General features: G+C 50.2%; 32 protein-coding genes (2 of these 32 cut by a window edge). 16 read left to right on the top strand and 16 right to left on the bottom strand.

Annotation, left to right across the window (positions count from 1 at the left end; genetic code table 11):
* Positions 1-283, bottom strand: partial view of a dTDP-glucose 4,6-dehydratase gene (rfbB, locus tag AC2215_RS11495; RefSeq protein ID WP_486810133.1) — the 5' end (the start) only. Its footprint begins 815 nt before the window's first position; 283 of the gene's 1,098 nt are visible here — the first part of the coding sequence; the start codon lies at positions 281-283; its stop codon lies off the left edge, out of view.
* Between the two features lie 350 nt (positions 284-633).
* On the opposite strand from rfbB, the gene AC2215_RS11490 reads away from it, so the two are divergent.
* Both AC2215_RS11490 and AC2215_RS11485 read left to right on the top strand, forming a co-directional pair.
* Complete coding sequence (locus AC2215_RS11490; protein ID WP_486810132.1) at positions 634-1,779, top strand: metal ABC transporter solute-binding protein, Zn/Mn family; 1,146 nt, start codon at positions 634-636, stop codon at positions 1,777-1,779.
* Between the two features lie 959 nt (positions 1,780-2,738).
* Positions 2,739-4,085, top strand: a complete 1,347-nt coding sequence (locus AC2215_RS11485) for a glycosyltransferase family 4 protein (protein WP_486810131.1) — start codon at positions 2,739-2,741, stop codon at positions 4,083-4,085.
* A gap of 164 nt (positions 4,086-4,249) precedes the next feature.
* Here AC2215_RS11485 and AC2215_RS11480 read toward each other — a convergent pair whose 3' ends face one another.
* Entirely contained in the window at positions 4,250-7,861 is a 3,612-nt protein-coding gene (locus AC2215_RS11480; RefSeq protein ID WP_486810130.1) for an NB-ARC domain-containing protein, read from the bottom strand.
* 147 nt (positions 7,862-8,008) lie between these two features.
* On the opposite strand from AC2215_RS11480, the gene AC2215_RS11475 reads away from it, so the two are divergent.
* The gene (locus tag AC2215_RS11475; RefSeq protein WP_486810129.1) at positions 8,009-8,368 is read left to right on the top strand and encodes a DUF1830 domain-containing protein; all 360 of its coding nucleotides are present in this window, start codon (positions 8,009-8,011) and stop codon (positions 8,366-8,368) included.
* 126 nt (positions 8,369-8,494) lie between these two features.
* Here the strand turns inward: AC2215_RS11475 and AC2215_RS11470 are convergent, their stop codons facing one another.
* The 7 genes from AC2215_RS11470 to AC2215_RS11440 all read right to left on the bottom strand — a co-directional run bounded on the left by AC2215_RS11470 (position 8,495) and on the right by AC2215_RS11440 (position 22,765).
* Positions 8,495-9,460 (bottom strand): glycosyltransferase family 2 protein, encoded by a 966-nt coding sequence (locus tag AC2215_RS11470; protein WP_486810128.1) that lies wholly within the window; start codon positions 9,458-9,460, stop codon positions 8,495-8,497.
* 195 nt (positions 9,461-9,655) lie between these two features.
* Entirely contained in the window at positions 9,656-10,672 is a 1,017-nt protein-coding gene (locus AC2215_RS11465; protein ID WP_486810127.1) for a glycosyltransferase family 2 protein, read from the bottom strand.
* 93 nt (positions 10,673-10,765) lie between these two features.
* Positions 10,766-11,749 carry a hypothetical protein gene (locus tag AC2215_RS11460; RefSeq protein ID WP_486810126.1) on the bottom strand — a complete coding sequence of 328 codons (984 nt, stop codon included), beginning with the start codon at positions 11,747-11,749 and terminating at the stop codon, positions 10,766-10,768.
* A 196-nt stretch (positions 11,750-11,945) separates the two neighbouring features.
* Positions 11,946-12,908 carry a hypothetical protein gene (locus tag AC2215_RS11455; RefSeq protein ID WP_486810125.1) on the bottom strand — a complete coding sequence of 321 codons (963 nt, stop codon included), beginning with the start codon at positions 12,906-12,908 and terminating at the stop codon, positions 11,946-11,948.
* A gap of 271 nt (positions 12,909-13,179) precedes the next feature.
* The gene (locus tag AC2215_RS11450) at positions 13,180-14,316 is read right to left on the bottom strand and encodes a glycosyltransferase (protein WP_486810124.1); all 1,137 of its coding nucleotides are present in this window, start codon (positions 14,314-14,316) and stop codon (positions 13,180-13,182) included.
* Positions 14,317-14,445: 129 nt separating this feature from the next.
* Positions 14,446-18,549, bottom strand: coding sequence for a non-ribosomal peptide synthetase (locus tag AC2215_RS11445; protein ID WP_486810123.1), 4,104 nt, complete (start codon positions 18,547-18,549; stop codon positions 14,446-14,448).
* A gap of 352 nt (positions 18,550-18,901) precedes the next feature.
* Positions 18,902-22,765, bottom strand: a complete 3,864-nt coding sequence (locus AC2215_RS11440) for an FkbM family methyltransferase (protein ID WP_486810122.1) — start codon at positions 22,763-22,765, stop codon at positions 18,902-18,904.
* A 1,634-nt stretch (positions 22,766-24,399) separates the two neighbouring features.
* Here AC2215_RS11440 and AC2215_RS11435 point away from each other — a divergent pair.
* The 5 genes from AC2215_RS11435 to pruA all read left to right on the top strand — a co-directional run bounded on the left by AC2215_RS11435 (position 24,400) and on the right by pruA (position 31,983).
* Complete coding sequence (locus AC2215_RS11435) at positions 24,400-24,618, top strand: Uma2 family endonuclease (protein WP_486810121.1); 219 nt, start codon at positions 24,400-24,402, stop codon at positions 24,616-24,618.
* 461 nt (positions 24,619-25,079) lie between these two features.
* The gene (locus AC2215_RS11430; protein WP_486810120.1) at positions 25,080-27,560 is read left to right on the top strand and encodes a GUN4 domain-containing protein; all 2,481 of its coding nucleotides are present in this window, start codon (positions 25,080-25,082) and stop codon (positions 27,558-27,560) included.
* Between the two features lie 193 nt (positions 27,561-27,753).
* Positions 27,754-28,173 carry a XisH family protein gene (locus AC2215_RS11425; RefSeq protein ID WP_486810119.1) on the top strand — a complete coding sequence of 140 codons (420 nt, stop codon included), beginning with the start codon at positions 27,754-27,756 and terminating at the stop codon, positions 28,171-28,173.
* Positions 28,161-28,493 (top strand): element excision factor XisI family protein, encoded by a 333-nt coding sequence (locus AC2215_RS11420; RefSeq protein WP_486810118.1) that lies wholly within the window; start codon positions 28,161-28,163, stop codon positions 28,491-28,493. Before AC2215_RS11425 ends, AC2215_RS11420 begins: the two co-directional genes overlap by 13 nt.
* 505 nt (positions 28,494-28,998) lie before the next feature.
* On the top strand, positions 28,999-31,983 hold the full coding sequence (gene pruA / locus AC2215_RS11415; RefSeq protein ID WP_486810117.1) for an L-glutamate gamma-semialdehyde dehydrogenase: 2,985 nt from the start codon (positions 28,999-29,001) through the stop codon (positions 31,981-31,983).
* 82 nt (positions 31,984-32,065) lie between these two features.
* Here the strand turns inward: pruA and AC2215_RS11410 are convergent, their stop codons facing one another.
* Positions 32,066-33,403 (bottom strand): calcium-binding protein, encoded by a 1,338-nt coding sequence (locus AC2215_RS11410; protein ID WP_486810116.1) that lies wholly within the window; start codon positions 33,401-33,403, stop codon positions 32,066-32,068.
* A gap of 970 nt (positions 33,404-34,373) precedes the next feature.
* On the opposite strand from AC2215_RS11410, the gene AC2215_RS11405 reads away from it, so the two are divergent.
* From AC2215_RS11405 to AC2215_RS11375, 7 genes are all read left to right on the top strand, one after another.
* Positions 34,374-36,185 carry a SpoIIE family protein phosphatase gene (locus tag AC2215_RS11405; protein ID WP_486810115.1) on the top strand — a complete coding sequence of 604 codons (1,812 nt, stop codon included), beginning with the start codon at positions 34,374-34,376 and terminating at the stop codon, positions 36,183-36,185.
* 156 nt (positions 36,186-36,341) lie between these two features.
* On the top strand, positions 36,342-36,959 hold the full coding sequence (locus AC2215_RS11400; protein WP_486810114.1) for a TetR/AcrR family transcriptional regulator: 618 nt from the start codon (positions 36,342-36,344) through the stop codon (positions 36,957-36,959).
* A 96-nt stretch (positions 36,960-37,055) separates the two neighbouring features.
* The gene (locus AC2215_RS11395; protein WP_486810113.1) at positions 37,056-38,444 is read left to right on the top strand and encodes an ABC exporter membrane fusion protein; all 1,389 of its coding nucleotides are present in this window, start codon (positions 37,056-37,058) and stop codon (positions 38,442-38,444) included.
* A gap of 86 nt (positions 38,445-38,530) precedes the next feature.
* A complete protein-coding gene (locus tag AC2215_RS11390) occupies positions 38,531-38,869 on the top strand; it encodes a DUF2834 domain-containing protein (protein ID WP_486810112.1) in 339 nt (112 codons plus the stop codon).
* A 30-nt stretch (positions 38,870-38,899) separates the two neighbouring features.
* Positions 38,900-40,066 (top strand): ABC transporter permease DevC, encoded by a 1,167-nt coding sequence (devC, locus tag AC2215_RS11385; RefSeq protein WP_486810111.1) that lies wholly within the window; start codon positions 38,900-38,902, stop codon positions 40,064-40,066.
* Positions 40,067-40,400: 334 nt separating this feature from the next.
* The gene (locus AC2215_RS11380) at positions 40,401-41,123 is read left to right on the top strand and encodes a DevA family ABC transporter ATP-binding protein (RefSeq protein WP_486810110.1); all 723 of its coding nucleotides are present in this window, start codon (positions 40,401-40,403) and stop codon (positions 41,121-41,123) included.
* 252 nt (positions 41,124-41,375) lie between these two features.
* The gene (locus tag AC2215_RS11375) at positions 41,376-43,544 is read left to right on the top strand and encodes a PQQ-dependent sugar dehydrogenase (RefSeq protein WP_486810109.1); all 2,169 of its coding nucleotides are present in this window, start codon (positions 41,376-41,378) and stop codon (positions 43,542-43,544) included.
* A 244-nt stretch (positions 43,545-43,788) separates the two neighbouring features.
* Here the strand turns inward: AC2215_RS11375 and AC2215_RS11370 are convergent, their stop codons facing one another.
* Together AC2215_RS11370 and AC2215_RS11365 are read right to left on the bottom strand one after the other, a co-directional pair.
* Positions 43,789-46,101, bottom strand: coding sequence for a carotenoid oxygenase family protein (locus AC2215_RS11370; RefSeq protein ID WP_486810108.1), 2,313 nt, complete (start codon positions 46,099-46,101; stop codon positions 43,789-43,791).
* Positions 46,102-46,599: 498 nt separating this feature from the next.
* Positions 46,600-49,062, bottom strand: coding sequence for a two-partner secretion domain-containing protein (locus AC2215_RS11365; protein WP_486810107.1), 2,463 nt, complete (start codon positions 49,060-49,062; stop codon positions 46,600-46,602).
* Positions 49,063-49,322: 260 nt separating this feature from the next.
* On the opposite strand from AC2215_RS11365, the gene AC2215_RS11360 reads away from it, so the two are divergent.
* Positions 49,323-50,570: an S-methyl thiohydantoin desulfurase family protein gene (locus AC2215_RS11360; RefSeq protein ID WP_486810106.1), complete on the top strand. Its 1,248-nt coding sequence runs from the start codon at positions 49,323-49,325 to the stop codon at positions 50,568-50,570.
* Positions 50,571-51,170: 600 nt separating this feature from the next.
* Here AC2215_RS11360 and AC2215_RS11355 read toward each other — a convergent pair.
* The 4 genes from AC2215_RS11355 to AC2215_RS11340 all read right to left on the bottom strand — a co-directional run.
* Complete coding sequence (locus AC2215_RS11355) at positions 51,171-53,819, bottom strand: filamentous hemagglutinin N-terminal domain-containing protein (protein ID WP_486810105.1); 2,649 nt, start codon at positions 53,817-53,819, stop codon at positions 51,171-51,173.
* Positions 53,820-53,839: 20 nt separating this feature from the next.
* Complete coding sequence (locus AC2215_RS11350) at positions 53,840-54,244, bottom strand: putative quinol monooxygenase (protein ID WP_486810104.1); 405 nt, start codon at positions 54,242-54,244, stop codon at positions 53,840-53,842.
* A 9-nt stretch (positions 54,245-54,253) separates the two neighbouring features.
* On the bottom strand, positions 54,254-56,563 hold the full coding sequence (locus tag AC2215_RS11345; RefSeq protein ID WP_486810103.1) for a carotenoid oxygenase family protein: 2,310 nt from the start codon (positions 56,561-56,563) through the stop codon (positions 54,254-54,256).
* Positions 56,564-57,133: 570 nt separating this feature from the next.
* Positions 57,134-57,671: the 3' portion of an acyltransferase family protein gene (locus tag AC2215_RS11340; protein ID WP_486810102.1), read on the bottom strand. 866 nt of this gene lie beyond the right edge of the window; the window shows 538 of its 1,404 coding nt (coding positions 867-1,404); the start codon falls outside the window, past its right edge — the gene reads right to left on this strand; the stop codon is at positions 57,134-57,136.

The raw sequence follows: 57,671 nt of genomic DNA, 5'->3' as shown, positions 1-57,671 counted from the left end.
CCGCAAAATGTGCAACGGTATCGATAGCTTCTTCTTTAAGTAGTGCGTCGATGAAGGGGCGATCGCAAATATTGCCCTGGACGAAGCGAAAGTTTTCCGTTCCTTCCAAGTCGGCGAGGGTGGCGCGATTGCCGGCATAGGTGAGGGCATCGAGGACGACGACCCGATCTTCACGATAGCGATCGCTCCAGTGGTAGGCGAAGTTCGAGCCGATGAATCCAGCTCCTCCAGTAATTAAAATCCGACGCGGTTGCCGTTGGTTGCTATTTTGCTCGTTGGGCATTCTGATTTATTCCCATCACAGTCAACTTGTTCCAAGATAGCGCTAAAAATCATCAACGGTGGGGAGTCTATATTTACCCCTTCCTGAAGCGACAACTATTTTCGATGGGTTGGTGACGATCGAGCTTGGACGGTGAGGGATGATTAGATCTAATAACGTCAGTTTGGCTGAAGTCGCCTCACCGGGATGCATACTCTCTATGACGTTCGAGCTGTCGACAAGTAGATGGGAAGCGAGGGTACAACACTCGAATACATCTTCTCCCAGGGAAGGAAAGTACTCCATTGCCTCTTTCCCATTCCCCACCCTCGCCGGAAACAGTCTTATCCAAAACTGAGGTTGATAGTAGGATGATTATCATTCACATTAAAATAAAGCGGACTGCTCGGGAGTTAATGATGCTCGATCGCAAGGGATTTCAAGGTAATCTCAGTTTTCGTGGTGCGGCGATCGCCATGACTCTGGGTCTGGTCAGTTGTTCCGGAGGAAATCCAACCCTGGAAGCCACGAGTGAGACTACCACATCGGGTCTACCGGAGGTGGTGGTTTCCAGCAGCATTTTGTGTGATTTCACCCAACAAATTGCCGGAAACACGATCGCCTTGAACTGTTTGATGGAGGCAGATCGAGACCCCCACACCTATCAAACGACACCCTCCGATCTCCAAGCAATGGAAACGGCCGCTTTGATTCTGTACGACGGCTATGGCTTGGTTCCGACTATTGAAGACTTGGTCGAGAAGATCGAAACATCCGCACCTAAAGTTGCCGTTTACGAGACCGCCGTGCCCGATCCCATTTTGGCGGAGCATCATCACCACGACAGCGAACATCATGACGGCGAACATCACGACGGCGAACATCACGACGGCGAACATCACGATGGCGAAGACAAGAAAGAAGCTCGCAACGAAGAACTCGAACCCGATCCCCACGTTTGGCACGATGTCAGTCATGCCGGTGCGATCGTCACAGAAATTTTGTCACAACTCGCCCGAGTCAATCCCGAACAAACGTCATTCTACGCTGAGAATGCCACGCAATTACAAGGGGAATTGGACGCTCTCGATACCTGGGTTCGAGAACAAGTGGCGACGATTCCAGAGGCACAGAGAACCTTGGTAACGACTCACGATGCGTTCAATTACTATATCCAAGCTTACGGTTTTCAAAGTTCCACCGCTCTCCAAGGGATGAGTACTGAAGAACAACCCACTGCCACACGGGTTAAAGAATTAGTGGAAAAGATAGAAGAAAGCAAAGTGCCGACGATTTTTGCGGAAGTCAGTAGTAACAGTCGAGCGCTCGAGACGGTTGCTCGGGAAGCAGGGGTTCAAGTTGCACCCCAAAAATTACTGACGGGGAGTTTGGGAGCATCCGGTAGCGACGCTGACACCTATACTGGGTTTATCGCATCGAATACTTGCGCGATCGTCAATGGATTGGGGGGCGAGTGTACGCCTTTTCAATCTGGCCAATCACCGATTTCCAACTGATGAAAAATCCCAGGGATTTAGCGGGAATGTCAGGATGGTCTCTTTCTATCTTCACGGCGAAAAATGACACGGGTATGGGGGCTCGCCCCCTGGCGAGCTTTCCGTTTACACCCAAAAGTCAGACTTAGACCTGTATTCTTTCATTTTTTATTTAACGGTATTAGTCATACTATCGAACACTTTAAACAAATATAACGATTGGGAAATTTAACGTCAATTCCCTAAAGATCGATACCGACTTCAAGAAATTAAAAGCGGTCGAAAGCGCTCGATTGAGTCGCCCGATATCCTTTGTTGGCAAGGTTTTCAGTTGTTTTTTTGTCTATCGAACTCGAGGGCAATTCTGATAGTCTATGGCAATAGATTACAGCTTATTTTAGACAAATCATCGGTTGAAATTCTCAGCTCGATCGCTTGAATTCAATCACTGACGGCTACAATTTTTCTGAGTAGATAAGGAATATTTCTTATCTACTTAAATATAAAGAAAATCTAAAATTAACAATCGAGACGATCGAAAAGAGGATATATATTGATACATGGATAAAGAAAATTCCAATAAGTTGGCGTCCAAACGTAGAAAGTCAAGCACCTAGTTAGAATCAAAACTGTAAGATTGGATACAGATATCCAAAGTCTACAAGTCCAATGTTTTTGAAGGTCAAAACGCAAACCATACGCTTCGGCGACGGGCCGAATTGACAAAACGCTGGTACAGCTTAAATGTCAGTATTTTGGGGTCGATCGTCAATCCCACCCAAGTTCTAGAAACAAAGGCCCATAGGGTCGGATTGCATCACCGAAACCGAACCTAAAAACCGAATGTTTATCAGTCAAATCGGATGTCGCTCGCGCTCTCTCTATCGATTAAGATTCTTAGATAGGTGCGATCGACGTTACTTGAGAATTCTCTTTTGACAAAACTGAAACAAGTTTATATTCACCACGAAACAAGGACAATGCTGTCAAAAAATCGAGGAAAGATTGCATTGATTTCCGTTCATGGCGACCCCGCCGCGAACATTGGAAAAGAAGAAGCAGGTGGGCAAAACGTTTACGTCCGACAAGTGGGTACGGAGCTAGCGCGTCAAGGCTGGCAAGTCGATATGTTCACTCGCCGCACCAGTGCCGAGCAAGCCGAGATCGTCGAACATATTACCGGATGTCGCACCATTCGTCTAACAGCCGGACCGCAAGCGTTTGTGGAGCGAGATCGGTTATTTGAGTACTTGCCCGAATTCGTGAATGCGTTTCTTGATTTTCAAGCGCTCAACAACACCATTTATCCCGTTGTGCATACCAACTACTGGTTGTCTGCGTGGGTGGGGATGGAATTGCGCCAACACCAGCTCATCAAGCTCGTCCACACTTACCACTCCTTGGGGGCGGTGAAATATAAATCGGTGGAGAACGTTCCCCCGATTGCCAGCACTCGCTTGCAAGTGGAAAAAAACTGTTTGGAAACCGCCGATGCGATCGTTGCCACTTCTCCTCAAGAACGAGACCACATGCGATCGCTCGTCTCCGAAAAAGGGCACATTGAAGTGATTCCCTGCGGCACCGACATCGAAAGGTTCGGGTCGATCGATCGCGCGGCAGCCCGACAGAAACTCCATCTCGACCCCGAGGCGAAAATCGTCTTCTACGCCGGTCGTTTCGACCCCCGTAAAGGCATCGAAACCCTAGTTCGAGCGGTGGGTCGCTCGGAGGTTCGTCAGTCTGACAGTCTGCAACTGATTATCGCTGGAGGCAGTCGCCCCGGACATAAAGACGGTCGAGAGCGCGATCGGATCGAAGGCATCGTGACCCAACTCGGTTTAGAGAAGCAGACCACCTTTGCCGGTCGCCTCGACCACGGGCAACTGTCTACCTACTACGCCGCCGCAGATGTCTGCGTCGTTCCCAGCCACTACGAACCCTTTGGGTTGGTGGCTATCGAAGCGATGGCCAGCGCCACCCCGGTGATTGCCAGCGATGTCGGGGGATTGAAGTTCAGCGTCGCCGATGGAGAGACTGGATTCCTGGTTCCCCCCAAAGATGAAGCTGCCTTTGCTAAGGCGATCGATCGCGTTCTGCAAAACCAGATGTGGCGCGAACGGATGAGCCAGGCTGCTCGCCGACGGGTGGAAACCCACTTTAGCTGGGATGGGGTCGCTCAACAACTCGACGAGTTGTACGTGGGTCAAATCGACAGTCTCACCCAAGCGTTTTTCTCCAACAATGCCGTCAGCCAATTTCGCTCGCCCATTGGGTCTGCGAAGCCGGGTCAAAATCCAGTACTCCAGCATGCGAGTTTCGATCGGTAGAGATTTGTCGGAGTCGTGACCCCGTGCCTACCCCAAACGATCTGGGGACATAGTCAAGAAGGACACGCCCGATCCAACTGTCTTCCCTCAAACGACTAAGCGCTCTATCCTCAGGATAGAGCGCTCGATTATCTAAAAAAAGAGCAAGTCAAAACTCTCTCGTTTTAACTGTGGGAACCGTCTCTGGCACCGAGGGCGATCGACGCCTCCTTTTGAGCGGTGGTTAACCCCTCAATATTGGTAATGTCCGTATTTTCGTAGGGACGGGGCGGCTTGAGCACTTCAAAACATTCACCCGCGTCAACCTTCCAAAGCCGAATGGTATCGTCTTCGCTGCCACTGGCGAGTGTTTGACCATCGGGACTAAATGCAACGGAAACCACCGCCCCATTGTGACCCGAGAGTGTCGTGCAGGTTGCAGGAACTTGACTGACATCCCAGAGTTTAATGGTGCGATCGTAACTGCCACTGGCGATGAGTTGGCGATCGGGAAAATCAGGATGGAATGCTACTGCCCGCACCCAATCCGCGTGAGCATTCTCTTGCCGTCCCAGGGGAGCAAGACATCGTCCGGTTTCAATTTCACACAGTCGGACGGTTTTGTCGTGACTGCCGCTGACAACCCAGCGACCATCTGAACTCAAGTCCACTGCTCGGACAGGCTCTTGATGTTCCTCGATCGAGAGAAGACACTTGCGAGTTTCGACATCCCAAATCTTGACGGTTTTGTCATCGCTGGCACTCGCAAGTCGTAACGTTTGGCTATCTTCATGCCATCCAAAAGCTAAGGCTTGAATCCAGTCTTCATGCTTGAGTTTCGGTTTCTGGCTATCAAAATTTTCCAGATCGTGCAGCCAGATCGCGCAATCGTCACCACCACTGGCGATGAGCCGCAAATTGGGGGAACAGGCAACTGCGCGCACCCAACTGATATGCTGGCGAAGGATTGTAAAGATCTTTCGATCGCAGACATTCCAAACTTTGACGGTTTTGTCATCACTTCCACTCACCACGTAGCGACCATCACGGGTAAAGCCAACCGACCAGACTCGGCCCTGGTGTCCGTATAGACTTTTATACTTTTGGCTGGCGAGATCCCATAACCGAACTGTGCCATCGTCACTGGCGATTGCTAACTGCTGGCTGTCCGGGCTAAAGGCCACCGAACGCACCTGTGAGGTATAGCCTTGAATCGTTTTCCAGCAATTCCCAGTTTGGACATCCCAGGTTTTCAGGGTTTGGTCGCCACCCGCACTAAAGAGATACTCACTCTCAGTATCAAATACTACAGCCCAGACTCGACCTTGATGACCGGAAAAAGTATTTAGATAGCGAACTGTGCAGCTATCCCATATTTTGACGGCACAATCTTCACCGCTACTGGCTATATTTTTACCATCTCGGCTAAAGGCGATCGAACGAATCCAATCGGTATGGCATAATTCCGATCGATTCATCAACTGACCCGTCGAAACGTTCCAAAGCCTGATGTATCCATCATCGCCTCCAGTGGCAAGAATTCGATCGTCGGGACTTAAGGCAATTGCCCGTAACTTACCTTGGCAGTCATCTTGAAACGTTTGGGGTTGACTAAATTGGGCATAACTATCGGTCGAATCGATCGCGTGAACGGCGATTTGCCCCTTTTCGCTGGCACTGACCAAAAACTTGCCATCAGAACTAAAGGCTAAAGCGCGAATTTTGTCGTTTGGGAGAACATATCTGGCGATCGAGCGGCGCGATCGAATATTCCACAGGATAACGTGACCATCATCACCCGCACTGGCGAGTAAGTTATTGTCGATCGGACTAAAGGTAACAGCACGCAGGCGATGGCTATGACTGCCTCTGAACGGAAATGCATGATTGTCCTTCACATTCCAAACATAAACAAACCGATCTTCTCCACCACTGGCTACAAAAGCACCATCAGCACTGACCGATACAAACCTCACCCAGTGAGAATGAGCGTGGTGAATCAGGTGAGGTTCTAGTTCCCCTTCGGTTACTTGCCAGACATAAACTTTGCCACTGGTATCTCCAGCCGCGAGAATTTTCCCATCGCGACTTAGAGACATCGACAGCAAGCCATCGCAAGAGGCTAAAACCACCGATTTAGAAAGATTCGCATTGGATAAATTGACATCATGCAACATGGCTGCGGTTAAGTCTGCTTGCCAGATACATAACCCAGAGAAATCTAAACCCTGAAGTACGGGTTTGTGTTCGGTACATTCTTGCTTTTCCGTACAGACTTGTTTTTTAATGAGGAGGAGTAAATTGAAGAGGTTTCCCGCAGCATATCCAGGTTGATGAATAAGTTGTTGGCAGCAAATGTTTAAAAGCTCTCTAATTCGACTCTCGATGGCAATCAGACCTCCAAATTTGGATCGAAGACGATCGAGAAGGCGCTGAAGTACCAACTGAATTTGTTTTTCTCGAATGTATTCCTTACCAGTGACTTTGATGAGCGGGTAACGATTGAGGGAACTGACATCTCCATCGACAAAGCCATCATAAAATTTATCGATGAGTTTCGTGGTCATAAATCGGAGGACAATTTCCGGCAACTCCCATCGGTCGTCCTGTTGATGAACCAGAGAAGAATACCTGAGCGATTTTAGGGCTTCCATCAATCGACCTCGGCGACCGACTTCGGCTGCCATATCCTCATCGTAGAGACACATTCCCGTGACCGGCTCGCGGTTAATTGCCAGCCAGTGAAGAGTCGATTTCTCTAAAGGTGAAAGAATTTGGAAATGTTCTTCTAAAAGATTCCAAGTTCCGTTCACATCAAATAAGTCTCGCTTTAAAAATTGTGCGACAGTGCTCGTATTAATATTCAATTTCAATTGCTGCAACCACCAAGGATGACCCATATAAATCTGGGCAAGTTGCGTCATTTCACTTTCATTGGCTTGCAGTCCTTCACGATTTAAAAGTGCGATCGCTTCGGTTTGGTTTAATCCTTTCAAGTGAAATAATCGTGCAGCCCGATTCTCACCAGAATATCCTAAGCTGTCGTGAGGTGGTTGGCGACCGATCGCGATCCAGCAGCTTTGGTGGGGGCGATACTGAAGCTGGCAAAAGAGTTCTTCATAGTCTCGATATTCAAGCTGATACCGACCAAATATTTCTCCTTCTTGAAAAAGCTTATCGATTCGTCTCAAGACGACTAGATATCGATGGGTTTCCAAGAAATCAACGAGCTTAGAGATTTTATCGCTGAGGCGTTCTTCTTGCAAAATGTAAGCAGCATCAGACCAGGTTTTGACAATTCGCTCTAAAAGTTTTTCGACAGTCAGTACGCCACCTTTAAAATCGACCCAGATTCCCCCTTCAAAATCACTATTCTTTCGCGCTTCGCGATAAAGTTTTGAAATAATACCCGTTTTGCCAATTTTTCCCAATCCATAAACTGATAAAACCTGGCAGGGTTCTTGAAAAATCCACCGTCTGAGAATAGTTAATTCTTCTTCGCGATCGGGAGTGGTTAGCGGTCGAGGATGGCGATCCCAATGAACTCTTGATGGTTCTGAGTTCGATGCAGATGCATCGGTATCGGATTGGGAAATTTCTTCAACCTCAAAATCTAAAAGCTCAGCCAATTCGATAAAATTAAATCGATCGACCCGATCGCCTTTCAAGAACTTACTAACCGTCGCACGCGACACTCCAGCTCGCTCGGCTAAATCGATTTGGCGAGCAAACTTTCGCCTTGATACTGCTTTTACTTCCGCAATACACTCGGGTTTTAATCGGAGCGATCGACTCATCCGTGAAACCTCTCTAGAAACTTGTTTCACAGTTTAGCGGCTTTCAATCGTGTTTCTTCGTTCTTTAACTTAACTCAGACAAAACAGACAAAATTGACACTTGTTATGACACGACCTAACTTAGCACCTTGACAAGCACCATTCATCATGGAGTTTAAGGCGCGGCAGAAATCTCCGATCGAAATATTTGCCACGCGGTCATTTACTACGGAAAATTTACTGATGTTTACGATTCATTCGACCCATTCTACTGACGATCGATCCCGATGGATTCTATGCTCGTATTGCAACGCTTCTGGGGAACCACACCAGTTACGGTATAGTCAAAACCCCCAAGGTTTTCACTTAGAAAGGGCAGCGCCTCCAAAGACTCAAATCTTGTTTGAGGCTCCTCCCAATACTGAGATCGAAGTATACACCTGGAAAGGGCAACAGCGTATATTTTTAGCAGCGATTCCTTGCCTCCATCTCCAGGTTCTGGAGAATAGCAACTGCCATATTAGTTAGGACACTGCATGAAATTGGGCAGAGGGGGCAGAGGAAGAGGGAAAAAGTGTACGCCCAGCATTTTTGGTGTGCTAACCAGACTGGCGACTGCTATACGACTGCTATGCAATTTAAATGCGTGACAGCCTACTTTTGCCGCGACACTGCCGATTCGATCGTGCGACGCACCCAACCCGGCAGTCCCCGCAGCGTCCAGTACGTGCGACGGTAGACGCGCACCCAGGTAAACCGGAGTACCGGTCCGATGCAGCGCAGTTTTTCCCCCAGAGAAATGGGTGCCGATCGCAACACGGAAAATAAAGAGGTTGCCATGCGAATGTGAGGATCGTGCAACTCTTTGTAGCGAGTGGGATGGTAGCGTTTGTGAACCTCTTCCCAGTTAATTTCCTGGATGGGTTCCCGGCGACGGTGGGCCAAACAAGCCGGAACGTGAGTCCAGGGACCGAACAAGCTCAGTTCCATCGCCAGAACCTGGTCTGTATTCGGTAAAATTTGCAGCCGATGGGTGGCGAGCAATATGTCCCGACGCATCATCGTATAGATCGGGTCGAGGGTGTAGTGACCGGCGGTCATAAACCATCCCATGCGCTGGAATCGGACGTGAGGGCTTGGAGAATCGAGACGTTCTCCTCGATATTCAGAATAGTCCCGTTTTCCGTCATCGTGAATGTGGTCTTGGTAGGTAGTAACGCCGACAAATTCCGGTTGGGTTTCGAGGGCTTCGACGCAGCGGCGGGTGTATTCCGGTTCGAGCCAGTCATCGGCACCAAGCCAACGAAAATACTTGCCTCGGGCGAGTTCGAGGACGCGATTGAAGTTGGCGATTTGACCGAGATTTTCCCGGTTGCGATAGTAACGGACGCACAAACCGCGACGGACGTACTCTTCGCAAATATCTTCGGTGCGATCGGTCGAACCGTTATCGCTCACGACCACTTCGATCGCCTGCAAGTCTTGAGCCAGAAGAGAATCGAAAAGCCGCGACAGATATTTTTCGGCATTGTAAACCGGCAGTCCGAAACTGACCACCGGCGGTTCGGTGTTTTGAGCTAGGGTCGATAAAACTTGGGAATTGGCAGCAGAATTAGACATGGTTTTTCTCGTGATAGACCAGAGAGGCTGTCGGGGTTAGGGAGAGAGGGGGGAGACAAGGGAGACAAGGGGGACAAGGGAGATTAATTTTCCCAAAACTCCACACCCCGTTCCCCATTCCCTTTTCGGAATTCCGTTGGCGTAGCCTGCGCTCTGCGCATATTCCGAATTCCGAATTCCCCACACCCCATCTCCTTACCGACTCGATCGAGCGAAGACGCTATTTTGCCAGAAGTCGCCCAGTAACTTGGGGGGGTCGGTGTCGGGTTTGCCCTGCAAGACGCGGCGACACCGCCAGAGGACGAAACCGAGCAGCCAAACACTATCGGCAACGGCGGCGTACCACCAACCGTGGTTTTTGACGAAGTAGCGCTGTCGAGACTCGAACCGATATTTGGGCAGGCGTTTGGGGCGATCGTTTTCGTCGTAGGTATAGCCGGTACTTTGGCCGCCGATGTGTTTGACGAGACTTTGGGGAACGTACCAACAGGACCAACCCCCGCGCCGAGTCCGCAGGCAGAAATCTGTTTCTTCGTAGTAGAGAAAGTACCCATCGTCCATTAATCCTACGGACTCGAAGACTTGGCGGCGAACGATGAAACAGGCACCGGGAACCCAATCGGTTTGCTCCGGTTCGTCGGACATCTGACGGAGAACGGCCCATTTGGAGAGCAGTTTGGAGACAATTCCCAGGCGCAATCCGGCATCGAATTCGCTGCAAATGTTGGGAAAGCCGAAGGTCACGTGCCAGGGTTTGCCGTCGTTTTTTTCAAAGGCGCTACCGGCGATTCCCGCATCGGGGTGACTTTCCATGAATTCGACTAAGGCCGCTAACGCACCGGGACGGACGATCGTATCGGGGTTGAGGACGAGAAAATAGTCGGGAGGGTGGGCAGATTCGAGGGCGGGACGAATACCGGCGTTGTTGCCAAAGGCGTAACCCCCATTTTTGGGCGATCGCACCAGGGACACCCACTCGTCCCAGGCGTTTGTTTCGATGGCTGTGGCAATGCGATCGGCCGAATCGTCCCCGGAGTTATTATCCACCACGACGGCGCGAGTGCCGGGTAAGGCGCGCACTTCTGAAGCGAGGGAACGCAGACATTCAATGGTGAGGTGGGCGGTGCGGTAGTTGACGATAACCACCAACATCGAAGTCAGGGTTGGGGGCGAAGCGTCTGAATGGGTTTGGGTTGAAGTAAAGGCAGTCATGGGTTCTAGGCAATGGACAATGATGAAAAGGGTGAAAGGGGAAAGGGGGAGAAATGGAATAGTCTTTTGATTTCTGGGGAGGTCTATCCTAAATTAGGAGTCGTAGCCGAAGTTTTCTAAGTTGATGCCGATGAGTTGGCTGGTGCGCTGGTTGCTTTGAATAAAGGAATCTCCGACGGCTTCGGCGATCGTTTGTTTGAAATCGGCTTCGGCGCGATCGTGATATTTTTGAGGCAGAAATTCTTCGACGAGGGTTGAGAGTTTGTAGCCAAAGCGCCAGACAAAACCGTGGAAAGAGTTCATCTGTTCTGGGGGAGTGCAGAAGTTGTTGATTTTTTGGCGAAAGGCGAGGGTTCCCCCTTTTAAGCCGACGTTACGAGCCACTTTCTGATGGTCTGGATTTCCTTGGGAACCGGCAAACTCTAATACTTTTTGACTCACGTCTCGGCTGCTAATTTTCAGGAGTTCAAAGGGTAAAACGAGAACGTTTTCTGCGCCAAAGAGCATTTGGTAGTAGTTAATCAATAAGTCGTATTGAAAATAATCCAATCGACAAATCGGTCCGATGCCCGGTTGGCGCGTGGCATCGAGTCCTAAAAATCGTTCGATCGTTGCGGCATGTCCCGATCGAATATATTGTCGGTATGAGGAGAAAATCGCCGCTTTTTGCTCGCGAATGAAGATTAGAATTCGGGCTTCTGGAAACACTGCGTGAAGGCGATCTGCGACTTTTTTACCCCAATATTTCGCTAGCATTTGATTCCCGGTAAATAACTCTTCGGATAAAACGGGAATCAAATTTTTTTGCGCTGATTCTTCTAAACCGACTTCAAAAAATTGTCGAACTTTTTCGGAGGTAAAAGAGAAGGGATTCGATTCAACTAAGTTATCGATCGCACCGTATGATGGTAGTCCCCACGGTGCATAGAATCCAGAGTTTTGGTCTTTAAAAATGACCTGTTGCAACCAGGTTGATGCGGCTTTGGGGTATCCGATATGAATGAGAGGGCGAACTCTGGTGGGGGTTTTAATCTGGCGAGATTGTTGAGGAATATCGATCGATTGAATAGAAGTCATAGATTTAATTTCCGTACAATGTTGAGATGAAAATTAGAGTGTCAGTCAATCCATGAAAATCGAATCGAGCGGGAAAGATTTGAGTTGAGACGAAAATTGAAAGGCTTAGACTCGTGCCGCTGCGCGGAATTAAAAATGCTGAATATACATAGCTTTCACGGGTTTAAGACTCGGTCGTTATTTCTGCCGCGCTGCACTAGTAGTCAAACTCTGAAAGATTCATGTCAATGAGTTTACTGGTGTGGCGATTGCTTCGATCGAAATAATGACCCACGGCTGTATCGATACAGTCTTTGAGATAAGCTTCGGCGCGATCGTGAATGGTTTGAGGAACGATGCGATCGAATGTCGTAGAAATTTTTTGGGCAACTCGCCAATTTAGGGGGAGTTTGCCGCCACCAAAGTCATCAGATTGAAAAAAGTAGTTGAGTTTGCGACGAAGTTCTACCGTTGCACCTTTGAATCCAACATTGTGTGCTTTTCGATCGGCATTTGGGATGATATCTAAGCCAGAAAATTCGCTGAGTTTGTGTAAAAATAATCCTCGATCGCGCTTTAATAACTCAAAAGGCAAAACGAATACATTTTTTTTGCCAAATAATTCTTGGTAGTAGGAAATCAATAAATCGTATTCGAGAAAATCTAAACGACAGAGCGCTCCAAATCCCCGTCGGCGTTTTTCCAGACCGATAAATCGCTCGATGGTGGTAATGCCACCCATTTTGATGTGTTCGCGATAGGATGATAAGATCATCGACTTTTGTTCGCGAATGAGGATAAAAATGCGCGCTTCGGGTAAAACTTGATGAAGGCGATCGGCCACTTCTTTTCCCCAATATCGACCGCGAATTTGGCTACCCACTAAGGTTTCTTGGGATAACACCGGAACGAGATGGCGCCCAGTTGCCATTTTCAACCCCGGTTCAAATGCTCGTCGCGCCGCTTCCGCCGAAAAGCGAAACTCATTCGCTAGAACAAATTGTTCTGTCGCTTCACCCGATGGTAAACCCCAAGGGGCATAAAATCCATTTTTTTCATCATTAAAGATGGTTTGCTGCAACCAAGTTGATGCTGTTTTGGGATAGCCGATATGAACCAGCGGTTGTGCGAATTGAGTCGAATCGAATGACTTTTGTAAAGTAGAAGAGAGCCTGGGCATAGTTTTGGCAGAAGTTAGGGCGATTAGATATTCGATACGGTGATTTTTGAGAGGAAAATCGTTTGTGTGAGATAACTAGATTCAGGGTTTAATCTTTATCGGTTTGTTCGTTCTTGGGACGGGGGTTTAACTTTGTGAATTGAGAGAAAATTGTCTATAAATTCACGCGGGTTTTTATTTTTAGCCCATGGGATACAAATCGATTCGAGATGCTGAATCCTTGCATATGTTTGACGAATCATGCGATCGCAACTGAAAGCCGATCGACACTCTAGGAATTTTGAATCCCCAGATTGGCATTTTGAACGATCGGAACGGCATTATTAACTGGAACCGAAAGAGATTGGGCGATCGCATTCACAAATCCTCCCTTTTCCAAATAATCGGTATACACCCGGCGAGCGTTCCCTACAATTCGCGCCATCTCTTCAGGACGTTCCAAGTAATAGCGACATTTCTCCTCCAAATCGGCAAAATCCCAACGAACCGGGACGTAAGTCTCGTTTTCGATAAAGATATTCGGCTGAGTATCCAGGTGCGCCATCGACGGCTTCACCAACAAACAGTCGTTGCAAATCGCATCGAAATCTCGCCAACAGGTTTCCCCCCAGCCAAAGGGACTAAATACGAGCCGACTGTGCTTGAGTTCCCGGAGATACTGGCTTTGGGGAATCAAACCCTCTTCCACGAATCGGGCACTCGCGGCGAGTTGGTAATCCGATGCTAGAGGTTCGAGGGCGGCGACGGCTGCCATGCGATACTGGCAGTACCATTCCTGCTGGCGCTTGGGGCCCAACGCCAAACGGCAGAACACGTCGATATTTTTGTGAGTCTTGTTTCGGGCGGGACGCTTAGGGAAAAAGCGGGGTTGGCGCAGGGCTTTGCGGAAGCGGCGGGCCGTTCCTAAGTTCCAACCGGAGGCAATACGATGTTCGTAAGCCACCGGAACCGCAGAACCGACAAACCATCCTCGCAGTTCGGCTCCCCACTGTCGGGCGATAAACTCCACGAACTCGCATCCACCGACGAAAGACTTTTGGTAATCTGCCACATTCTGCAACCGCTGTCGTTTCAAAAATCGATCGACATAGGGCAACACGCTAAAGTAGTTGCTGCTGGCTTGGGCGAAGGGATCGACGAAAATCAGTTGGCGGTTGGGAAATTCCTGTCGCAATGCCTGAAAGGTTCGCGTCACGACATCGGCATTTTCGCGCCAGGAGGGGAAGAAAAACACCACGTCCGAATCGTGTTGCAGACAAGCTTCCCCCATCTCGATGATATTTTTCGCCCGAACGTGCTGCACCGTTAAATCCCCTTGGCGACGCAGCAATCGGCGTTCGTCAGCAAAGGGTTCGTGTTGGGCGGCGGAAATGGGATCTGTGGTTAAACCGAGGAGTAGAGCTTTCATGGCGTTCGGGTGTGGGGTGTGGGGTGTGGGGTGTTGGGTGTGGGGTGTGGGGTGTGGGGGACCCGGAGAAAGATACGATCGAGCTCATTTCGTATATCTGTTCCCCATTCCCCATTCCCCATTCCCCAATCAGCGATTCGCGAGTAACTTGGCAACCTGGGCGACGTTGGGTTCTTGGAGCAAACTGGAGTGGTTGCCCGAAACGTCCCAGGCACGCACGCCTTTAGTGGTGCGTTTGTGCCAACCCAATAGGGAGTCGCTGGTGTAGGCAATGCCCGGTGCGTCTGCGTCTTCTCCCTCCGTGGCGCGGAACAGCAGCAGTTCGCCCTCGAAAATGCCTTGAGGTCGGTATTCGGCTTCGGCAAATTCGTAAACGGTGCGGATGGAGATATCGCGCAGGAAGCGGGGGAGGGGGAGGTTTTTATCCAGGTAGTAGCGGAACAGCTTGAGGCGGGTTTTATTAGCGAGTTTTTGCACTTTGCTCTGGCATTCGTAGACGACCAGGTTTTTCACCTTCGAGAAAGCGACAGATGCGATCGCACCGACCCGTTTCAGGGGGTTGGACTCCTCCCCGGCGGCGAAGATTTGCATGAATCGGTTCCGGCGTTCGGTCGTCGCCAAATCGATCCGAGGGGCTTCCACATCTAGGGAGTCGAGAAGGATAACCCGATCGACGGTTTCTCCCTGGGCTTGCAGTTGCAGGGCAATCTCGAAGGCGAGCACTCCCCCAGCGCACAAACCGCCGACATGATAGGGACCGTGGGGTTGGACTTCGCGCATTTTCTCGATGTAATGGGCGGCCATTTCCTCGATGCGGGTGTGGCGGATGGGGTGGTGTTCGTCACCGTGGGGCCGCAATCCGTAGACGGGACGATCGCTGCCTAGATGCCGTGCGAGGTTGAGATAGAGCATGGTTTCTCCATCGGCGTCGTGCACCAGGAACAGAGGCGGTTCGTCAGCCCCCACCTGAATCGGCACCAGGGAATCCCAACTCGCAGCGGGTTGGGTGGGTTCGAGAATTCGGGCGAGTCCTTCGAGGGTGGGGGCTTCAAAGAGGGTGGCTAGGGGCAAATCCCGATCGAACTCCTTGGCAATCCGATCGAACAAACTGACCGCGAGCAGGGAATGTCCCCCCAACTCGAAGAAGTTATCCCCCAAGCCGATGTCTCCGGTCAACCCCAGCACCTCCTGCCAGAGTTTTGCCAATTTTTGCTCCACGGGCGTCTGGGGCGGGACGAGGCTACCCTGACGGTTCCAGGAGGGGACGGGGAGGGCGCGACGATCGACTTTCCCGTTGGGGGTCAGGGGTAGGGCATCGAGCACGACGAAGGCATTCGCCGCCGGAACCATGTAGTCCGGGAGGGTGGCTTTCAGGTGGTTCTGCCACTCGATGGCATCGGGATGGCGATCGGGATCGGGAACGATATAGGCCACCAGGCGCTTGTCCCCCGGACTGTCTTCGCGGGCGAGAACGGTAACATCAACAATGCTCGGATGCTGACCGAGGACCGCTTCGATTTCCCCCAGTTCGATGCGGTAGCCGCGAATTTTCACTTGATGGTCGATGCGTCCGAGAAATTCGATGTTGCCGTCGGGGAGGTAGCGGGCGAGATCGCCGGTTTTGTACAACCGCGTACCGGGGTCGAAGGGATTGGCGATAAACCGTTGGGCGGTCAGTTCCGGACGGTTGAGATAGCCCCGGACGACCCCGACGCCGCCGACGTGCAGTTCGCCGGGAATGCCGATGGGAACCGGTTGCAAGTTGCGATCGAGCAGGTAGACTTTGGCGTTTTCGATCGGGCGGCCGATGGGGGGAGAAACGGTGCCATCGGTACATTTGGCGATCGTGGCGCAGACGGTGGCTTCCGTGGGACCGTAGGCGTTGAAGAAGCTGCGTCCGGGGGACCATTGGGCAACCAAATCCGGGGAACAGGCTTCCCCCGCGACGATAATCGATTTCAGGGGCAGGTCGGTGTCTGGTAGGACGGCCAGGGCGGAGGGGGGCAGGGTGACGTGGCTGACTTGATGCTTGCGGAAGGTTTCGAGCAAGTCCGGTCCCGGCATCAGCGCCGATTTGGGTTCGAGCACCAATCGCGCCCCAGCGGTCAGGGTCATCACCACCTCGGAAATGGAGGCATCGAAGCTGAAGGAGGCAAATTGCAACACCCGGCTATCGGCTTCCACCTCGAAGGCGCGACTTTGGGCTTGGGCGAGGTTGCACAATCCCCGATGGGGGACGAGAACGCCCTTGGGTTTGCCCGTCGAACCGGAGGTATAGATAACGTAGGCTAAATTCTCTGGGGTTGTTCGGGTTTCGAGATTGATGGGGGAGTGTTTGGCAATCTCGGGCCAGTCTGTGTCCAAACACACCACTTTGGCGTCGTGTTCTGGGAGTTGCGACACCAGCCGGTTTTGCGTCAGCAGGACCGGCACTTGGGAATCCCCCAACATATAGGCGATGCGATCGACGGGATAAGCCGGATCGAGGGGAACGTAGGCACCGCAGGCTTTGAGAATCCCCAGGAGTCCCACGACCATTTCCAGGGAACGTTCCACGCAAATCCCCACCAGGGTTTCCGGGCCCACTCCCATCGAGCGCAGGTAATTGGCGAGTTGGTTGGCGCACTGATTCACCTGGCAGTAGGTGAGGGCGCGATCGCCGAAGGTAACGGCAATCTCGTCGGGGGTTTGCTGGGCTTGGGTTTCAAAGATTTGGTGAATGCAGCGATCGGCCTGGAATTCTGTTTCGGTACGGTTCCAGTCCACTAGCATTTGCTGCCGTTCTGGGGCGGTGAGGAGGGGGAGTTGGGCGATCGCGGTTTCGGGATTGGCGGCAATGCCGACCAGGAGAGTTTGGAAATGCCCGATCGCCCGTTCGACGGTTGCCCCATCGAATAAATCGGTATTGTATTTGAAGCTGCCGGCGACCCGGTTTTTCCCTTCCACCATTTCCAGGGTGAGGTCGTATTGCCCTTCCTGCTGGCCGATTTCGTAGGGTTCGAGTTCCAAGCCACCCCAATTGACCCGCACGTTGTCGTGACTGGGAACGAGCAACTCGGCCATCTCCCCGAAGGGTTTGGGATTCTGCAACACGAACATCACCTGGAACAGGGGAGAACGGCTGGGGTCGCGCCGGGGCTGCACCCGTTCGACAACCAGGGGGAAGGGATAATCTTGATGGGCGATCGCGCCGAGGACGGTTTGCCGGGTGCGCGCCAGGAGGGTTTTGAAGCTCGGACTCCCCGATAGATCGGAGCGCAACACCACCGGTCCGGCGAAATCTCCCACGATTCGGGCAAATTCCGGCTGAGAGCGACCGGCCATGGGCGACCCGACTAGGAGGTCTTCTTGACCCGTGTAGCGATGGAGGAGGACGTTAAACGCCGCCAGGAGCACCACGTAGAGCGTGACTCCCTCAGCCTTCGCCAGTGCCGTCAGTTGTTGCGTGAGTTCGGCACTCAGGGTAAAGGGAATCGACGCACCTTGATAGGTTTGCCGGGGAGGACGAGTGCGATCGGTGGGTAGGTTCAGGACCGGCAATTCTCCCGAGAGTTGGTTTTCCCAATACTTCTGCAAGCGATCGCCTTCGGGACTGGCGAGCATTTTATTCTGCCACTCGACGCAGTCGATAAACGAGCGATTCGGAGCCCGCAATTTCGCCGGAGTTCCACTCAATTCGGCCGGATACAACGAGCGCAACTCATCGAGGAGCAACCAAATCGACCAGCCATCGCAGGCGGTGTGGTGCAAGGTGACGAGCAAAATGCGATCGGCTTCGGTCCGCTTAAACAGTGCCACCCGCATCACCGGCCCGGATTCGAGATCGAAGGGACGCTCGTAGGCGGCTTTTACCTCTTGGTGTAACTCTTCCTCCGTCCACTCCGAAGCATCGATTTCGGCAAAACTCACTTGCTGGTCTTTGTGCACTGTCTGCACCCCCTCGCCGTTCTCGCGAGAGAAAGTGGTTCGCAGGGCTTCGTGGCGATCGAGCAGTGTCTGAAACGCCCGTTGCAGCGCCGCCACGTTCACCTGGGAGCGAATCCGAGCTGTAAACGCCGCATTATAGGCCGGACTCTCCGGGGCTTGGCGGGCCATAAACCAGAGCGCCTTTTGATTGTAGGAAAGGGGATAGCTTGACGGACGCTGGCGAACCTTTTGGGCTTTCAGCTTCTTGAGTAGAGCGAGCTTCTCTTCGCGGGACAGCTTGGCAACATCTTCGATACTAACAACCATGACTATTTATCCTGTATGATTCTTGTTCTTTTAAAAGGGATCTGGGGTGTGGGGTGTGGGGTGTGGGGTGTAGGGTGTCGGGGCTGTAGGGGCAAAGCATTCGGCTAGAAACTCAAGGGACAAACCGGTAACAATTAGTCCGAATGCTTCGCCCTCTTTTGAGGGTTAAACCGATAACATCTTCTCGGAGGATTTCATCGGGTGGCGATAAATCCGGGAGGAGGGCGCGCTTCGCAGCCATGCCGTTCGCGTAGCGTCTCCGAAGGAGAAGGCTATAGCATTTGGAATTTACATTTTGCGTTTTATCCATAATTAATCGCCCAAATGCTTTGCCCCTACAAGGGGTTTACACCTACAACATTTCACCGAGCAAGGCATTCAGTTCGTCGTCGCTGAGATCGTCTTCGGAGGGTTCGGGCTCGATACTCGAAGCTTGATGTTCTTCCACAAACGCGGCCAAACTCTCAATACTCAAGCCTTCAAGGAACTTCACCATCGGCACGTCTGCCCCTAACTCCGTTTTCACCCGGCCGCGCAACTCGATCGCCATCAGGGACTCCAGACCCAAGTTATTCAACGGTTCGGTGACATCCAACCCTTCGACGTCTACTTGCAACACCTTCGCCACCATCTCGGCAATGGCCGTTTCTGTGGTGCTGCGGGGGGCAACAACCGTACCCGTCGAAACGACCCGAGTCGATCGCGCTTCGATGGCAGTTTGAATGCTGCGGGCATCTACCAGTTGCGTGGCAATCCGGCGCAGAATCTCGTGCCGGGCGGGGTTGGACTGCACGGGAGCCGATTTGGCGGCTACCGCAGGTGTGAGGGTTGTCGATTCCTGGGGCTGATAGGTTGCCTCGGCGGCCATTTCTACTGGGAATTGGAACGTCCATCCTTCTTCTTGAGGCTGCTTGAAACTCTCCCCCACGGTATCTAGGAACGATAGTGCCGGTTGGTTTTTCGCTGTTGGCTGGTAGGGAACGCGGACGGTACTCAACCCCCGATCGCGGGCGAGTTCTCCCAGTTTTGCCAGCATCCGGTACTCAACCCCCCGTCCGAGGGCGCGACAGCTGAGGAGGAAGGTATCGACTTCGAGGGCATCGCTGCCGGTGCTCAACAGCATCGCCCCGACGATGCCGTAGTCTCCAAAGCGATCGCATAAATCCACCGTCCAGCATTCCAATGCCCCAGATGCGCACAACTGCCGAACGTCCGCTTCCGTGCGGCGAATGGTGGTGAAGTTGAACTGGTTGGTGCGGTGGGTGAGTTGGGCGACGCGGGGGAATTGGGCGGGGGCAACTGGGGCGATGGTAACCTGCAAGTTCAACCGCACTAGGAAATCCTCGAAGGTGGGAACGGCGGTGCGGAAGGCTTCCCGTTGCAGGTTTTGCTGGTAGAATTGGGCGCGTTTGGCATCCTCTTGGGTGCGTCCGGTGCGATCGAACGCCCAGGTATGGGCCAGGAATTGGGGAATGCGCTCGGTTTGGCTGGGAAGTTCCAAGGTGAGCACCTCCGGACAATTGGCTTGAACTTCGGCGCATTCGATCGGGTTGTCGTCGATAAAGATGAAGCTATCGAGACCCAAGTTCAACTCGGCGGCAAGGGCTTTGAGATTTTCGGATTTGGGTTGCCAGTTAATTTTGGCGGCGACAATTCGATCGCGGGTTAGAGGCATATCGGAGAGGCGATCGAATACCGCCCAGACATCCGCTTCTACGTTCTTGCTGCACAGACACAGCAGCATCCCGGCATCGGCGCAGTTCACCATAAATTCTTGCAATGCCCGATACTCCCCGTCGATGGCAATTCCCTGGGCGCCATCCTCCCCACAAACCCCTTTCCACAGGGTATTGTCGCAATCGAGAACCACCACTTTGTAGGGGGCGCTTTGCAAGGTGTGGATTTTCCGAGCGATTGCCGTTCCCAGGGCGGTGAAGAAGGCGGGGGTATAGGGAACCCGACCGAATTCATCTCCGTGGGCATCGTAGTAATCCTCGACGGGATAGGTCCGATTGACTTCGGCGGATTTGAGTAAATAGGCACCGCTTACTGCGGTCAATCGCTGGGCTAACCGATCTTCCATCCGCTGGTAAAACGCCGTGTCTGCGTCGGGAGTGGGAGGGCACACGCACACCACATGGGGGGTTTTCGAGCGTCCGGCGGCCGCACTCAGGGCATCGGCAAACTCGTCTACCGTCTGCTCGATTTTCGCCAAATCCGTGCCATCGCTGGCCGTTGCTTGACCGGGGCGAGTGGCGTAGATATTGTACAGTCCCGAACCGTGGAGTAAGGTTTCCTCGTCGATGTGCAGGTGGAATCCTTTCTCGATGAGGAGTTGCTTCACTTCGGCGATGATATGCCCTTCGCGATCGTGAACTTCCACCACCATTTGTTGAATGAGAGGCCAGTGCCGCGCTTCAATCCCTTGCAGCACCGGCAGTTCGCTTTTTTCGGCATCCAGTTTGAGCAAGTCGATGCGATCGATGCCTTCTGCGTCAATCACATCGGAGAGGCTGCGCAACTGTGCTTGGTAGGTTTCCACATCCAGCCGTCGGGCCATCAGTTGGTTTGCCCAGGCTTCCAACTCTTCCCCTTCTAAGGCGTTGTATTTGCCCAGCATATTCAGCACCACCGCCCGAATCGCCTGTTCGTCGTCGTGGCTGTCGGCGAAGAATCCGGAAAAGACGGAGGAGTTGGGATAGAAGGTGAAGGTTTCGGTGCGATTGCGATCGGCTAACCCGCAGTTGAAGGCTTTTGCCCCTTTACAATACAAGGCGAGATTGCTTTGCAATCGCTCGAAGGTGTGGGGGGCGGGTTCGAAGGCGTAGATGCGGGCGTTGGGGGCTTGGCGTTGGACGAAGAGGCCGAACAAACCGATATTGGCGCCGATGTCGATGACGCAGGCATCGTCGGCGAGGGTAATGCCGTTTCGCAAATAAGCCCGATCGAGGAAAATCTCTTTATATAAGTAGTCGGTTTCGTAGCGATTCAGGTGGGCGATTTCCACACCGTCGGCGAGGGTATGGCGGGGCTGGTTCCCGAAAACTTCGGCTTTGCGCGCTTCATCCACTGTGGGCAGCGAAGGGCGATCGGGTCGTCCCCAATCTTCCAGACGCAACAACACCACGTTCGTGCCATCGGTATTTTGGTTGAGAACGCTACTGGGGTCGAGCAATGTTTGGAACACCTGGTTGTAAGGCGCGAACTGAATCGAGGAGGGGCGATCGAGTTCGTTGCTCCAAAATTCTAAAGGTTTCTCTACCGGCTCTGCGGTAAATGTAGCTGTCACGGCTATGGTGGAGTTTGGAGGACGATTTAGACGCTTTCCATTCACCCGTTCGATGAAAACGCCGACCATTTCGATCGCAACTTCACCGCCCTCGTCGAATAGGTAAATATCGGCAACTAATCTTTGCGGATTTGCTTCTGTACTCGACTCTGTGGTGGGGCGAATGCGGGCGTGACTCCACAGCCGTGCCGGTAGGGAACGGTAGCAACTCAAGCGTTCGATACCAACCGGTAAATATGTTTCACCCCGTAAAGCGATCGGTAGAGCAGCCCACAACACTTGGAAACCCGTATCGATTAAAATAGGATGCGCTAAATAATTTTCAATATTGAATATCGCAGCTTCTTGTAGTTGAATCCGAGCTAATGCTTCCCCATCTTGCGCCCACAGTTCTTCGATAACCTGAAAACTCGTACCGTAGTCGATGCCCCGTTCGCGACAGCTATTGTAGTAGTCTGCAACGGAAGCAATCTTTAGGTTTTGGGCTTGTTGCGCTAAATTCGTTGTGGTCGGAATCGTTGTCGTTGGGGTCAGCTTACCCGAGGCGTGCACTGTCCCATCATCCCCACTGGTGACTTGGAAGGATGCCGCGTCAGTTCCCTGGGGCGTGTAATGGAAGCCAACGGTTTGGGGTTCGTCTTCCGGGAGCATCAAGGCTTGATGAATGACAAAATCTTCGATGGTTTGCCCCGTCGTATTGCCAGAAAATACGGACGTTCCGACGGCTAAAGCCATTTCTAGGTAGGCTGCGGCGGGGAAAATTGCGGAGTTGTAAACGCAATGATGGGCCAGAAACGCCGGGGAATTCGCCCGAATTTGGGACTCAAATTGATGGGTTGGGTGATGTCCCGACAAACCTTCACCGAGTAAAGGATGCTGACTCGGACAGCTCGAGGCTGGGTTGATTCTGTCGATCGCAAGAGTCATGATGATGTCCTGGATTGGTAGATGATAGTGGGTTTCAATCAGGGGGTGACGACCTGGGTTATCTCTTTATTCACTCAAGTTATTTAGGGTCTCTCCTACTGAATAGGTCTGAGGAATATCAAACTTATGCAGGTTTTTGCTGAAACTTCACTTTGGTGTTGTTAAGTTCTCGCGAATCACCAATAGTTTTACGCAAATTACGCTCGTTTTTTACATTTCTTAACAAGAAAAATCGATCGAAAAATTTAGGGACTTTCCATGATTTTACGCAGCACGAACGGTCAACAACAGACTTTAACGTCGTTTGCGAAAATTACCCGATCGAATCATTCGTTCGCCTTGAAGCTAGCCCGAATTATGGATGTTTCGATTGAGATGGTTGATACTCGATCGAAACATCAATTTATACGATCGAGATTATGACGATCGAGCATTGACGATCGCGTTTGATAATTATTTCGCTGAAAAGGAACTCCCTTGCTGATGGCAATAGAGATAAAAGGATAAGATCGCGCAGCCTACGCAAGGGATCTGTTTAGACAGAGTTTGGAGCAATTGCGATCGAATCTTGAACTCGATCGATAAATTTATACAGAGGTCAACAGTGGACCGTTTTAGGCACTTTTAAGAACGAGAACTGACCTCTAAAGCGTCATCCCGAGTCTTATTTTTAATCGATATCCTTTTGACCTATGAAATGACTGCTTTTTCGTGATTTGCGTAAATTTCCATAGTAATCGGGCTGTTCGTTCAAGTGTTAGCATCCAGACGATTATCTAAATTCGGATGGCAAAAACCGGTCAGAGGATAAGTTCTATGTCACAATTACGTTGTTATGGCTTTGACCAAAGTTGGCTTGACGATCGAGCGCTCGAGTGATTCTAGATTTTCAAAAAAGCAAGGGCGATCGCGTTGAATGCCAACGAATTTTACACGAGTGTTGCAAGCAATAGACTCAGCATCATCATCCTAAACTAACTCAGCAGACTGGAATCGATATTATTCCGCCTTCCGTCGATCGATGCCGACACAAACTGTGCGTCATAGAAAGACGATAAAATGCACCATTCGTAATAGCTGCACCCACACAAAATACAGAAGATTTGATGACGGACTTCGGTCAGTTATCTGACCGATCGCGCAAGAGGTCTGTACGGTCTTAAAGTTAAGAGACTGTAACAAAGACTCGTTTCACTTACAAACGCTTCACACTTATTGCGTTTTATTTACCTGTCAGACGTACACTCTGTTATACCACCTTTTTTTTGGGCTTCAATCGTTTAGAAGCTGCTTCACTAAAACTTTACTTTCGATCGTCCGGATCGCCAAAAATGCCCTGATTTTCGAGGCGAAATTGCCCTTAAAGGCTGAAAAAATATGCATTCTTCCGGGGTTTAAGAATTCGATAAAATTGGCTTGCGTGAGAATACACAGATGATGCTCGGTGCTTTTACGGATCTTGTTTGATATAGCGCTACGCGAAGCGGGAACAGAGAACGGGGAACGGGGAACAGTAGACTCTCAGATAGTTTCAGGATTTATAAATGTCCTAACTAATTTGCGTAGTGCTATATCAGCTCCGGGTAATTAACCATATAATGAGACCATTCGCCAGAACGAAAACATCGATTCTAATGGATGCAGCCCATTGCGATCGCCCCCTAACCGAAACTGAGTACTTGGCATGGGAAGCCACTCAGGATATCCGCCACGAATTCATCGATGGGGCAGTGGTGGCGATGACGGGGGGTTCTCTGTCTCACAATGACTTGACGGTGAGACTGATTTTGGAAATTGCGCCGAAAGTTCAGCCCAAGGGATGTCGCGCACATGTTGCCGATGCCAAAGTATAGCAACCGCGCCTTCCAATTAGGACATCGTTAGGGTGAGCTGGGGAAGCGGGGGGAGCTGGGGGAGAAAGACCCCGAAGAAAATGCAGGAGTGTCCTTGTCCTAACTGGAGTGGCGACGGCTATAACATCCAGCGGCTGTTCGGTTTCCAGGTAACGAGGAGGTCGATGTCGCGATCGGGTCAGAAATCGTCACGCACGATCGAATCGAAGCAAGCGAGTTCGACTATTGAGCAACGCGGACAGAAATCGTACAACGTGGAGGCGATTTCGTCTTTGCCAAATTGTCGGAAAGGGGTGAGATTGAAAAGAGGCCGATCGTTCGCGTTTGACTTTTGTTTTTTGGATGTTTTCAGGGGCGATCGCGCTCTCGATTCTCAAACAATTCTAAACGATCGAACTGCTCTCGATCGCAGTTGCTAAAATACGGTCAAATTGCCGCATACTCAACGGGAAACGACACCGATGCCCGAAAACGAGAATCTCAAAAGCGAAAATTCCACAACCGAAAACGCCGAGAACGAGAATGCCGAAACCAAAAACCCCGAAAACGAACCATCCAATTCAGAACCTTCTCAATCCGAATCTTCCTCCAACTCATCTCCTACCCCTTCTTTTGAACCGCAACGCAAAGTTGCACGTCAGTATCTTTCGGGTACGGCACAAGCTTTAATTCAATGGATGCCCCTTGGTGGTAGTGGCAGCTTATTAATTTCCTTTTTGCGAGAGCAAGAGTGGCTGATGGCGCTATTCATGTTTCCCGTTACCATCGTCACGGTTTTCTGGGGGAAATATACCGATGGTTTTTTGAACCAATTGGGAGAAGTGGCAGCGAAACGGGGTAAAGAGGATGTGGATGCGTTAGTGGGGTGGAAGGAGAACCTCGATGAAGCGATTCGCTGGCAACTGGCGGGAACGGAAGGGAAATACTTGCAATGCCAGGGAAATGCTTGCCGAGATTACGCCACGGAAGGCTTGACGAGTACCTTTAAACCCCTGCTAAAAGATGTTTTCGTGCCGTTGGAGTTGAGCGGTGATTTTTTTCGGAATGTGGATGGGGAAACATTACCCATGCCGCCAGGGTTGAAACGGGATAAGCAACTTGTCGAACGACTAGCGAGTGGGGAGGGGTTGCGAATTTGGAATCTCCTCGAACGGGGGAAGCGAAATTCCGCGTATCGTTCCTTGGCAATTCTGGCTTGGGGAGGATATGGGAAAACGACGCTATTGCGCCATATCACCTATTTGTATACTCAAAAACGCCAACCCCGGCAGATTGCATCCGCGCCGAAGTTGCTCCCGGTTTTGCTCTATTTGCGGCGGTGGCAAGAGACGATCGCCAAAACGAAAAAGCTGGATTTGCCAACCCTCATCGAAAAGCATCATATTCCCAATTTATCCGGGGGAAAAGACCTGAAGTTACCACCCAACTGGGCAAAACAGCAACTGCGCCAGGGCAAAATGCTGGTGATGTTCGATGGGTTCGATGAAGTGCGAGAAGCGTGGCAAAAGCCGATGAGTCGGTGGATTGCCCAGCAGATGGAAGCTTATCCCCAATCCTTTTTCACCCTCACCTCTCGTCCGGGAGGATACAAGAACTACGCTGCAGAACATAAGCCGAATTCTGTTTTTGTCAAACCTTTTAACGACGACCAGCAAGAACGATTTGTTCGGTGTTGGTATTTGTGTCGGGAACGTCACTACAGCGCCGAACCGAAGCATCCGAGGGTGAAGCAACTGGCAACCCAAAAAGCGGCAAGTCTGATGACGCAAATTCGGGAACGGGGAGAACTTCACGACTTGGCAAAAAATCCATTATTGCTGAGTACGATCGTCAATTTACACAGCTACGCCCCCAGCGACCCTGTCGATCCATCCCGCGCGATTCAGCTCCCCCAACGACGTGCCGAACTCTATCGAGAAATTTTTAGATTACAGTTGGGCGATCGTCCCCTGGTTAAACAAATCAATTTACTTTTATCGGCAGAAGATAGCCAAAAGATTTTGCAACAGTTAGCGCTGGCGATGGTGCAGGAAAATCAGCCAAATATTGAAAGAAAACCGTTGCTGGCACAATTGAAAAGTTCTCTGAGTGCGTTGAATGAGTCTGTCGAACCCAAAAAGTTTCTCCAGCAAATCGAACAAGTGAGCGAGTTGTTAGTGAAGCGAGATGTTCGGTATGAATTCGCGCATCTCAGTTTTCAGGGATATTTAGCGGCGCGAGAAATTCAGGAACTCAAGCAAGAAAGTTTGCTGCTGGAACACTGGCAAAAACCGTGGTGGAAAGAAACGATTTTGCTCTACGCCGCCCAAGTTTCGACTCATCAACTCACTCATCTAGTTCGACAGTTATGCGGTGTGGGAACTCGCGAGGCGGTGGCTTTGGCATACGACTGTTTGAAGGAATCGCCTCGAAAGGTGAGTCCGGAAGTTGCTCAAGAATTAGAGGAGTTAGCGTCGAGAGTGCGATATTTACGCTCTGCGCAGTTAGAAGATTATCTCAAACAAGGAGAATGGCAAAAAGCGGATGAAGAAACTGCTCGTTTGATGTTGCAAACGGCAGGAAAAGAGGAAGGACAGTGGTTGAATATTGAAGACATCGAGAATTTTCTCTGCGAAGACCTCCGCACCCTGAACGAACTTTGGATAAAGTACTCGAACGGGCATTTCGGCTTTTCCGTCCAAAAAGAAATTTGGATCGAGTGCGGGGGAAAGCCAGGGCTGTATGATGACTATAAGAGTTATGTCAGGTTTGCCGATCTTGTGGGTTGGCGCAGGAAAGGAGACTGGTTGTACTACAACGACTATAACTTTACGATCGCATCAAATAGAGGACACCTGCCCTCATACCACATCAATCCTTTGGTGGTGTGGGATTATTCTGGGTCTTTTGATTCGTCTTCGGTTCGTCTTCTGGGGTATCTTCTCTCGCGTCCAGACTTGTGAAGTATAGCATATAAAGCTTACAGAATTTTTTGAAGATTTAATATAATATAAGCATTCAGCTACTAGCTGTCAGCCATCAGCAAGTCTTAGTTATTTAAGCTTACCTAAAAAGTGAATGCTTAGATGTCTCATACTCAATATTTATAATAGGAAATAGTTCGATCGAACCGTCAGTCTAAATCCTCGATAAGATATGCCAGCTAAAGATATCTTTCATGATGCCGTTCGGGTTGGTTTAGAGAAACAAAACTGGGTTATTACTCAAGACCCTTTGCATCTCAAGCTCAGTCCCAAAGTAGAAATGTACATCGACTTAGCCGCAGAAAAACTACTGTCAGCCCAGAAGGAAGGTCAAAAAATTGCCGTTGAGGTCAAAAGCTTCCTCGGTCTATCCGCGATTTCTGAGTTTCATACTGCAATCGGTCAGTTTCTGAACTATCGCGTCGCCTTAAATAAATTAGAACCCGAGAGAATTTTATACCTAGCCATTCCCACAGACATCTACAATCAATTCTTTTCCGACTCTTTTATTCAAGAAGTTGTTCGAGAATATCACATAAAACTGATTGTCTTCGATTCCCAGAGAGAGGAAATTGCATTATGGAAAGATTAAACTACGCTGAAATCATCCAGCAAATTCTCAAGAAACATCAAAGCCATCGCGCCATTAACGATCGCTCTGAAGCTCAAGCAATTTGCGATACCACCAACCACCATTACTTACTCGTTTATGTCGGCTGGGAGGATGAAACTCCCCTTTACGGTTGCTCCATTCACGTGGATATTAAAGATGGAAAATTTTGGATTCACCAAGATTTTACCGAAGATGGAATTGCCTCGGAATTGCTCAAATTTGGCGTTCCAAAATCCGATATCGTCTTGGCATTTCGATCGCCATTTATGCGACAGTTCACTGGGTTTGCAACGGCATAAAATTCCAAATATTTGATTTTTGAACGAAAAGTAAATATGGCTACGCACTTAGATGTACCTTATCACGACCCAAAACCCTTGTAAACTCGTTCTCTAAATCTCCAAAATTCCCTCGATTTGGGGATTGATTTTGGCTTCGAGACGGAATTTTGGTAACAATAGCTACGAAATAGCAAACCCCGGTCGGTGTTCGCACTTGTTGCATTTTGTTTTTTGTACTAAAAATAAGTATGGCTACGCCTATAATTTAAACTCTACCACAGCCTGAAACCCCTGTAAACTCGTGCAAAAATCCCCCGAATTTGCCCCAATGTTGAGTCAGATTTCGGCTTCAAAACGGAATTTTAGTAACAATCGCTACAAAATATAACCCTCGTCGGTTTTCGTGCTTCTTGCGATCGATGCATCGGTTCTCCCAGCGCAACAGTGGCAACCCACTCAAATAGATCGACTACAATGAGGAGTTCGACTCTTTAACCCTAGTCACATTCGGAGTGTATCGATCGTGGTCGCACAGGCCCCTAAAACCTGCCCTTACGAGGCAAAAACCCAAGAAATTGCCCGAGAACTGCTCGCGGCAACCCAATCCAAAGGTTCGTTCCTTGCCCAAATGCGCGATCGGATGCAATGGGACGACAAGCTGCTCGACTGGGCGATGAGCAATCCCGGTCTGCGGGTGCAACTGTTTCGCTTCATCGACTGTTTGCCCGCCCTGCGCAGCAAAGCAGAAGTTGCCCGCCACCTCCAGGAATACCTCACCGCCGAGGAAGTAGAACTACCCGACCCCCTGAAAAAACTGATCGGATTTAGCGGGGGGAACTCCGCCACCGGACAACTGGCTGCCACCACCGTCTCGACCGGTGTCGAAACCCTGGCGCACAAATATATTTCTGGGGAAAGCATCGCACAAGTCATCAAAACCATCGAACGCCTGCGCAAAGATAAAATGGCGTTCACCATCGACTTGCTCGGGGAAGCGGTGATTACCGAATCCGAAGCCCAATCTTACCTCGATCGCTATCTGGAGTTGATGAGTACCCTGTCGCAACAGTCCCAGAAGTGGCAGACGGTAGCGCAAATTGACGAAGCGGACGGCAAGCCTCTCCCCAAAGTGCAAGTCTCCGTCAAGCTCACGGCATTCTACTCCCAATTCGATGCCCTCGATCCCCAGGGCAGCCAAGCGCGAGTGAGCGATCGCATCCGGACGGTGTTGCGCCACGCCAAGGAAGTCGGGTCTGCCATCCATTTCGATATGGAACAGTACGAGTACAAAGACCTGACTCTGGCAATCCTCAAAGAAATTTTAACGGAAGACGAGTTTCGCGATCGCACCGATATCGGCGTTACCCTGCAAGGCTATTTGCGCGATAGCTACGACGATTTGCAAAATTTAATCGCCTGGGCGAAAGACCGGGGAAATCCCATCACCGTCAGGCTGGTGAAAGGGGCGTACTGGGACCAAGAAACGATTAACTCCCTGCAAAATGATTGGCAGCAGCCGGTATTTAACGATAAAGAAGCCACCGATGCCAACTTCGAGCGGATGACGCAGCTTCTCTTGGAAAATCACGAGTACTTATACGCTGCCATTGGTTCCCACAACGTCCGTTCCCAAGCCCGCGCGATCGCCATTGCCGAAACCCTGAATATTCCCCAACGCGGCTTCGAGATGCAAGTCTTGTACGGCATGGGGGATAAACTCGCAACCGTTCTGGCAAAGCGAGGTCATCGGGTTCGCCTCTACTGCCCCTACGGCGAACTGCTACCGGGGATGGGCTATCTCATTCGCCGCCTGCTGGAAAATACCGCCAACAGTTCCTTCCTGCGTCAAAGTATGGAGGAACGCCCGGTGGAAGAACTCCTCGCAGCCCCTTCCCTAGATGCGGATAAAGGCGCGGCGCGGGATGCAACCGAAAAATCCGTCTTCCCCAACGCTGCCGACACCGATTACGCCGATGCCCAACTGCGCGAAACCGCCCAGCAAACCCTAAAACAAGTCCAGGGAGAATTAGGAAAAACCTATTTACCCTTCATCGACGGCGAGTACGTTTCTACCACACAAACTGTCAATTCTGTCAATCCCTCCAATCCCGAAGAAGTTATCGGCACTTTGGGGTTAATCGACATCGAACTAGCCGATCGCGCCATTCAAGCGGCAAAAACCGCATTATCGAGTTGGCGGCGGACTCCGGCCTCAGAACGATCGGCAATTCTGCGCAAGGCAGCCGAGATTATGGAACGGCGGCGGAACGAACTGGTGGCATGGATGCTGCTGGAAGTGGGCAAACCGATGCGGGAGTGCGATGGGGAAGTCTCCGAAGCGATCGACTTTTGCCGCTATTACGCCGACGAAATGGAACGCCTCGCCGGAGAAGGCAACTACGATCTCGCCGGGGAAAACAACCGCTACCACTACCAACCGCGCGGCATTACCTTGGTAATTTCTCCCTGGAATTTCCCCTTTGCCATTCCCACGGGGATGACGGTGGCTTCTTTGGTGGCTGGGAATCCGACCCTGATCAAACCCGCCGCCGTCTCCAGCGTCATTGCGGCCAAACTCGCGGAAATTCTCATTGAAGCGGGGATTCCCAAAGGGGTCTTTCAATTCGTTCCCGGCAAAGGGTCTACCGTTGGAACCCATATGGTGAAGCATCCGGATATCAATACGATCGTCTTTACCGGTTCCCAGGAAGTGGGATGCCAGATTTTCCGGGATGCGGCCATTCTCCAACCGGGACAGAAACACCTGAAGCGGGTGATTGCCGAGATGGGGGGCAAAAATGGCGTCATCGTCGATGAGAGTGCGGATTTAGACCAGGCTGTTGCTGGCGTGGTGCAGTCGGCATTTAGCTATAGCGGGCAAAAATGTTCTGCCTGTTCGCGGGCGATCGTCATTGAATCGGTATACGATACCTTTGTGGAGCGTTTGGTAGAAGCGGTGCGATCGCTCAACGTGGGGGATGCCGCCAAACCCAGCACCCAAGTGGGACCGGTGATCGATGCCACCGCCCAGCAACGCATTCGGGAGTATATCGCCAAAGGGAAGGCAGAGTCTACGGTGGCGATCGAAATGCCGTCGCCAGAACCGGGTTACTTTGTCGGACCGGTGGTGTTTACCGATGTGAAGCCCGATGACACCATCGCCCAGGAGGAAATCTTCGGGCCGGTGTTGGCGGTGATTAAAGTAAAAGATTTCGATGAAGCCTTAGAGGTTGCCAACGGCACCAACTACGCCCTAACGGGGGGATTGTATTCCCGGACTCCCTCCCATATCGATCGGGCGATGGACGAGTTTGAAGTGGGCAACCTTTATATCAACCGAGGGATTACCGGGGCGATCGTCTCCCGCCAACCCTTCGGCGGATTTAAGTTATCCGGTGTCGGTTCCAAAGCCGGCGGTCCGGATTACGTGTTGCAGTTCCTCGAACCCCGGACGATAACGGAGAACATCCAGCGTCAGGGTTTTGCACCGATTGAAGGTACGGAATAAGTTCTGTAAGGGTGGGGAATTTCCCCACCTTTTTCTTGTTGTTTGGACAGTCAAACGATATGTGGACGTTTGAAAACCCAACTTAATCGAGATCGATAATGGGAAATTCCGCCGTATCGCTAGCGGTAGGGTCGATCGCAAATAATGCCGTTCCACCGGCAACGAAGGACTCGGCAAGAGGACGCAATCCCAAACCCAGGGCGATCGAGAGAGAAGCGTCATTGTCAGTATTGTCGTTCTCATCATCTACCAAGTTCAGCGCCACAATTCCCATATCGCCGATGATGCTGAAGGAAACCGTCGAACCAAAATTCCCATTAAACTCGGCGCTGGGCAGCTCTTCGAGGTCACTGGTCAAAACGTTCTCGGGCAAAATGAAGAGGGTGGCTTCTTTTTGCGTGCTTTCCTCGAGATCGAAACTAATCTCGACGCTATCTCCGGTGACGGGGGTAAAATAGGCGAGACGCTCGAACCCGATCGGGGCATCATCTGGCAACCGCAAGGTGACAAGTTCCAGTCGCGTTGCCGTTTTCTCTAAAGTGAGAGTTCCGTTGGTAATTTGCACGCTCTCGGATTCTCCGACCCAGCCGGTGTTATTGACAGGGGTAATTCGATCGGAAGTGTTGCTACCCCAACCACCTACGGGTTCGATGCTAACCCCGGAGGGACCATCCTCGGAGGCAGTGCCAGCAACAATCGGGGTGAAAATGTCTGTGGGGGCTTCTGTTAAGTCTACGCCCAAAATCACCGCAACGGGGGCGTTGGTGAGGTTGTCGGTGACGATCGTATTGGTTCCGTCGAAGCTGAAGGTAACATCAGCTTCGGTTAAACCGCTAAAGGCAAGGGTATCTCCCTGGGCTTCATTAAAATCGGTGATGGTATTGTTGCTGTTGTTACGCTCGATGGTAAAGACATCAGCACCGCCACCGCCCACGAGTACGTCAAGTCCAGCACCGCCGATTAAGCTATCGTTCCCGTCTCCTCCTTCGAGGGTATCGCTCCCAAGATCGCCGAGCAAAGTATCGTTTCCGGCATCGCCAAACAACCGATCTTCATTTTGACCGCCGAACATCAAGTCATTGCCATCGCCACCGCGAACGATGTCGTTGCCGATATTCCCGAAAAGCGCGTCATCTCCTTCTCCCCCCTCGACGGTATCGTTATCTCGTCCGGCAGCGATCGTATCGGCTCCACCATTGCCGAAAAACCGATCGTTTCCCGCATTGCCGAAGTAGGCGCGGGAACCATCGTCATCCACAGCTAAATCGTTGCCGCCAAATAGAATAATCGAATCGACACCGGGAGAACCGGCAAAGAGTCCCAACTGTTCTAGCGGCAGTTGATTGAAGACGATCGCATCATCGTTGAGGGTTCCATAACCTATATCTTGTTCGCTTCCCGTCATAATATTAACTAACACGATATAATTCCTCCCGAAAATCTAAGTTATAGTGTTTTGAATTTTATTTTTTGCTGATTTTTTTTGATTCAATTAATTGAATCTCAAATGCTGAATGCGTGCCTTTTTAATTCTATGTAGCGGCACGAGGAATCACTTCGCGATATGTAACGCGAAGCAAAATGGTTTTTGAAGAAAATAGGTCAGCATTTTTTGGCTCGGGGTTCTGTTGACTGAGCCAGATATCGATCGTCTTTAGCCTGCGAGTCAGTTTAAATTTACACTTTAAACTCGTCCGGCTTATTTAGGTCAAAGATTCAAAGACAGCAGCCAATCGTCTAATCCACACCCTGCTCTTTCCCCAAGGTGAGCATCAGATCGACACGACCAAGATTTCATTTCCAAATTTCAATGCTACAGTTTCCCGATCGGGATAGATTTGGCTCTCCAGTCATGTTCGAGCTGAATCCTGAGATTACAATTCGTATCGGCTCAAGAGTCAAAAAAACTGTCAAGCGATCTCGATCGGTTTCACTTTTGAGAACCGAAAATTGAGGTTTAGAGCGAATTGATAGTTAATTAAATTTTAACGCCACCCAACAAAAACGAACTGAGAAGTATAAATTTCGCACTCATGCTCGCTCCCGAACCCTTGAAAATTTATCATTCAACATTTCTGAATTTCCCCCCACCGATTCCCTATTTCCTCTCTCCTATCGCAGTTTTCGTACTGGTGAGGTTTTTCTCGATGCACACCCCATCAGCTTTTTGTCAAACTTCCCGCACCTGAATCCTGACGTTTGAGCTGGCTTTCATTGCGTAAAAATATTTCGATCGTTGCAATGTCATCCCAAATTCATCCATCCATCTTCCCTTTTTGAGAATCGATCGCCTCTATGCGTTGAGAAAAAAGCACTAACCTCTAATTGAGAATGGCTCCTAACAGTATGTTACGATCGAAAAATAATCCGATCGTAAGGGCCCGACTGGAGTGAAACCATACCTCCCCGTTTGGCTGAGTCTAACTGCGGGATTAACCCTATCGGGCTTAGCAAGTTTTTTCGTGTGGCAGTGGGAATTAAAACGAGTTGAAGAGCAATTTCCCCAACGTGCCAATAGTCTGGTGGTTGCCTTGCAACAAACGATCGACGAGTCTTTGCAAGTGACGCGAGCAACGGGACGGCTGTTTGAAGTGGTTCCAGAGGTGACTCCGACGAAATTTGAGAAATTTGTCAGCGCCTTTCTCCCCCGGCATCCGAGTATTTTCGAGCTGGGGTGGGTGGCACCGGTTCCAGGGGCTTCTGGGGAAGAAATTGCGCCCGAGGGATTTTCGAGAACCTACGCCGTGCCCGAAAATTCCCCATCGCTCGATCTCCTCACCCATCCCATCCACCAACGGGCGATCGAAAAAGCCAGTATCTACAACATCGCCGTCGCCACTCCCCCGATTTGGAAAGATGGGGATTACACCTTCACCCTCTACGACCCCATCCACCGCTCCAATAACGCGATCGACCCCAAGGATACTTCGTTTGAAGGGATTGTCTACGGAACCTATCAGCTTCGGGAACTCCTCGAAGGTAGCTTGGGAGCCCTCAATATCGAGTCGCTCAATTTCTACCTTTACGGAATGCCCGTAGACCAACTCGACTCTTCTTTACTCAAGCAAACGGACGCAGCCGCTAAAAAACTTCTGGTGTTCTACAACGCCCAAGAACGGCAACTTCTAAAAGATCGGTCTCGAGTGCCGCCGATTTCCTCGGGAATCCGTGCCAGCCGCCACGTGCGCTACTGCCCCTTCAGTCGCGACGGCAGCACTTGCATTCGCACCCTCAACGTCGCCGATCGAGAATGGTCGCTGCTAATCTTACCCCACTCGAACCTGAAGGCGATCGCCTGGCGGGTGGGGACGACGTTTGCCATCGGCATTCTTTCGACCACCCTCGTCACCAACTACATCCACGCCGCCGTCCGCCGAACGTTAGAAACCGAAGCCCTCAACCGCCATCTGCGCACTGAAGTCAACGTCGCCCGCAAGCTGCAAAGAATGCTTCTGCCGACGGAGGTGGAATTGCAGCAAATTGGCGGCTTGGAAATCGCCACCTATATGGAACCGGCAGACGAAGTGGGGGGCGATTACTACGATGTACTCGTCGGTCGCAATTTCGTCAAAATTGGCATCGGCGATGTGGCCGGACATGGCTTGGAAAGCGGGGTGTTGGCGATTATGATGCAAACGGCCGTGCGTACCCTATTGGAGAATGACGAAACCGATCCCACCCGGTTTTTGGATGCCATCAATCGCACCATCTATCAAAACGTGCGGCGAATGCAATGCGACAAAGATGCAACCTTGTGTTTGCTCGACTATCGCGATGGGATTCTGCAACTGAGCGGACAGCACGAACAAGTCCTCATCGTCCGGGCCGAGGGCATCGAACGCATCGACACGATCGATTTGGGGTTTCCCATCGGTCTGGATACGGATATCGCCGAGTTTATCGATCGCAAACGCATCCAACTCCAAATCGGCGATGTGGTGGTTCTCTACACCGATGGCATTACCGAAGCGGAAAATCAACAGGGTCAACTCTACGGTATCGAGCGTCTGTGCCAGGTTATCGACAAGTGCCGTCACGGGAGAACGGGGGAACTGGTCACGGCGATTGTTGAGGATGTGCGCCAACACATCGGCGCGCAAAAAGTCTACGACGATATTACCTTACTCGCCTTCAAACGCCTTCGAGAGCCGGAGTTTCCACCCTCGGTGACTCCGCCGGTTACTAGAAGTCCTGATGGCTGACGACTGAATGGGACGGGACTCTTGGCGCTTTACACCGAGGGATTTCCATATTATTATTAATGTATAACAACCGTTCGATATAAATTGTTTTCAACACCCAACCACTTAGTTTTTCTAGGTCTGTAGCGGTTTTACTATATCGAACGTTCGATATTCATGTTGTCACGGATGCCGAAAATCGTCGATCGCGAAGCCTACCGAGAAGAACTCCTGCGCCAATGCTTCGATCTATTTGCCGAACGGGGCTACGGTTCCATCACCATGCGGCAGATTGCCACGGGGTTGGGAGTTTCCACCGGGACGCTGTACCACTACTTCCCCAGCAAAGAGAGTATTTTCGAGCAGTTGATGGAATACCTCAGCGCCTACGATACGTCCGAGTTCGGTTTGCTCGCCGAATTGAAAAGTCCGAGTCCGCCCACCGTGAGTGCAAAAATCGAAACCCTAATCGAGTTTTGCGCCCAACACGAAGACTACATCCGCAAAGAATTTCTGATTCTGATGGACTACCTCCAGCAGCAAGAGAAGAACAAACCCGAGTACAATCCTCTGTTTCAGAAAATCGTTCGCCGGTACGAAGACGCATTTATGAAGTACTTAGGGTTGGAAAACATCGATCCCGCCCTCCCCGCGTTTGTCCTTGCCTGGCTCGATGGCTTGATATTTCGGCGGTTGATGACCGGAGAGTGCGTCTCCCTCGCCGCCCAGGGCAAATTTCTCGGTCAACTGCTCGAAACTTATATTCGATCGAATTCGGTGGAGGTGGGGAGATGAGGAGAGGGGGAGAGAGGGAGTGTAAATTTTTAATTTTTAATTCTCTTCCCCCACACCCTACCGCCCACAGCCAATTAGCCATTAACCATTGTCGTGATGCTAGAAGTCCTATCCAAACCCACTCCTCGCTGGATTGCCGTCCTCGTCGTTGCTGCCACCGTCGTCTCCGGGGCAACGGTTTTCTACAGCATCTCTGAATTTAGCGGTATCGGGCAAACTCAAGAAGTCCCCGAAGCTGCCCCCCTCGAGCGAAAAATCTCGGCATTGGGACGACTCGAACCGGTTGGGGAAGCTATTAATCTGGCCGCCTCGGTGATGTTGCGCGACGATCGAGTTGCCGAACTCCTCATCGAAGAAGGGGATTTTGTCGCAGCCGGACAGATCGTTGCCATCCTCGATTCCGCCCAACGCCTGCAAGCCCAACTCGACGAAGCCGAAGAAGAGGTTAGGGTTGCCCAGGCGCAACTCGCCCAAGTGGAAGCCGGGGCAAAAACCGGGGAAATTAACGCGCAAGTGGCCCAAATCGATCGGATCGCCGCCCAGTGGGAGGGAGACGAAGCGGCGCAGAAAGCTAAGATCGGTCGCATCGAGGCGCAATGGGAGGGAGAACGAATCGCCGCCGAAGCGCAAATCGATCGCATCGAGGCGCAATGGGAGGGAGAACGCACCGCCCAAGAAGCCACCATCGATCGCATCCGTGCAGAACTCAAAAACGCCGATGCCGAGTACGATCGCCATCAACAGTTGTATCGGGATGGGGCAATTTCGCGATCGCTGTTCGATAGCAAGCAGTTAGATTTCGCAACTCGCCGCCAGGAACTCGCCGAAGCCCAAGCCAACCTCAACCGCATCAATCGCACTGCCTCCGAACAGCTTGCCGAGGCCCAAGCCAACCTCAACCGCATTAACCGCACCACCTCCGAACAGCTTGCCGAAGCGGAAGTCACCCTCAACCGCATCAACCGTACCGGCATCGAACAAGTCAACGAAGCCGAAGCCACCCTCAACCGGATTGCCGAAGTCCGTCCGGTTGACGTGCAACTTGCCCAAACCCAGGTGAATCGGGCGATGGCGGCGGCGGATCGGGTGCGATCGGATTTGGAGTTAGCCTATGTCAAAGCCCCCACTTCCGGGCAAATTTTAAAAATTCACACCTATCCCGGCGAACAACTGGGGGAAAACGGGGTGGTGGAGTTGGGGCAAACTTCTCAAATGGTGGCGATCGCGGAAGTGTATCAAACGGATATCGAACAGGTGCGCGTCGGACAACCGGCAACCGTTACCTCCCAGGCTTTTTCGGGGAAACTTCAAGGTGACGTGAGTCAAATTGGCTTGCAGGTGGAACGGCAGGATGTGTTTAGCGATATGCCGGGGGAAAACCTCGATCGACGAGTCGTGGAGGTAAAAATTCGCCTGAGTCCTGAAGATAGCGAGCGGGTTTCGGGACTGACGAATTTACAAGTTCAAGTGGCGATCGAACCGTGAGGAGATTTTAGATTTTGGATTTCTGGCAGGTTTCCAGATTGGGTCTCCTCAATCGATAACCCAGTGGGAGAAAAAATGAAGAGGTGATGATGATGCGAGTGACGTATTTTGTTTTGTGTGCGATCGGGCTAATTTTTCCCTATTCTCAGTTCGTTCCTTTTTTATGGGATAACGGTTTGGATATACCGCTATTTTTTGAGGAATTTTTTGCCAATCGAATTTCCGCCTTTTTCGGCTGGGATGTTATCGTTTCGTCCTTGGTTTTCTTTGCGTTTGTTTTCTGGGAAGGTTCGCGACTACAGATGAAGAATCTGTGGGTTTATATTGCGGGCAACTTTTTAGTGGGTGTTTCCTTTGGGCTGCCATTATTTCTCTTGATACGGCAGCAGCATTTAATGGAAATCCCTGAGACGATTGAGAATTGAGAGTCAAACGAAGAAAATCGGGGTAGAGTTATGGTTTTTAAGCGCTTTCGGAAAACACCGCTAGCCTGGTTGCAGGTGACGCGAGAAAAAACGCGCCTGGCGGTGGCACTGGCGGGGATTGCCTTTGCCGATATTCTGATGTTCGTTCAGTTTGGATTTAAAGATGCCCTGTTTGAGGCTTCAGTTCGACCTCATTCCACCTTTGAAGCCGATTTAGTGGTACTCAATTCTCAATTTGAAACCTTTTTCTCCAGCAAAAGTTTTTCCAGAGAACGATTGTATCAAGTCCGCGGATTTGAGGGGGTTGAATCCGTTAGCTATTTATATGCGGGAACCGCCGATTGGATGAATCCCGAAACTCGGATCGCTCGTCCCATTCTCGTCTTTGGAACCGACCCGGCTAATCCGGGATTCAATCTACCCGAAGTGGATGAAAATATCGATCGATTAAAAATGTTGAATCGGGTTTTATTCGATCGGGCAGGAAGACCGGAATATGGCATCGTTCCGATTTTTGAAGCAGAGGGAACGGTAGAAACGGAAGTAAACGATCGCCTGATTGAAGTTGTCGGGATGTTCAGTCTGGGGGCATCTTTTACCGCCGATGGGACGGCAATTGTCAGCGATTCTACGTTTTTACAGATATTTCCCGAGCGATCGGTCGATCGAATCGAAGTGGGTTTAGTCAAGGTTAAATCCAATGCAGATTTAGAACGAGTCAAATCAGGTTTAATAGAACAATTATCCGAGGGCGTGCGCGTTTTGACCGTCGAAGAATTTGCAAATCTTGAAAAAGCTTATTGGGCTAATAGTACGGCGATCGGCTTTATTTTTAGTTTAGGAGCAGCCGTCGGTTTTATCGTCGGCATCGTCATCGTCTATCAAATTTTATACACCGATGTGAGCGAACATTTACCCGAATATGCCACGCTAAAAGCTATGGGATATACCGATGGTTACTTAATTGAAGTTCTGATTCAAGAATCGTTGCTGTTAGCAGTCTTGGGTTTTATTCCCAGCTTCTTCATTGCCTCCGGACTGTATTCTTTAGCCAAAGGGGCAACCCTACTTCCAATTGCGATGACGGTCAATCGGGCGGTACTGGTTTCGATTTTAACCATTATTATGTGTACGGCTTCGGGAATCGTGGCGATGCGGAAATTACAAACTGCCGATCCCGCCGATATTTTTGGGTAATTGGGAACTATAGCAGTTCGGGCTGGTATCATTCCCAATTTTCTGTCATGGGGAATGGGGAATGGGGAATGGAAAATACCGATTTCTTCGATTTGTGTAAATAAACTGATGACGAAGCGCTATCAATCGAGCGCGCAACACATCTAACCCATCCAAACATCGATCGACCTTCCCACAAATCCAACTCATTCAAATCTCGATCGCTTATCCCATACACCCAGAAGGGCAAAGCATTGCGATTTTTCAGTTATCGGTAAATCCATTATTTATCGCTGCAATGCTTTGCCCCTACGAGCACACATCCTCAACCATAAATGAATCGATCGAAACCGTCATGAAAACGACTGAAATGGCCTCCGAAAATCCCACTTCCTCCAACCTCGAACCCGTCATCTCCGTGCGTCATCTCAACCATTATTTTGGGGAAGGGGCACTACGAAAGCAAGTATTATTCGAGATTAACCTCGATATTTATGCCGGGGAAATCGTTCTCATGGTCGGACCTTCAGGTTCCGGAAAAACAACGCTCTTGACGATGCTAGGTGGCTTGAGAACCCCCAGCGAGGGCAGTTTAAAAGTATTAGGAAACGAGCTTCAAGGGGCAAGTAAAGAGCGCTTAACCAAAACCCGGCGAAATATCGGCTACATTTTCCAAGCCCACAATTTGATGCGATTCCTCACCGCCAAACAAAACGTGCAAATGTCTCTGGAGCTGCACGACGATTTTTTAACGGGAGATTTGGGGGAGAAAGCCACAGAAATGTTAGACGCGGTGGGATTGTCCGATCGCATCGATTACTATCCCGATAACCTTTCCGGGGGGCAAAAACAACGAGTGGCGATCGCCCGCGCCCTCGCGGCCCACCCGCAAATCGTCCTCGCCGACGAACCCACTGCCGCCCTCGATAAAAAATCCGGTCGGGATGTGGTGGAAATTATGCAGCGTTTGGCAAAAGAACAGGGATGTACGATTTTGCTCGTCACCCACGACAGCCGCATTCTCGATATTGCCGATCGATTGGTGCATATGGAAGATGGCCGGTTGACGAATGCGTAATGACGCCATGTGCGACAAAATTATCCAAAACCCCCTCGCTCGGGGTAAAGGGGGACTTTTCGACTCGCTCGCCACATAGTTTTGTTTAAAGTTGCACACCGCACCGATCGGAAAGATGGAAGCATGTTGCTTGCGTAAAACTACGCATATTTTGATGAATTTTTCGTAAACAACTTCCGAATTGGCAACAAAAAGTAGAGAAATACTGAGAAGTTAGCAGATACTGTTGTCTTCTTCTCAGAGTATCTACTGATGAATCCGATTGCAGAAAATCCGATCGCCCAACCCGTTCGCCAATCCAGACTCTCCGTTGGCTTAGAAGAAGTCGCTCAAATTCCCGATAGCGGCAGTGGCAATAACGCCGCTGCCCAGTTGAACCTACTTGCCGACCCCGGTGACGGGAGGCTGTTCGTCAACGATACGCGGGGCAAACTCTACGTTATTGAGGATGGAACCGTCAGCGAATACATGGACCTCGCGGGGTGGGTGAGAGGTGATTTTCGCAGTGCCACCGGTCAGCAGGGCTTTACCTACTTTGCCTTTCACCCGGAGTTTGCTACCAACGGCATTTTCTACACCGTTCATAGCGAAAACAAGGGTTCCTCCGTTCCCGATTTTCCCGTCACCGAACCCATTCTCGACAATCAGGGAAATGTTATTGCCAGTTCCCACCACAGCGTCGTTCGCGAGTGGACGGCAGGCGATCCGACGGCCAACAGCTTTTCCGGGACGTTTCGGGAAATTCTGCGGGTGGAACAACCCTATGCCGACCACAACATGGGGCAACTGGCGTTCAACCCCAATGCCCAACTGGGGGATGCCGACTACGGCAAACTGTATCTTGCAGTCGCTGATGGCGGCAGTGATGGCTTCCCCGTCAGCAATACCGACCCCCTCGATAACGGCCAAGATTTGAGTACCCCCCTGGGGACGATTTTGCGCATCGATCCGGCCGGTAACAACAGCACCAACGGCGAGTACGGCATCCCTGCTGACAACCCCTTTGTCGGCGACGGCGACCCCAATACCCTGGGGGAAATCTGGACCTACGGTCTGCGCAACCCCCACCGCATCAGTTGGGATACGGGAGGTGAGGGCAAAATGCTGATTGCCGATATCGGTCAGGCGTTCATCGAAGAAGTGAATGTGGGGATTGCCGGGGCGAATTACGGTTGGGGGGAACGGGAAGGCACGTTCGTGGTGGATGAGAATAACGAAGGGGTGGTATTCGAGTTGCCCGCCAACGATGCTGATTTTGGCTTTACGTACCCCGTGGCGCAGTACGACCACGATCGCCCTGAAGATGCAACGGGCTTTTTTGGATTTGCGATCGCCGGTGGATTTGTATACCGAGGAACGGCGATTCCGCAACTGGTGGGTCACTACGTCTTTGCCGATTTTGCCAACGATTCTCGATTTTTCCACGTTCCCGTTGAAGATCTCGTTAACGGTTCCCAAGCCCAGATTCAGGAGTTGCGACTTTACGAAGAGAACGAGGAACAGTCGTTTTTGGAACTGATTGGGGATAATCGATCGGATGTCCGATTTGGGGTCGATGCAACGGGAGAAATCTACGTCACCTCCAAGCAAGATGGAACAGTTCGGCGACTGGTGGCATCCCCGGAAACCCCTGGGGATGATGTGCTGGTGGGAACCGATGAGGATAACTTCATTCGCGGTTTGGGGGGAAACGATTTAATTTTGGGGGGATTGGGAGACGACACCCTGCGGGGAGATTATGGCAGCGACGTTCTTAACGGCCACGGCGATCGCGATCTCCTCATCGGGGGCAAAGGAAACGACACCCTCAACGGCGGCGGCGATAACGACGATCTGCGGGGCAATGGCGGAAACGACCTGTTGTTCGGGGGATTGGGAGATGACACCCTGGATGGGAAAAACGGGAATGACGTACTCGACGGCCAAGGGGGAAGCGATCGCCTGTTGGGAGGCAGCGGAAACGATACCCTCGAAGGGGGCGGTAACAACGATATCCTCAAAGGTCAAGTGGGAAACGATTTGCTCGAAGGGGGGGACGGAAGCGATCGCCTCAGCGGCAATCGGGGAAATGACATCCTCATCGGTGTAGACCCAGACGATATCGCCCCCGGTATCGGTGAAATCGATACCCTCAATGGCGGCATCGATGCAGATATCTATCGCCTCGGCGACACCGACTCAGTTTACTACGATGACGGTCTGGCAGCGACTCCGGGCATCGACGACTACGCCCTGATTCTCCAGTTGCAACCGGGGGATACCATCGAACTCCACGGGGTTGAAAGCGATTATGCGTTGGGCGATGCACCCGTGGGACTGCCCTCGGGAACGGGGATTTTCCTCACCGATGGCGAACTGCTGGCGATCGTGCGCGGTAATGTTTCATTAGATCTGGGCGGTAGCGAGTTCCAATTCGTTTGAGAGGAAGGCAACTTTCAAAGTCCACTAGCCGTTACACTGGGGTGCGTTGCCCCAAGAATGGATAACCCCAGGTCATCGGCAATCAGCTCTACAGTACCATCATCGCGAACCACCCACCCCGTGGCTTCCACACTCCCGATTCAGTCATAGTATTTTGGGACAATTGTTCTAATGCAGCGAGCAATTCTTCCGGACAGCCATTCCGAAGTTTCCATTTAGAGATGAGAGTAATAATAGTGTTCTCCTAGCTTTCAAAGTGAGGGTAGATATCTTCTTCAAAAAGAGTTTCGATCGCCTCCGAACCCGTTCTGGCGACGGCATCTTTATAATCTTCCCGCACGCTGTAATCCGTTCTGGCCGGTGGGGTTTCTAGCTTGCTCAACCAAGTGGAATGAATCGTTATCCCAATATTGAGTTTGGGATGGCTGAGTCGGTAGCGCGGACCGGAACTTAAATCCCGAGCATCGAAAATCCACAGTTCGCATTTATCAGCGAGTGGATTATTCGAATGAACGACAACACAGGTAATGTAGCCATCTGTCTGATCTTCAGAACCCGAACGGGGGATAAATTGAGGCGAATTGCCAAAGTACCCTGGCGGGAACTCGTAAGCGTCGGGAACGCTCAGTTTAGGTGATGGCGAAGTGCGATCGATATGTAACCGAAGCAAGTTTGACGGTTTACCATTTTTGAAAATATCATCGAGCAGTTCTGAGACGGGAACAGTTCTTCTTGCGTAGTCATCGTACATATCGACAATGAACGTGCTGACGAGGTCTTGCCACGCGCCCCAGCAATTCCAGTAAATATCCGTGAATCGCGTGGGCTGAAAACCACGCCATGCGTATATCGCTAGAGACCAAAGATACGTTTTGGCTTCCTCAACGGGGAGTAGAGTATGTTCTGTGGTTCGGGCCTCAACATCGATTTGCCAACATCCCAATTGGTTGACATCCATCGGCGCGACAGTTGCGCCAGAACGTTCTTGAAGAGCTTGAGTCATTTCGGGTTCTTGGTAATAGGATTCATCAACTTTATGAATAAACTCAGCCGGATCGGACGCATTGCTATGGGCGACATAGAGCGAGATCTTCCCTTCGGGATTCTCGTAGTCGGCGAGAAAATGTGGGGTTTCCGGCTCGATGGTAATTTTTTTTGCCGTTACAGAGAAAGCTCCAGGCTGGAGGTTTTTGCGGGGAATGATATAGATATCGGTATAGTCGAATGCTTCATAGCTCAAATGCTCTCGGAGAAACTCAAGGAAGCTAGCTTGTCGCTGCTTTAGAATTCGCTCGAATTCGTTATGGTTTTCTGTTTCTCGCCAAAGAAGTTTTTGCACTTCGGCACTTTGTTGGATATCGAGATAGGGCAATAAATCTGATAGAGTCAGTTTGAATGCGGAGTCTGACAAAATGACATAATCTCGGGTTAATGCCATTTGGTGAGGGCTTTGCCGGATTTTGAGCGGACGCTCGTTCTCATCGAGAACTTGCCACTGCGTAACATCCGTCCCAGAACCGGTCCAATGAGTGAGATAGACGAAGTTTTCTCCATTGAGATCTGGAGTGATAAAAATATCTTCAAACAGCCAATCTAAGAAGGCGCAAAATTTGATACATTGAACCCATTTACGAATACCAAAGTCGAGTATTCTTCTTAAGAATGAGTTTTGGTTTTTCAGGTATCGCTTGGCAAATTTTATTGCCCAAAATGGTAGATAACGCGATTGGTCAATCAGGTTTCTCTGTGATTTTCCCACATTGACCGTGAACATTTCATCGGTATGGGTATCAAAGACAGGATGCGCAGTACTCAGAGCGAAAGGAAATGGCATTTTGAATATATCGAGTGCCTGGGTCATGGGTTTCCATTGTTTATTCCAGCCGATGGGTGCGATCGGATCTAACGTCCGAGGATCGATTTCGTAAGGACGACCTCCATCCCATGTCACCAAGAGTCGTTCGCTGCCATCAGAAAACTTCATCGGGAGAAAGGCTGTATTTAAGGAGTTCCGATTACCGACGTTTATTGATAAACGAGAGAGACCAAAATTATGGAACTTGAGGAACGGATATTGCTCAGGCCAATCTTTTTGATATCGAGGATTTGTCTCTAGAGCCAAATCGGCATAATAGTCGGGTGTTTTCACGATTCGACTCGCCATCCACGCCTTACCCACCTCAGTGCGATCGGCATCGGAATCGGTTTGAGGGGTTTGATGAAAGTCCAAACGGTAAATCATTCCATCGCCGTTAAACAAAGGCGTCCAACCATCTTGAGCGGGTTCGACGACGTAGGAGGAACCCTCGTATCGTGGAGAATCTTCCGTACCAACCGGACCAACAATAAAGACATGACCCTGCAAATCTTCAGGCAGCACACAGGTATTCTCCGTCATTCCCTCTTTAACGATTAACTCAAGAGGTTGATGGTCTGCGTCTTGTCCGTAAAACTCTTCTCGACTGGTATATAAAAGAGCTTTAGGCCATTGCGGTGATGTTGTGCTATCGCTGGGATCGGTGGTAGGTTCTGTTGTGTTAGCAGTGAATTCATTCACATTACATACTCCTAAATTTCAACACAATGTTTGTCATCGAGCGACTTCGCCCGAGAACGTTGAATGAGACCCTCGAGTGCAAAAAACTTGGAACGTCGAAGATCGGAGCCGATTGCGAATCTTTTCTAGGTTGCAATCGTACCTGGTATTTTGAAAACGATTAATATCAGTGCGAGCGCAGAAATGACCGGTCTTGACTTTAGATACTGAAAGGATAGGTACTGAAAGAATTTGAAAAATGTTAGCTTTCCAACTTAAGCTTGCACGTACTCTTAGGTTTAATCAGTCAAGCACTCGTATCAAGTGTGCATATTAGCTTGAGACCACTGATATACAGAGTGCGAATAGTACATAGGATTTGCCGACGTTTGCAAGACTTCATACTGTATAGTGTTTGCAAAATTCCGCGATGGAGGCATTCATCGCAGCCAAAACATCGATCGCTCCATGTCTCAATACGCCCACCCGACGTCATCCATCGCAAATCACAATTCATTATTAACCATTACACTGGGGTGCTTTGCCCCAAAAACCGGGAACCCCAGCTCTTTCGGCAATCAGCTCTACAGTACCATCATCGCGAACCATCCATCCAGTCGCTTCCACAAGCTTTTGGACCGGTGCTAACGGCGTGACCCGAATCGGTTGGGATGAGGTGTCCGGGGTCGTGTCATTCCCCGCATAATGCTGCCAATCTTCCCACACCGTCTCGACTTGAACGATCGATGTTGGGTCTTCAATCAAACCGCCGCGTCCGGTGATGGTGAAGGAACTCCCGGCCGCACAGCCCGATACAATGCGATCGCTCGGATCGGTGGTTTCGCTGCTGAGTTCTACCAATCCGGCACTTGCATCCACATCGGGATTAGTAATTTGGACGATGCCATCGACACCGAGTTGGGAACTGGCGGTGATGGCACTGTCGGGGGAGACGAAAATACCTCGGGTGTTAATGGCAATATTCCCCCCGGTTCCCTCGAAAGCGTTGGCGTTGATGCGGCTGGCTTCGAGTAAGGTCAGGGTGTCCGTATCCAGGGTAATGTTGCCGCCATTTCCGGTTCCTCCGGCTTCCGAGTTAATTTGGCTGCCATTTCGCAGTTGCAGGGAGTTGCGAAGATCTAGGGAGAGGTTGCCCCCTTCTCCAGAGGCGGTGGAAGCGGTAATGCCGCCATTATCCAAAAAGATGGAATCGGCTTGAATCGATAGATTTCCGGCATTCCCCGTTCCTTCGTTTTGCACCGTGACCAATGCCCCATCGGTCACCCGCAGTTCGGGGGTCTTGAGAGTGACATCTCCCGGACTGCCAGAGGGAACTGGATCGAGTCCTAAAAACTCTTGCAAAGCCGGATCGGGAGTATTCGCCGCCGAACCAATCTGAGTGGGAGTTGTTACCTCTGGGGAAATCACTGTACCACTTAACTCCACGAACTCTGAGGCATCGATCGTGACACTGCCTGCATTACCACTGGCGATCGTATTAGCATCCACTCGCCCCCCATCTCGAAGGGTTAACCTTGCCGTATTGACCGTCACATTGCCGGCATTACCGGAATTAAAGGTCGTGGCTGACAAATTGCTACCGGAAAAACTAGGGCTAAACCCAAGTACTTCTACAGAATCTGTCGCATTGACCGTCACATTGCCCCCTCGACCTGTGACAAGTGCTGTTGATGAGATTTGCGCTCCATCTTCAAGGGTCAACTGTCTGGTCGATACGTTGATATTACCCGTTGCACCAGCACCAATGGATGCGGCCAAAATATTACTGATAAACGGTTCGCCATTGGGATCGAGGATGAAACCGGCGATCCGCACTGATTCTGAAGCACGAACGCTTATCGGTCCGCTGCGACCTGCTGCAAAAGTTCGCGTTCCAGCCTGTCCCCCATTGCGAAAAACAATGTGCCGCGCTGAAATTGTTAGCGCTCCGCTATCGCCGTCACTTACGGTTTCGTTAATCAAACTACTCGGGGGGGTTCCGTCGGGATCTAAACCAACTGCCACGAGGGTATCGGAGAGGTTAATCGCGATCGCACCTGCAGATCGATCGCCTTGGTTTTGAATTAATGCGATCGATCCATCGAGCAGTTCCAAGTTTCGTCCCCGAACGTGAATCGAACCACCGGGTTCGCCGCTGGCGTCGATGGCTGATTGAGAACGTAATGTAATGTCCTTAAAACTGGGTACGCCTTCATAACCGAGCGTCCAACCCACCTCTGTTGGCGCAAGGCTCACCTCTCCAGATGCCACGCTACCTAACTCAATCCGTCCGGCTTCTGCGGTTAGCACCCCACCTTCTAGAGTGATGTTTCCTCCCACCAAAGCCAGGGTATTTCCCGTTGGCACTTGCAATCCTCTAACATCGCCTCGGTTGTGGGGTGAGACTTGGGGCTGATCGATATCGTGTCCTAACCCCTCTACGCGAATCTCCCCTGTGGATGAAGGCGGTGAAGTAAACTGCAAGCCAATCGGTACGCTGACGGTGAGTAGGGGAGATGCATTGGGATTAGTCGCGCTAAAAAAGCTCCCATCGTCAAATTGAACACTGTCAGCAGTGCTACCCACAAACGAACCGCCAATATCTAAACTGGCATTAGCACCGAAGAGTATACCGCTGGGATTAATTAAGAATAAATCTGCCGTGCCGTTCGCGCGAATTAACCCATCGATGTTAGAAATTTGCCCGCCAGTCACGCGAGTAATAATGTTCTCGACAGTTAGGACATTGTCGAAAAAGGCAGTTTCTCCCGTACGGACGTTGAATTCCCCGAAACTATGAAATAAATTGCCCCCAGCTTGAGTACCACCTGTAATCTGTTGAATGGTATCTTCGACGGTGACGATCGAATTAGTTGGTAGAGTCGAATCGGGGACGATTTGAGCAACGGTACATTGGGGAAAAACGGCGATCGAGGTCAAGAGACTGGTAATCGCAAGAGGGCAGATGACTTTGAGGGACATTGATGAAGTCGATTAGTTTTGCGCGCGCTTCGAAATCCATTCTTTTTGTCCGCAAGCCTACTTTAAATCAGCTATTTTATCTATTCGTATAAATACTTACCTTTTTGTCTTTTGTCGATTTTTTTTCAGTAAAAACTCGTATATTAGTCCAGGTGGTTGTAAAAATCTATACTTTTCCTTTAGAGAAAATCTCATGACTTCAACTCTAAAGTAATGTTTTCTTGAACCCAATCGTTACAGCACGATAAGGAAATACTGAAATGAGACAACTTAACGAGCAAGACCTCAACGATATCCTCAATGGCGCTGCTTTTTTAGCCAGTGGGGGTGGCGGTTCGCGAGCGATGGGAGAAGACATCCGAGATTGGATATTAGAAGAACCTAATCCAATTAATTTAATAGAAGTTGACGAAGTCCAAGCAGTGGACTGGAGTGTTGTCTCTTTTGCGGGGGGAGCGCCAAGTAATTTCGAAGGGTCGGCTTCAGAGACTTCTTTAAAATTCAACTTTTCATCTCATATGCTGTCTCGTCAAACAAAGAATGAGGGTAAAAGTGGGGGCTATGAGATTGCCGATCTGAAAACATCGATCTTCTATCCCTTCGATTTATTGGAAACGACTCTCGGGCAATCTTTCTCCTCTGTCATGTCTTTAGAAATTGGGACGGGGAATACGTTTTTAGCGTTGTATGTTGCAGCGAAAAAAGGGATCCCGATGGTAGACTGCGACGGAGCTGGACGATCGATCCCCGATTTGAGTATGCTGACTTACAGTTCGCCCGATCTCCCCGTTTATCCGGCAGCCATGTCGAATATTTCCTCCAATGCTACGGAAATTGTCAAGTCTGCGCTTTATACCGAACAAGTTGCAAAAACGAACAATCTCCTGACCGATATCATGCAAACTTCAGAATTTGGAAATTCTGGGGTGATGGCAGCTTATGTGATGGAAGGTAGTACTGTCACAGGTAATACTCCAGTAATGGCTCAAACTGTTAGCGAAGCCCAAGGAGTCGGTGCAACCCTACGTCAGGCAACAACAGACCCAGTGACCGAACTGATCGATTGGTATAACACTTCCGGTAATTTTCCTGATGCACCTCGCGCCATCGAGTTATTCCGGGGAACCATCGAAACAATTGAGCATGAGAATATCGGTCGGCTCGATCGCGTCACAATTGTCTTGGATAACGGCACAGAAAAAATCTGTGTGTTGGCACTGAATGAAAACTTAATTGCTTGTCGCGATTCTTACCCCTTTGCAGGAGAGATTCAAGATCCGATCGCGATGGGACCAGATCTGATTTGTTATATAACACCCGAAGGACTTCCCCAGACCAATGTTGAAATTTACGAAGGACAAGAATTGGTTATTGTGGGGTTGAAATCTCGAGAAAAATCGCGTCAGAACCCATCGATTATTCAGGGCTATGATACGATATTGAGTGAGTTGGGATATACCGGAGGATACATCCCTATTGAAGATTTGAACCCCGGACTCTCTAGTTGATTCGAGAAAATTTATAATTCGTTGTATTGAGTCATTTTTTGATTATCTAAAAAAGAGCGATCGAATTTAGTGAGTCTCAGCAAAATCAATATCTGAGATAAGACACCCACTGTATTTCGATCGCTTTATCAATTTATACTGACACCCAATTTACTGAATTTCCATCGCTCGACCATGGGTGACAAGTTAAGGTCATATCGACGTTGTCAACCTCCCAATAATTAACCGAAAACCCGGAATTCCATTAAGCCGCTTGAAAAAGTATCTACTTTTTATCTCGATCGACACACCCTAGCTACACGAGAGAGATTGAACCCGAAAATTCAAGCTCTCCCAGCTCAGTTATTTCAATTTCTGATGGGGAAAAGGGGGTGTAATATTAGGTTCGCTTAAACACTTCTCATTAAAATTTTTCTGAATTCAGGCACAAGGGTTTCTTTATTGTAAGTAATTATCCGAACTTGATATAAGGAACTCGGAAGCCCAGATCTGCTAACGATTTCTTAAAGCTATTTGGAACTTTCAAATTCGGGGTTGCTCAAATGACGTAAATTCAAGACTTCAGAAAAAGTTGCACGAGCCGTAATTCACAATTCATCATTAATCATTACATTGGGGTACTTTGCCCCAAAAACGGGGAACCCCAGTTGTTTCGGCAACCAGTTCCACCGCGCCATCATCCCGTATCATCCATCCCGTGGCTTCCACAAGCTTTTGGACTGGTTCTAACGGTGTGACTCGAATGGATTGGGATGAGGTGTCCGGGGTCGCGTCATTCCCCGCATGATTTTGCCAATCTTCCCACACCGTCTCCCCCCGAATCACAGACATCGGATCTTCGATGATACCCCCGCGTCCGGTGATGGCGAAGGAACTTCCTGGGATACAACCAGAGAGAATGCGATCGCTCGGGTCTTTCACTTCACTGCTGAGTTCCACCAGTCCGGCTGCGGCATCCACATCGGGGGTCGTAATCGTCACCGTGCCGCTAAATTCTGCCCCTAATGCTGAAGTGGCGGTGATATCGCTTTCGGGGGTGAGTCGATCGCGAAACTGGGTGCCGAATATACCTCGAGCGGCAATGGAAACCTGTCCCCCGCGTCCCTGTAGGGCATTGGCCGTGATATCGCTATTTTCGAGTGCCACGAGGGTGTCGGTATTGATGTTGATGTTGCCGCCATCGGTATTTCCGGCATTGGTATTGAGGAGGCTGCCGCGACGTAATTGCAAGTCGGATGTCTGTAGGGTCAAATTACCGCCCACTCCGGAAACTGTCGCCGCGTTGAGTACCGCTCGATTGTCTAATTCGATCGAGTCGGCGATCGCGTTTAAATTTCCCGCATTACCTCCACGGGTACTGTTGACCGAGACCTCACCCCCATCTCGAACGATGAATCGACTGGTGTTCACGCTTAAGCCTCCAGCATTCCCCTCCCCAAACGTACTAGCACTGATATTACTCGGTAACACGCCATCGCGCGGCGACAAACCAAAGCCATCCACCTCAACGAATTCCGAGGCATTGATGAAAACATTTCCCGCATCACCTGTGCCAAAAGTCGTCGCTTGAACCGTTCCGCCATCCCGAACGATTAACCGCTGCGTCTCAATGGTTAGATCCTGAGCATCTCCCGAGCCTGTCGCAGCCGACCACAGCAAGCTTTGAGAGATTGCCAAATTGTTCGGAGGAATATCGAATTTTGACGTTCCAGATACCTCTACCGACTCCGAGGCGATAACAGTCAGCGTACCGCCCTGTCCGCTAAATAATGGATTAGTGGAGATAAATGCACCATCGCGGATACTCAAGCGTCCAGTTTCAATTCTGACATTACCAGCATCTCCAAAACCCGCACTAGTTGCTGAAATCGAACTACCACTCGCAGCCGATCGAAAAGCAGCTTCTCCAAAACCGGGAACGTCAAAGCCAAAGGAACCCAATAATTCTGGATCGAAACCCAATGGAATTGCCTGACCCGAGACATCTACGGCTTCGGTCGCTCGTACCAATACATTTCCGCCACGACCCGTGCCAAAGCTGAAAGCCACTATTTCTGCACCTAGGTTGACGACCACAGTTTCAGCCTCCACCATTAAGTCACCCGATCGACCAGAGGCAAATGAGGTAGTTGAGATGCTAGTTCTCCGGGGAATAATAATTCCAGCTCCCGCCAAACGAGGATCGATGAGGTCGTCTGTTAGAGTATTACCCAAAACCTCCAGGTTTTCCATGGCTCGAATAGTCAAGGGTTCACCTGGATTAGTTCCCAAGGTATTCGATCGCACGATCGAGCCTTCTTCGACTGTCACGTGCCGTCCCTGGATTTGAATCGGACCGCCACCATCTCCACTAGCATCGATTGTCGAAAGCTCCGATAGTCGAACATCTTGGAAGTTTTCGACTCCTTCATAACTAAAAGAGAAGATTTGGGGATTTTGAGAGGAGCGATCTAATCGGACTCGACTGTTATTGCCGACTGCACCAACTTCAATCCGTCCTCCCGCAGTTTGCTGTCCGGAGATGTCCGCTCCATCTTCGTCATCCACGAGCGTCCCGCCAACATCTTCTAGATCGATACTGCCAGCCGCAGCTGTCAGGGTTCCCCGTTCCAAGATAATGTCACCACCGACAAGAGCTAAGGTTCGTTCTGGCTGAACTTGAAGTCCCACGACAGTTTCTGTTCCATCTTCAGCCACTCGAATGGTTTGAGAGCGATTGACGATGCTTCCTGGATTGACTCCAAACTGCAAGCCGATGGGAACGTTGATGCTCAGTAACGGTGTAGCTTGGGGGTTGGTGGCACTGAAGGCACTTCCATCTTCAAATAACAGACTATCGGCAGTACTACCGAGAAACGAGCCGCCAATGTCGAGTTGAGCGTTCGGTCCGAAAGCAATGCCACTAGGATTGAGCAGAAACAGGTTAGCGCTGCCATTGGCGCGAATCAATCCGTCGATATTAGAAAGCTGTCCCCCAGTCACGCGGGTGATAATGTTTTCGATGCTGGCGGCATTGTCGAAGAATGCGGTTTCCCCCGTGAGGACGTTAAATCGATCGAAACTATGAAATAGGTTATTTCCCGCTTCCGTTCCTCCAGTGACTCGCTGGATCGCTCCATCAATGTTAATGAGAGAGTTGTTAGGGAGTGTACTGTCAGGAATAATTTGAGCGGAAACGGAGAGAGGGCTAGCTAGCCCTCCCAAAACAAAGCTAGCCGTCAATTTCCAGGGATTAACAAAACGTTTCATGGAATATCTAGTCGATTGATTTAGACAATCGAGCGATCGTCAGGTGCGATGAAGGAAAACTTCCTATCCAAATATTCCGTTTCGGTGAGAGGAAAGCCAGGATTTTCTGGATCTTGAAGAAAATACTGAATATTTGACTCCAGGAAGGCGATAAAAGCTGCACTCTGAAGATGTTGACTCAGTGCATCGACAGTTTCGTAACTTTCGATAAAGACGACTTCCTTTTGTTTATCTAGAGAAATCGCAGGTGGAGGTGGCACAAGTGGTTTACCTTCGCTATCTAAGGGATTTGGTGCTTGTAGATTAACGAGATACATCAGCGCTCCCGATTCAGTCTGAGCATTTTGGGCTAATTGCTCTAATGCCGCGAGCAGTTCTTCTGGGCAGCCATTCCGCAGTTTCCATGTAGAGATTAGGGTAATCATTGTATTCTCCTAGCTTTCAAAGTGAGGGTAAATCTCGTCTTCAAAAAGAGTCGCGATCGCCTCCGAACCCGTTGCGGCGACGGCATCTTTGTAATCTTCCCGCACGCTGTAATCCGTTCTGGCGGGTGGGGTTTCCAGCTTGCTCAACCAGGTGGTGTGAATCGTCACCCCCATATTCAGGCGAGGGTGGCTGAGTCTATAGCGCGGTCCCTGGCTCAAGTGTTTGCCATCAAAAATCCACAGTTCGCACCGTTTATCTGAGAGAGGATTATAGTCTGATGGAGCCTCAACATCGTAGAGAACCATACAGACAATGTAACCATCGGTCTGATCGCTCGGATCGGGACGGGGGACGAACTGGGGTGAATTACCAAAATGACCGGATGGAAAATGGTAGACATCCTCAATGCTTAAGGTAGGAGGCGCTGAAGTCCGATCTGCGTGCATCCGTAACAAATTGGCGGGTTTGCCTTCCTGAATGCTTTTGCGGATTTCTCGGACGGGAAGTTTGCGATACTTATATTTGTCGTACATCCCAAGGATGAACTCGCTTAACAGTTCCGACCAAGCCCCCCAACAATTCCAGTAGATATCCGTAAATCGATCGGGTTGGAATCCCGACCATGCGTAGAGTGATAGAGAATAAAGGTATTCTTTTCCGGAGCCTTCCGATTCAAAAGAATCGACGGTAAAGTGCTTGCAAGCTTGGGTTTGTTCTGGATCGGCATCAAAGTCTTCTAATTTGTCAACCTCGATCGCCCAACAACCCAAACGGTTGGCATCCATCGGCGAGACAAACATTCCGGCACGTTCTATCAATTGCTGGGTTTCTGAATCGCCATAAACCGATCGATCGTCTCCGTGCAGAAATTCTGCTGGGTCCGAAGCTGCGGTATGTCCGGCAAACACCGTGACTTTTCCATTGGGGTTTTGATAATCAACGAGAAAATGTGCGGTTTCTGGATAAATTCTCACCCGTTTGGTTGATACGGTACTCGCTCCAGATATCAAGCCATCTCGAGGGATGATGTAGAGATCGGTATGGGGTAATTGTGCGTAACTCAGGTACGGACGCAGACGGTGCAAAATGTCATCTAAGTCTTGGAGAATGGGGTTTTGACCCGTTATCAGAGGCAGTAAATCTTCAATGACGATCTTGAATGCTGAATCTGAGAGTATGATGTAATCTTTAGTGACGGCCATTTGATGCAAGCTTTGCAGAACCTTTATGGGTTCTCCTTGCTCATCGACAACTTTCCATTGCTCGATATCTGTGCCAGAACCGGTCCAGCGAGTCAAACAAACAAAATCTTCTCCCTCAACGTGAAAAAATACTCTTAAGACCCACAGCAGAATCTCAAAACCCATTGCGATAAACAAACCGAGAATAAATGCAACAATTTGCTTGATGATGGGAATTTTAATATGCTTGTCCGCCCATTCTGTCGCATTAAACTTTGCTAAACGCAACACGCCCAAAACCGTGCGTAATGATTTGCTACCATTGACGGTAAACATTTCATCGGTATGGGTATCAAAGGCAGGATGTGCCGAGCTTAGAAGAGGTGGAAATACCCACTTTAAGATATCTTGTTGGATGAGTGGATGCCATTGGTCGTGCCGTCCGATCGGTGCAACTAATTCAAGGGTCCGGGGATCGATTTCGTAAGGATACCCCACATCCCAAGTGACTAACAGACGCTCGTTCCCATTTGAAAACTTCATGGGGAGAAAGGCTGTATTCAGGTAATTACGAGCACCCAGCAGTAAAGAGACGCGGGTTAAGCCAAAATTTCTGAACTTTAGCAGCCAATCTTCAGCGGGAGAAAATATTTTTTTATACTTTTTTTGAAGCTTCGTTTCAAATGCATTATCTGCGTAGTGATCTGGTGTTTTAACGATTCGAGTTGCCATCCAGGCTTTACCCAATTCTTGTTTGGGTTCGCCACTTTCATTTTGAGTCGTTTGATGAAAGTCCAGACGATAGATCATCCCTTCGCCATTAATTAGAGAGGTATACCCTTCTCCATCGTTCGCTGGTTCGACAACAAAGGGATGATTTTCTGGATCGGGTTTAGTCGAATTGACATAACCGACTGAACCGACGATAAAAACATGACCTTGTAAATCTTCGGGAAGCAGGCAGGTATTATCCGTCATTCCCTCTTTAACAATTAACTCTAGAGGTTGATGGTCTGCGTCTCGTCCGTAAAATTCTTCTCGACTTGTGGATAAAACGGCTTTAGGCGATGGTGGTGCTGCTGTGCGATCTATTTTTGTTTCGGTAGATTCTGTTGCGTTAGCGCTTGATTCACTCACGTTACATACTCCTAAATTTCAACACGATATTGGTTATTTGTTATCGAGCAACTTTGCCCGATAACGTTGAATGAGACGATCGAGTGCTAAAAACTTTGAACATCGAAGATTAGAGCCGATTGCGAACCTGGTCTCGATCGCAATGGCACCTGGTATTTTGAAGACGATTAAAATTAGTGGGATCGTGAAAATCGTCGGTCAATGCTTGCCGATCTTAACTTCAGATACTGGAGGGATAGGTACTACTGGAGGGATTGGAAAAACATTCACTTCTAAACTTAAGCTTGCACGTTTGCTTAAGTTTATTTCAGTCAAGTATTGGTATTAAGTCTGCGTATTCGCTTGAGACTGTTTACATACAGAGTCCAATGATATTATACAGGGTTTGCCCACTTTATACTGTGTCGCGTCTGCAAAATCCCGATCGGGAGGTATTCATCGCATCCAAAACATCGAGTATCTCAAGATGCACAGCCACAGACGATGCGATCGCTCGGATTGGTAGTTATGCCAGTCAGTTCCGCCAATGCCGCGGCGGCATCCACATCGGGGATCTTAATTAAACTGAAATTATTTCACATTCAGAATGCGATCGATTTTGCTCGCAATTCGATGTTGTTGTTTTTTGAGTTGCTCGATTTTTTTGCCAGCCTCAAACCGAACGGGGGTCAATTTTAGAAAACTCCCAACCGAACACAGGAGAACCAGACTCACCAGAATCCACAATCCAGACAGTTGGAGGAGTTGAAAACTCTGCTTGCATTTGCGTCCGGCGATCGCTAAACCCCGAGCGATATTCTCCCATCCTCCGACGAGCGCATCCATCATCAATTGGGGATATCGAGAGCGATCGAATTTTGCCAGCAGCCAACTCATGACAGCAATACCGGCAATGGTTGCGGCAAACAGAGAGAATAACACCAGGAATCGTACCTCCACCGAGGAGTCTTCAGGAACGACCATCCCGTACTTGCGGGGAAAGAATCGCGCTAAGGGATGATGGGTTAAATAGATGTAGTAAGACCAAATGCCGAGGGTGGTGACGATTTGGAAGATGCGGGTACTTTGGGTTTGGCAAAAGCGGGCAAAATTCAGCAACCAGACGATT

The organism is Zarconia sp. (genome assembly GCF_057467645.1).
Note: the sequence above shows the minus strand (reverse complement) of the source record. Positions and strands in the feature narration are given on the sequence as shown.

Coding starts and splice junctions, on each gene's coding strand:
- AC2215_RS11425 (WP_486810119.1), top strand. CDS start 27,754: ATGCCAGCTAAAGATATCTTTCATGATGCCGTTCGGGTTGGTTTAGAG.
- AC2215_RS11355 (WP_486810105.1), bottom strand. CDS start 53,819: ATGAAACGTTTTGTTAATCCCTGGAAATTGACGGCTAGCTTTGTTTTG.
- AC2215_RS11360 (WP_486810106.1), top strand. CDS start 49,323: ATGAGACAACTTAACGAGCAAGACCTCAACGATATCCTCAATGGCGCT.
- AC2215_RS11465 (WP_486810127.1), bottom strand. CDS start 10,672: ATGACTGCCTTTACTTCAACCCAAACCCATTCAGACGCTTCGCCCCCA.
- AC2215_RS11380 (WP_486810110.1), top strand. CDS start 40,401: ATGAAAACGACTGAAATGGCCTCCGAAAATCCCACTTCCTCCAACCTC.
- AC2215_RS11395 (WP_486810113.1), top strand. CDS start 37,056: ATGCTAGAAGTCCTATCCAAACCCACTCCTCGCTGGATTGCCGTCCTC.
- AC2215_RS11455 (WP_486810125.1), bottom strand. CDS start 12,908: ATGCCCAGGCTCTCTTCTACTTTACAAAAGTCATTCGATTCGACTCAA.
- AC2215_RS11470 (WP_486810128.1), bottom strand. CDS start 9,460: ATGTCTAATTCTGCTGCCAATTCCCAAGTTTTATCGACCCTAGCTCAA.
- AC2215_RS11475 (WP_486810129.1), top strand. CDS start 8,009: ATGGAGTTTAAGGCGCGGCAGAAATCTCCGATCGAAATATTTGCCACG.
- AC2215_RS11375 (WP_486810109.1), top strand. CDS start 41,376: ATGAATCCGATTGCAGAAAATCCGATCGCCCAACCCGTTCGCCAATCC.
- AC2215_RS11435 (WP_486810121.1), top strand. CDS start 24,400: ATGGATGCAGCCCATTGCGATCGCCCCCTAACCGAAACTGAGTACTTG.
- AC2215_RS11450 (WP_486810124.1), bottom strand. CDS start 14,316: ATGAAAGCTCTACTCCTCGGTTTAACCACAGATCCCATTTCCGCCGCC.
- AC2215_RS11480 (WP_486810130.1), bottom strand. CDS start 7,861: ATGAGTCGATCGCTCCGATTAAAACCCGAGTGTATTGCGGAAGTAAAA.
- AC2215_RS11400 (WP_486810114.1), top strand. CDS start 36,342: ATGTTGTCACGGATGCCGAAAATCGTCGATCGCGAAGCCTACCGAGAA.
- AC2215_RS11420 (WP_486810118.1), top strand. CDS start 28,161: ATGGAAAGATTAAACTACGCTGAAATCATCCAGCAAATTCTCAAGAAA.
- AC2215_RS11350 (WP_486810104.1), bottom strand. CDS start 54,244: ATGATTACCCTAATCTCTACATGGAAACTGCGGAATGGCTGCCCAGAA.
- AC2215_RS11430 (WP_486810120.1), top strand. CDS start 25,080: ATGCCCGAAAACGAGAATCTCAAAAGCGAAAATTCCACAACCGAAAAC.
- AC2215_RS11485 (WP_486810131.1), top strand. CDS start 2,739: ATGCTGTCAAAAAATCGAGGAAAGATTGCATTGATTTCCGTTCATGGC.
- AC2215_RS11445 (WP_486810123.1), bottom strand. CDS start 18,549: ATGGTTGTTAGTATCGAAGATGTTGCCAAGCTGTCCCGCGAAGAGAAG.
- AC2215_RS11490 (WP_486810132.1), top strand. CDS start 634: ATGATTATCATTCACATTAAAATAAAGCGGACTGCTCGGGAGTTAATG.
- AC2215_RS11390 (WP_486810112.1), top strand. CDS start 38,531: ATGATGATGCGAGTGACGTATTTTGTTTTGTGTGCGATCGGGCTAATT.
- AC2215_RS11460 (WP_486810126.1), bottom strand. CDS start 11,749: ATGACTTCTATTCAATCGATCGATATTCCTCAACAATCTCGCCAGATT.
- AC2215_RS11440 (WP_486810122.1), bottom strand. CDS start 22,765: ATGACTCTTGCGATCGACAGAATCAACCCAGCCTCGAGCTGTCCGAGT.
- devC (WP_486810111.1), top strand. CDS start 38,900: ATGGTTTTTAAGCGCTTTCGGAAAACACCGCTAGCCTGGTTGCAGGTG.
- AC2215_RS11365 (WP_486810107.1), bottom strand. CDS start 49,062: ATGTCCCTCAAAGTCATCTGCCCTCTTGCGATTACCAGTCTCTTGACC.